Source organism: Curvivirga sp. (genome assembly GCF_965219885.1).
Taxonomy (GTDB): Bacteria; Pseudomonadota; Alphaproteobacteria; order UBA8366; family Aestuariispiraceae; genus Curvivirga.
The window spans coordinates 1,908,161-1,965,831 of the sequence record NZ_CBDCOT010000009.1; the positions used below are offsets into that span (position 1 = coordinate 1,908,161).

Here is a 57,671-nt window from a genome sequence, read left to right on the forward strand (position 1 = left end):
CGCTGCTTTTTCCGAAACAAGATGAGCAGAAGAAACAATCGGGTCAGACATGATTATAAATCCTTTTAAAATTCAAACCTATAAAAACATGCTATGCAGATGCTTGCAAGACATCGAATATATATGACAATTGTCTGGTTAAGATGTTGATTTCTTGTATATCGCTGTCGCTATACCCATCGCAACAAGGGCGCTTCCGCCCAAGCGAGAAAACCATTGAAAAACTGATGGCTTCGCAATTCTTTGACGAAGCTTATCGGCAAGAAATGCATAGGTTAAAACCGTGATTGAGGCTAGGCTGATAAAGGTAAGTATAAGGATTGTAAATTGTGGCAGTAAGGCAGTTTCTACATTGATAAACTGCGGGACAAAAGCAATGAAAAATACAATGGATTTGGGATTTAAAGCTGTAATGGCTGATGCATGTCCAAATATCTTCCAGAACGAAGTCTCTGTTTGATTTTCTATATCGTCAAGTTGAGTTGTTGCGGCAGATCGAAAGAGTTTTATGCCTAAATATACTAAATATGCTGCGCCAATCCATTTTAGGGCTGTGAAGAGGCTTGCTGAGGTCAGTAAAATACCGCCTAACCCAGCCAGAGATGCGGTCATGGCAATTAAATCTCCCAGAGCAGCGCCCGCAGCAGTGGCGAGGCCGGTTTTGCGCCCTTGGCTTAAGGCATAACTGAGGACCAGAAGTATTGTGGGGCCAGGAATGAGTAGTAAGGCAGTGGACGCGATGACAAATGCAAACCAGACTTCAATACTCATTCCTTAATCTCCCATTTAATCTGCGGCTGCGCTCGCCGATTGTGCTAGTTCAACATCATTCATGAAATGCAAGTGTAGCAAATGATCGCCAATAGAGACAACCTTTGCACTTACAGATCGTCCACCTAAGCTTGGTGCGGATAAGGTGACCATTGTCCCAATAGGGATGTCTTCCTGACCTTCAATAGCGGCGCCATGATCGGAAATGTCAAATAGATGTACGTTCCTTGTCCCGAACTTGCCAGCCTCAAGCTTGCCGTCTTCATTTGTCTTGCGACGGCCCGATTTTCGACGTTCTACATCCTTGGTAGTACTGCGCACGATCTGAATGAGGCTACGGCGTAGTCTTTCCACATCATCTAGAACAGAGCTCGCAACGCCATTTACTTCTTGTGCCAGAGCCGAGGAAGAATGGGCTTCATGTGATACATCGGTGATCCGGTCCGCTACTTCTTGTGAAGCGCGTGTGCTTTCATTCACACTATGGGATATCTCTTGTGTTGCACTGCTTTGTTGATCAATTGCGGATGCAATGGTGGAGGCAGTATCAGATAATTCATGCACGGTGCCTGTAATGTTCGACATAGCTTTCACGCAAGCATTTGTATCATGCTGCATCTGTCCGATGCGTTTTGTGATATCTTCAGTTGCGGATGCGGTTTGGTTGGCAAGGCTTTTAACCTCATTGGCAACTACGGCAAATCCTTTACCTGCCTCGCCTGCACGGGCCGCTTCAATAGTTGCATTGAGTGCTAGTAGGTTGGTTTGATTTGCGATATTCATGATCAGACTAACAACTTCTTCGATCTCCTGAGAGCCGCGATTGAGTTGTTGAACCATCTCACTTACCTCAATGGCTTCATTGGCGGAACGAGAGGCTATTTCATTTTGAGAGATAACTTGTCGTTGGATTTCGCGAATGGATGCAGATAGTTCTTCTGATGCTGCTGCAACGGTTTCTGCACTTCTTAAGGATTCTTCTGCCGCGGCAGCAACGCTTTGGGCATTTACATCAACTTTGGAGGCGGAATCATACATTTTATCTGTATCATCTTTCATGCCTTCGGATCGTTCTGCCACTTGTGCTACAACTTGTTTGGTTTCTTCCTCAATCGTGTTAGCCATGGATAGCAGGGATGCTGCACGGCTACGCTCTGCTTCGGCGCGTTCCTGTTCGCGTTCCTTTTGCAAGTGGTCTTGGGCAACAAGGCTATCTTTAAATTGTCCGACCGCCCCATACATTTGTCCCATTTCACTGCGAGAATGACCTTCCGGGGTGGATATGGTCAAATTCCCATGCATTAATTCAGACATGATATCAACGACGCGGCTGATTGGGCCGGAGATAGATTTTACAGCTACAAATGAGATGAGTAATACGAGACCTAAACCTGCGGTAAGTGAGATAGCGACAATAATGATTTTTGCTTGCAGAACATCAGCAAAGAGAGCTTCTAAATCGCTTGTGTAAAGGCCGGTACCTACAACCCATCCCCAAGGTTCGAATTTGCGTACGTAAGAGATTTTTTTGACTGGTTCTGCTTCGCCTGGTTTGGGCCACATATATTCAACGAAACCTGCGCCGTCGCGTTTTAAGACTGTCTTATTCATTTCTGCGAATAGGGCAGTGCCTTCTGGGTCTTTCATGTCTTTTACATTTTGACCTTCGAGTTTTGCCGCAAATGGATGCATGATCATCATATGGTCCAGATCGTGAATCCAAACATATTGATTGCCATCATATCGTAGCTGGCGGAGCGTTTCCCGAGCTTCGCGTTTGGCTTCTTCTTCTGAAATTTCACCTGCCTTGAAGCGTTCATATTCGTAAGAAATGATACTATGTGAGGAATCTACAACGTGATTTAGAACGGTTGTAGATTGATTAAAAAGTGCAGATTGTAAATTTAAAATACTAAATCCAGAAAGTACAATTAGACCAAGTGTAGGTATCAATAATATGATTGCTAACTTTTGCCAAATTTTTGGTGCAATAATCTCTAGAAGTTTCATGATATGCCAAATCCCAACATGATATGCTTGTTTTATATGACAAATCCATCTTTACGAGGTCTTTTAAATGCCTCTTTGATAGGATTTACTATACCCTTTTAACCATATCTTCAATAGGGATTTGGCTTTTTTCTGAAATATTACTTATGGCACCTTTGGAATGTTATTTTTTAATTATTAAAATTTTACTTTTGGATGCCGTATCCACCACCACCCGGGGTGTGCAGAACAAAGATATCGCCATTCTCAACGGTGGCTTTGCCAGTCGCTGCAAGCTCAGTGATTTGTCCATCGCTATGCTCAACCCAATTCTCGCCAGCTTTACCTGATTGGCCCCCATTCATACCATATGGGGCATGTTTTCTACGGTTCGCCAAAATAACGACTTCCATCTTTTCGAGGAATTTAAGGCGTCGGATGGTGCCATCTCCGCCGCGATATTGGCCTTTGCCGCCAGATCCTCTGCGGATTTCAAAACTATCCAATTGCACAGGAAAGCGCCATTCTAGTATTTCTGGATCAGTTAAGCGGGAATTGGTCATATGGGTGTGAACTGCATCGCAACCATCAAAGCCGTTACCTGCACCTGCACCACCACAAACGGTTTCATAATATTGGAATTGGTCATTCCCGAATGTGGTATTATTCATTGTACCTTGGGCACCTGCCATGACACCTAAGGCGCCATAAACCGCATCTGTGACAGCTTGAGAAGTTTCCACATTACCTGCAACGACTGCTGCGGGGTATTTGGGGTTTAGCATAGAGCCTTCTGGAATAATAAGTTCGATAGGCTTTAAGCATCCCTCATTCATTGGGATGTCATCATCAACCAAAGTACGGAAAACATACAGAACAGCTGCACGGCATACCGCTGAAGGGGCGTTAAAGTTGGTTGGTCGTTGCTCGCTGGTACCTGTGAAATCCACTTTTGCGGATCGGGTTGCCTTGTTAATGGATACTGTTGCTTTAATCTGGCTTCCATCATCCATGGGGTAGGTGAATTCGCCATCTTTAAGAACATCAATGACGCGTCGAACAGATTCTTCTGCATTATCCTGTACATGGTTCATATAGGCCTGAACCGTTGGTAGGCTGAAATGATCTACCATGCGACGCAATTCTTGGACGCCTTTTTCATTTGCAGCGACCTGTGCATGGATATCTGCTAAATTTTGAGAGGGATTGCGCGCTGGGTATTTGCCGCTGCTAAGAAGGTCAACAAATTCTTTCTCTTGGAACTTACCTTGATCAATAAGTTTGAAATTATCAATAAGAATACCTTCTTCTTCCACAGTGGTGGAATTAGGTGGCATGGAACCCGGGGTTAGGCCACCAATGTCGGCTTGGTGTCCACGACTGCCTACATAGAATAAAATTTCTTTGCCATCTTCATCAAAAACAGGCGTTACAACGGTTACATCCGGTAGATGAGTGCCACCATTATATGGGGCGTTAAGGACATAAACATCGCCAGCTTTAATTTTCCCTTTATTGCCATCAATAACGGCGCGAATACTTTCACCCATGGAGCCGAGATGTACAGGCATATGAGGGGCATTGGCGATAAGTTGGCCCTTGTCATCAAAGATTGCACAAGAGAAATCGAGGCGTTCTTTGATATTTACAGAATAGGCTGTGTTTTGGAGACGGAAACCCATCTGTTCAGCGATGGACATAAATAGATTGTTGAAAACTTCTAGCATTACAGGATCGCAGCTGGTACCGATTGCCTCTGTGCGGGCAAGTGGAATGATACGTGTTAATACCAAATCCCCGATATTTGAAACCTCTGCTTCCCAGCCTGGCTCAATCACATTAGTACCAGTTTTTTCACGGATGATAGCTGGGCCTTGGATTTTCGAGCCTGCAGGTAAAAGGTCACGGTCAAAAACTGGGGCATTTTGATGATTACCCGCCATAAAGCAGTCTACTTTAGCTAAGGGGGTGCTATTGGTTTCTGTTAATTCCAAAGCTTTAGGATCGGTCTGATAACTTTGACCAATTGTTTCGGTTGCTGCTGTTTCTGCGATAAGTGCTTTGCCTTCCATATTAAAGCCAAAGCGTTCGCGATAAGCTTCTTCAAACTCTTTTTCCATCTCAGGAATAGATGCAAAAGTAACCTCTAGGGCATTGTCGGAACCATCATAGCGTAAATGTAATTTACGTAATGTCATAAGCTTTTCTTCGGCGATATCTTGCGCGCGAACTTCTTCTTCGCATTCAATCGCTAGATTATCCAAAGACTTGGATAAGGTGGTAAGATGGTCTTCCGATAAAGGAAGCTCAACAGATTTTTCACGCATCGCACGCACATCGGCTAAACCCATACCAAAGGCGGAAAGAACGCCTGCAAATGGGTGTAATAAAACCTTTGTCATGCCAAGTGCATCTGCAACAAGACATGCATGTTGTCCGCCGGCACCGCCAAAGCTGGTCAAAGTATATTCAGTTACATCATAACCCCGTTGAACAGAGATTTTCTTGATGGCATTTGCCATATTTTCAACGGCGATTTTTAAGAAACCTTCCGCAACTTCATGGGCCGTACGTTTATCGCCTGTTGCTTTTTCAATTTCTGCTGCCATTGCGGTGAATTTTTGGGCGACTACATCTTTATCTAATGGTTCATCTTGATTGGGACCGAAGACAGGAGGGAAAAAATCCGGCTGCAATTTGCCAAGCATCACATTGCAATCGGTTACAGTAAGTGGGCCGCCACGACGATAAGCCGCGGGCCCTGGGTTTGCACCTGCACTTTCTGGGCCGACACGATAACGTCCTCCATCAAAGTGGCAAATTGACCCGCCGCCTGCAGCAACTGTGTGGATTTGCATCATGGGTGCACGCATGCGAACGCCAGCCACTTGTGTTTCAAAGGCGCGTTCATAAATACCATTGTAATGGGCCACATCTGTAGATGTGCCACCCATATCAAATGTGATAATTTTATCAAATCCTGCTTGTTCGGAGGTTCTAACAGATCCAACAATACCACCTGCGGGGCCGGAAAGGATGGCATCCTTTCCTTGGAACAGTTTCGCATCGGTAAGGCCGCCATTTGATTGCATGAATTGTAGGCGCACATCACCTAATTCATCAGCAACTTGTTCAACATAGCGACGCAAGATAGGAGACAGATAAGCATCCACAACGGTTGTATCGCCGCGGCTCACCAATTTAATCAGTGGGCTCGTTTCGTTGGATGTGGAAATTTGAGTGAAGCCCAAATCTTTCGCCAATTTTGCGATTTTGTTTTCATGATTAGGGAATTTGTAACCATGCATTGTTACAATTGCGATGGATTTGATACCGTCATCTAATGCGGCTTGAAGGCGAGGTTTAAGACTCTCCAACTCCAAGGGAGTAACAATGTCACCCTTCGCGTTTAAGCGTTCTTTCACTTCCTCTACACGTTCGTATAGGAGTTCTGGTAGTTCAATATTGCGATCAAATAATTTTGGACGTGCTTGGTAGGCGATGCGAAGCGCATCCCGAAACCCTTCGGTAATAACCAATAGTGTCCGATCACCTTTACGTTCTAAAAGTGCGTTTGTGGCAACAGTTGTCCCCATTTTTACAGCATCAATTTTTTCTGACGGAATCGGATCACCTTTTTTCAAGCCAAGGAAGTCACGAATACCTTGTACAGCAGCATCTTTATATGCCTCAGGATTCTCACTGAGAAGTTTATGGGTCAAAAGGCTACCGTCAGGCGCATAAGCCACAAGGTCAGTAAAGGTGCCGCCACGATCGATCCAAAACTGCCAACCCGCTTGTTGTTGTAATTTATTTGTTTGTTCGGTCATGACTTTTACGTCCCTGTTTCTTTGGCTTGCACCGCGTAAAATAGAGTGTGATTTCCTAGTTATACGGTGTCTGGAAATATCTTCAATTTATTTACATTGACAATTTATCAATAATTTGTCAATATTATTTCAGCGAGGAAAATTACTTAACTGAATTTTGAAGTTTATAAGCTGATTTTAGACGTTCTTTGACAGAAAATTCATTTAGGATGATACTCCACCATATTCTAATAAACGAAATTTTTGAGGTAGATAATCTGCCTCTATGTAACAGGGAAGGTTAACGATGAAACCGAAACATTTATTAGCAGCGGTTGCTGCGACCGTTATGGGTATTTCTTCTGCAGTAGCAGAAGAGTGGAATATGCCAGTTCCTTATTCCGATGCGGTATTTCATACTAAAAATATTCGTCAATTTGCGGATGATGTAACTGCGGCAACGAATGGTGATCTTACTATTAAAGTGCATTCCGCTGGTTCTTTATTTAAGCATCCAGAAATTAAAAACGCGGTTCGTAGTGGTCAGGTGCCAGTAGGTGAGTTCTTGTTGTCTCGTCTTGGTAATGAAAATGCGGTATTCGCTGTTGATACATTACCTTTCTTGGCCTCAAATTATGATGCAGCGTCTAAACTTTGGGCTGCAAGCCGTCCAAAAGTTGAAGAATTACTTGATAAGCAAGGACTGCAAGTTCTGTTTTCTGTGCCTTGGCCACCACAAGGTCTCTATACAAAGAAAGATGTTGAAACTGTTGAAGATCTGAAAGGTTTGTCTTTCCGTGCCTATAATGCTGGTACAGAGACATTAGCTAAAAAAGCTGGTATGGCGCCAACTCAGGTTGAAAGCCCAGACATTCCACAAGCTTTCGCGACAGGCCGTGTTCAAGCTATGATTACATCTCCATCCACTGGTGTTTCTTCCAAGGCTTGGGATTTCCTAACAAATTATTATGACACACAAGCTTGGTTGCCGAAAAACATTGTTGTGATCAATAAGAAATCTTTCCGCCGTTTGGATAAAGCAACTCAGGACGCGGTGATGGCAGCTGCAAGTGCCGCTGAAAAACGCGGTTGGGAAATGTCCATGGCTGAAACTGATGCAAAGACACAAACATTGCGTGACAATGGTGTAACAGTGTCTGCGCCATCTGGTCAATTGACCCAAGAACTTCAAGCGATTGGCGACGAAATGGTTGCTGATTGGATGGAGTCTGCGGGTGATGATGGTCGTGCTGTTATCAAAGCGTATCGCTAAAATAGCGGATTGAGCTAAAAAAGGGCCGTTGCCTGACGAGATGCGGGCAGCGGCTTTTTTATAAAGTCATTAAAATTAAAACAGGATAGGGACTATGCGAAATCTATTAGACCGATTTTACGGGCTTAGTCTGGGCTTGGCTGCAATCTTCTTGTTCGCGATTTGCGTTATCGTACTGGCGCAAGTTGGGTGCAATATTTTTAATAGTATTTTGAAAATGGCAACCGGAACGGCAGGTGATTATACCATTCCGTCTTATGCAGAATTTGCGGGTTTCTTCTTGGCGGCATCTTCTTTTCTAGCATTGGCTGGAACCTTCAGAGGCGGGGCACATATTCGCGTTAGTCTGATATTGATGCAGTTATCCGATCCTGTAAGACGTGTTTTTGAAGCTATTGCTGTCTTGCTCGGTTTAGTTATGGCATCTTATCTTTGTTATTATCTCGCAGCATTGATGTATGAATCTTATGAGTATGGCGATATGTCACCGGGGATCGTGCCCGTGGAACTTTGGATACCACAATCTGCATTAGTTCTTGGTACTGCAGTTTTCAGCATTTCTTTATTCGATAGTTTTATTCAAATCCTGAGGGGGGCCGTGCGTGCTCATCCTGATGGTGGTGAATTGGAGTAAGTCTCATGGAACAATTACTTACTTCTTTGTTTCTTTTATTCGTATTACTGGCCGCATTAGCTGGCGGGTTATGGGTTGCGTTATCCTTATTGCTTGTTGGCTTTGTAGGAATGATCATTTTTACATCTGCACCTGTGGGGCTTGTATTGGCATCTACCATATGGGGGCATAGCAATAGTTGGGCACTAGCCGCATTACCGCTGTTTATCTGGATGGGAGAAATTCTGTTTAGATCCAAACTTTCAGAAAATATGTTTGCGGGATTAAGTCCTTGGCTTGGACGCTTACCCGGTGGTTTGTTACATGTGAATATTTTGGGCTGTGGTATTTTTGCTGCTGTTTCTGGGTCTTCTGCGGCGACAGCGGCAACCGTTGGTAAAATGTCGATCCCGCAATTACGCCGCCGTGGGTATGATGACCAAATGACCTTGGGCACCTTAGCGGGCTCTGGAACCTTAGGTCTTTTGATCCCGCCGTCGATCATTTTGATCGTTTATGGGGTCGCGACGGATCAATCCATTGCACGTTTATTCGTCGCAGGCGTTATTCCTGGTTTCCTTCTCGTTGCTCTCTTTATGGGATATGTGGCGATTTGGGCGATGATGAATAAATCAAAAATGCCAACCAATGCTGAAACCTATACATGGACTGACCGTATGGTGGGTTTGAAAAAACTAGCCCCAGTCGTGATTTTGATCGCAGGTGTTATTGGGTCTATTTATATGGGATTGGCTTCACCCACAGATGCCGCCGCTGTGGGCGTCGCGCTCGCGTTACTTCTCAACTGGATATCCGGCGATTTAAATTGGGTGAGTTTTAAAGATGGGTTGATCGGGGCAACAAAGACCAGTTGCATGATTGCCTTTATTTTAGCCGGGGCAGGGTTCTTAACTGTTGCTATGGGCTTTACGGGTATTCCGCGCGTTTTAGCGGAATGGATTGGGGATATGCAGTTATCGCCTTTTGCCTTGCTTGCTGCGTTAACCGTGTTTTTTGTGATCCTTGGCTGTTTCCTTGATGGTATTTCCGTTGTGGTACTTACAACATCAGTGATTTTACCGATGGTGGAGAAGGTCGGCATTGATATCTTATGGTTTGGTATCTTTGTCGTGATTGTGGTTGAAATGTCTCAAATCACACCACCTGTCGGATTTAATTTATTTGTTCTTCAAGGGCTTACTGGAAAAGATATTTTACGTATCGCCAAAGCAGCTGTTCCATTCTTTCTATTGATGTTCATTGCATTGGGCGCAATAGTGGTCTTTCCGGAACTCGTCACCTACCTGCCAAATAATATGGGAAATTAAATTTGGAAGAACCGCTAGAAGCTGTGGATTCAACAAACGAGCCGCATGACCACCCTTTAAAAGGTATTGGTTATATGTTGGCAGGTGTAGCGATCCTTGTTGCACTTGAAATGTGTGCGAAATCCGCAGCCAATGCAGGTGTTGGTGTGTTGCAAGTAAGTTGGGTGCGCTATGTCGGGCATCTTGTCCTTTTTGCAGCAATTTTCGGTCCTAAATTAAAGCTTGGTTTGGTAAAAACTCAATACCCCGTGAAGCAAATTTCGCGGGGTGTTTTATTGTTGTTGATGACATTGGCATCTTTCTTGTCCCTCCAATATTTGCAGATGATACAAGTGACCGTCATTGGTTTTTTAATCCCGCTTGTCGTTGCGGCGTTATCTGTACCTATGTTGAAGGAAAGAGTTGGGCCTCATCGTTGGGGAGCCATTATTATTGGGTTCATTGGGGTGATGTTGGTGGTGCGTCCGACCAGCCTAGATACACATTGGTCCATGTTGGTATTGATGGGGGGGATTTTCTTTTACGGGTTTTATATGATTTACACCAAGCAGCTTGCCTCAAAAGGGGAAAGTTCGATCAGAAGTGTTTTTTACACGGCCTTGATCGGTGGTGTGATCTTAACTTTGCCGATGCCATTTGTATGGGAAATGCCGCAAAATATAGAAGTTTGGGGATATCTGGCCGCAGCTGGTATCCTTGGGGGGATCGGACATTTCTTGGTTATCAAGGCACATGAATTTGCTCCGGCAAGCTTGCTGGCGCCATTTATTTATACCCAAGTGATTTGGTCTGTGTTAATGGGCTATTTACAGTTCGGAGATTTACCGGATCATTGGACGATTTTAGGCGGTGCTATTGTGATTAGCAGTGGTATTTATTTGATGGTTCGGGAAGCTCGTAAACAGAAGAAATAAATTCATAATAAAAGAATTATTATAAGGGGTTGGGGTATGAGTGAAGCTGTCCAGAGCGCAGGTCTGAATAATCGTGCCGTTATCTTAATTATTGTGGCAATGGCTTTGTTGGCCGTTCAGGAAGGTATTGCAAAATATCTGGGCCAACATCTATCTGTGCCACAAGTGGTTTGGGCACGTTACGCAAGCCATGCAATGCTGATGCTGGTTATCCTTTTTCCACGACATGGCTTTAAGATTTTCAAAAGTAAAATCCCCTTTATGCAGACGGGTCGTAGTCTTCTTTTATTTACGGATACAGCTCTTTTCTTTACCGGACTTACCTTGATTGGTTTGGCCGAGGCCACTGCCATTTTCTTTATGGCGCCCCTGTTCGTTGTTCTGATTTCTATCCCCTTATTAGGGGAGCGGGTTGGGTGGTATAGCTTTGGGGCAATCTTTGTGGGTTTTCTCGGTATGTTACTTATTGTGCGTCCTGGATTGGACGGTATGAATATCGGTGGTTTGATGATTGTAGGGTCGGCTGTTTGCATGTCCTTGTTTAATGTATCCACAAGAAAACTTGCGGGCACAGATGATGCAGAAGTCACCATGATGTTTACGGCTATGGTTGGTTTTGTTGTTGCAAGTATTGCGTTGCCGTTTTTCTGGACTACGCCGGAAGGTTTATGGGTTTGGCTTGGCATGATCTTTATCGGGATGATCGGTGGCGTGGCACATAATCTGTTTATTATCGCACATGAAAACGAAGAAGCGAGCAAGCTTGCCCCTTTTATGTATAGTCAAATTATCTTCGCCATTGCCTTGGGGTGGCTTATGTTTTCAATGTTACCGGATATTTATACGGTGATCGGATCAATCATTGTGATTGGTAGTGGCCTGTTCTTATGGAAACGTGGTCGTGTGAAGGCCGAAGATTTGGAACAGCTTTAGGATCGATCAAGCTTGCTAGATCAAGGCGTCGTATAGCTGTACAATCTGTCGTTGGATAATGCTGTCTGAAAATTGTGTTTCAACGGCTTTGCGGGCTTCTTTTGCCATTCGTTGGCGGATTTCTGGTTTTTCGGCCAGTAATTGTAAAGCATCCGCCAGTGGTTCTATGGATTTCAGCGGCACCAAAATACCAGTTTTGCCATCGACACAAATTTCACGACAACCCGGAACATCTGTGGCAATTAAAGCGCGTCCGCATGCCGCACCTTCTAGCAATGATTTTGGCAATCCTTCGCGATAGCTAGGTAATACTGCGATATGGGATTTTGCGTATTCGCCGGCAATATCTGTGCTGGGTCCTGTGACTTCAACGATACCTTCTGCAGCCCAGCTGTCTAGTTCTGCTTGGGAAAAACTCGCCGGATTATCATCAGTGGGGCCCACCAAACGGATTCTGATATCCGTACCATATTTCTTTAAAAGGCGTGCGGCTTCTACCAATTCACCGATACCTTTATCTTTCAGCATACGGGCAACACAGGTCGCAATAATGGGGCCTTCTGGTTCTGGAGTGACGTCATATTGGCTGATATCTACGCCTGATCCACGAATAATACGTGTATGGGATGCTTCAACTTCGATATCTTGAATAAAGGTGCGTTGGTCATCTTGATTTTGAAGCAGTAAGCGCGTGCCGTCACGATTGTTTAACCATTTCAGTAAGGATTTCACGATTGGTCGTAAAATTTTTGCTTTTAAACTTTGAGAGATGAAAAGATAACCAAGCCCCGTCATCGCATTCACAACGGCCGGAACACCGGTTATCCAGGCAGCGAGTGAGCCATATAATACAGGTTTCATTGCGACATTGTGGATGAGATCCGGTTTATATTGTTTAAAAGCTTTGCGGATGGCCAGCAAGGTGACCCAATCTTTTACAGGATTAATACCACTGCGATCAAATGGGATTGATACAGCTTTAAAACCTTCTGCTTCAATTTTTTCAACATGGCCGTTGCCATTGAAACGAACACCAGCAATGACAGTTGCACCAGCATCACGTGCTGCGCGTGCCATCGGTAGACGATGTGAACAAAAAGACCAATCTTCTGCTGCAAGAAAGAATACAGTTTTACCTTCAAGAGGGCGATCATCTTGTGTCATATACCCAATCCAATTCACATCGCTATGTTTGCTGTCGTATTCAGGCTAAAATAGGGGGATTTTGCAATAAGGCAATGTCAAAAAGCAGACTAATTTTACGATGATGTGGAAAATGGATTGCCAAGTTTCATTTTGCGTTTTATCCAGCCACTCATAAAGATAAACATCCACATACGTTGGGTGACACAAGAAAAGCTTAAAGGATTTAGAAATGGGCATTCTTCTGGGAATTGATACAGGCGGTACATTCACTGATGCCGTGTTGTTTGATGAAGAAAAAGGCGTGTTACACGCAGCAAAATCTCTGACTACGAAACATGATCTTTCCATTGGCTTAAATGGTGCTGCACAGGCTGTTTTAAATGAGGCCGTTGATATTAAGCCAGAAGATGTGAAACTAGTTTCTATTTCTACAACACTTGCAACCAACGCTATTGTGGAAGATCACGGTAACCCCGTGGCCCTTTTACTGATTGGTCAGCCGCCAGCCACATTAGAACGTGCAGGCCTTAAAACCGTTATGGGAAGTGATCCGGTTATTTTTATCGAAGGTGGGCATACAGCAAGTGGTGATGAGAAATGTCCCTTGGATGTTGCCGCTTTGGAAGAGGCCTTGGATAAAATTAAAGGCAAGGTGTCGGCCTTTGCAATTGCTGGATATTTTGCGACCCGTAATCCCGCACATGAAATTCAGGCGCGCGAAATCATCCGTGAAAAAACCGGATTGCCAATTACCTGTGCCCATGAACTAAGTTCTAATCTGGATGCACCACGTCGGGCGCTAACGGCTGTGTTGAATGCTCGCCTTATTCCTTTGCTACAACACTTGATTGAAGCTGTGCAGGATTTCCAACAAGATATCGGATTGGAATGTCCTTTGATGGTGGTGAAAGGGGATGGCTCTTTAATCTCTGCTGATACAGCCTTAAGTCGCCCTGTTGAAACAATTCTGTCTGGTCCTGCTGCAAGTGTGGTTGGTGCACAGCATCAAGTTGGTCAAAAGGATATGGTTGTTTCCGATATGGGAGGAACAACCACCGATATTGCACTTCTAAAAGATGGTCTTCCTGTCCTAAACAAGAACGGAGCTGTCGTCGCGGGACATCGTACGATGGTTGAAGCTGTTGAAGTGCATACAGTTGGACTAGGTGGTGATAGTGAAATTCGTCTTGATGATGAAAAGAATTTGGTTGCTGGTCCCCGTCGTGTGGTGCCGATTTCATTATTGGCCTGTGATTACGATTTTGTCGTTTCAACACTTAAAGAGCAATTAGAACGTGGATGGCGTAAAACATATGATGGTAAGTTTGCGATCAAATTGCGTGACTTACCCGAAGATCAACGTGAAAGTTTAAGTCGTACAGAAGAATTTATCTACGATAAACTTTCTGAAGGGCCTATGTCCTTAGAGAAACTTTTAGGCCGCCAAGTACCTGATCCTCCCCTTCGTCGTTTGGTTGATCGTGGCTTGGTTATTATTTCTGCCTTTACGCCATCTGATGCGTCTCATCTAAAAGGTCTTCATGACAGTTGGAATAAAGAAGCTGCAGAATTAGCTGCTGCTATTTGGGCCGATACCGAAAAACGACCGGATCAAATGGTTGCAGAAGATGCGCTGGATTTTGCCGACAAAGTTTGGGATTTAACTGTTATCCAAACCGGGGAAGCCTTGATTGACTCTATTCTTGATAGTCGTATTGGGTTAACAGTTGCTGCGGGACAAGGGCTTGCCAAACAGCTTATTCGTGAATCCATGAAGGCTGAGAAAGATCGCCTATTACCAATGATACCAAGTATGGCCTTGGCAGAACCACTTGTTGGTATTGGGGCCCCGGCACGTAGTTATTATGGGGAAGTCGCAAAACGTCTTTCGACTGAATATATCGAACCTGAATTTGCCCATGTATCCAATGCGGTTGGTGCGGTCGCAGGCGGTGTTGCACAGCGCGCTGAACTGACGGTTACAGCACCGGATGATATGCGCTTCCGTATTCATGGGGCAGGGGAACAAGAAGATTCTTTCGATTTAGAAGAAACGTTAGAAAAAACAAGACAGCTGGCAAGAACAATAGCCCATGAACGGGCGGTTAATGCAGGCGCTGGTGATATCGAAATTCGTATGGAAGAAGAAATTCGTCAGGCAAATACGGGTGGAAGTGATAAGCCTATCTTTATCGAAGCAAAAATTACGGCCACTGCGATAGGTCGACCAAATTTAGGTTAACTGATTGAAAGCCTTAAAGCTAAAAAGGGATATGTTTTTACATATCCCTTTTTTCTTACTTGTTTGGATTAACCGCGGCGGCGTTTACGTCCGCGTCGACCACCTTCATTTTCATCACCACCATGAGAATGAGGAGAAGGCCCATTAGAAAGCGGTCCTAACACTTCAATGATTTTTTCTTCTGATGGTTTCTCACCCGGTGTGTAATCTTTCAAAGAATCTGTGATCGCCTTGATCACTTCACCATCAGACCCACAGCAGCCACCAATAATCTTCGCACCACAATCACGTGCCATACGCGCATATTTACCCATCAATTCTGGCGTGCCGGAGAAAATAAACTCACCATTTACATATTGTGGGATACCACAGTTCGCTTTGGCAACGATAACGGCATTTGCATCCACAACAGTTTGCATTTGCGCTAAAGAAATAACACTTTCAGTCGGACCAAGGCCACAATTTGCGCCAATTGCTGCTGGCTGAGTTGGTAAATGGCTAAGATGTTCATAAGCATCTTCCGGGGAAACACCCATCATGGTTTTTCCATTTGTATCAAAAGTCATGGTCGTTACCACAGGTAAACCGACAGATGACGCACCTTCAACAGCGGCGGCGGATTCTTCACGGCCGGACATGGTTTCAATCCAAAGAACATCGACACCGCCAGCCTTCAGGCCTTCTGCTTGTGCTTTAAAAGCTGCAACAGCTTCTTCATATTTTAATGTTCCTGCTGGTTCCAGAATTTCGCCTGTTGGCCCCATAGAACCACCAACAACCACATCTCTGTCTGATGCATCTGCGACTTTACGTGCGCGTTCCGCCGCAGCTTTATTTAATTCAAATACACGGTCTTCGGAATTATGCAGTTTGAGGCGAAACTCATTACATCCAAAGCTATTGGTTAAAACGATATCGGATCCATTATCCACATATTCTTGATGTACAGATTCAACACGATCCTGATGATCCACATTCCAAAGCTCAGGCGCATCACCTGTCTGTAGACCACGTTTAAAGAGGGAGGTTCCCATGGCACCATCCGCAATCAAATAGTCACGTTCATTTAATAGTTTTGTAAATAGATTTTCCATCTGTTGCTTCCTTTGGAATTGCGGAATTCAAATTTCATATTCTTTATAATATAAAGAATTCTTTATATCCATATAAAAAACATAAAAATAAGAAATTAACATTGTATTCAAGCGATTCTCTTATAGGGTGCATTGGTTGGCGAAGTTAATGGGGTATTTCGGTGAAAAACTATATAAGAATTTGCGGCTTCATGATGTTGCTTGCTGGTTGTACAACTACGTATACAGATACGTTTGTTCCGATTGCGGATGAACAAGCTGTATTGGGGTGGAAAGACGAAGATTTTCGATTTGCTAAAAAAGGTACGAGGACTGCCCGGGCAGATGCGCGATTATATGAAGAAATATATAATTTTGATGATAATAAAGAAAGGCTTCAACTCTATGTTGGTATGTATGAAAATCCATATTCATGGGATAGAAATAGAGGGGAAAGTAATCTAAAGGAAACTTTGTCACGCTTGCCGATAATTTCAAATGCTAAGGAAGTTTCTTATTTTGCATTTAGTCGAACATCTAAAACGGTAAAACTCTATCTTGTCATCGACGGTCAAGAATGCGCGGCATTTACAGAACTATTACAATTATTTAACTATAGATTACATGCGCAATACAGATCGTATATATTAGGAATCTATTGCACAACTAAAGAAAAAAGCATTGCTGACAATGAGATTGATAAAGTAAGAAATGCCTATTCTTTCAAAGATGATTTATATGATGGAACAGGATTATAAGATTAAGAAAATTCAACCAGTTTTTGATATTTTGTTCGATGCCTTATTGGGCCGTTTACAGGGTGTTTTCAATAGAGCTAAGATGAATAATTATTTAAAGATTTTATTTGTATTATTTGTGCTGACTGGTTGCGCTGGAACTTATCCTGATAAATTTATGCCAATTACAGATGAGCAAGCAGTATTAGGATGGAAGAGCGATATTCGCTTTTTTGAAAAGGGTAATAGAAGCGCGCGTGTTAGTGCAAAAATCTATGAGGAAATTTATAGTTTTGATGATGATGATGAAAAATTAGAACTCTATGTCGGTAAATATGCTAGACCTCATTTTTGGGATCGTGACATTAATCAAGTCAAAGAGGTTTTATCTAACTTGACGTTAGTTGCTAACGCTAAGGAAGTATCTTATTTCGAACCTTCTCGTACAGCAACGAAATCAAAGCTATATCTTACTGTCGATGATCTGACCTGCGCAGCATTTATTGAGCTCTTACAATTATGGCGCACTACCCATGAACGAGGAGAATATCGGGCACAGGTCGTGGGAATTTTTTGTAAATCCAAAGGGCGTGAGATTTCTGACTATGAGATAGGTAGATTGCGAAATGCATATACCTTCAAAGATGAGCTGTATGATGGGGCAGGGCTATAATCATACTATTTTAATTTTAAATTTAAATTGCATTCAATTTTTCCGACAGTAAGATACGGAAAATTCAATTTCTGGGGGATTCTATGAAGTATTTCAGTTTATTATTGGTGTCATTCTTGATGATGGGATGTGTAGGGAAGTTCACGGATAGATTTATCTATATTGATAGTGATACCGCCTTAATTTCTTGGCGCGATAAGGATTCTGAATATGCTGATAAAGGAGCTTTTTCCGCGCGTGCAAATTCTGAAATCTATGAAGAATATTATAGTTTTGATGAGGATGGGCAGGATTTTCAAATTTATTTGGTAATGTTTGCAAAAAAATATGCATGGGTTCCGACTTCGACAGAAACTGCTTATAAACGCGTTATGACAGATTTACCACTGGTCTCACATGCAGAAGAGCTTGCGTATAGTGATGTTATTCGGGAGCCAAAATTTGCATATGCACGTGCCATTATTGACAGAAGGGCATGTGTGACCTTTATGGATTATTTACAGCAACATGCTAGATCCCAAGGTAAGGTATTTCGCTCTCAGCTTTTTGGTGTCTATTGTGCAAAGAAGGGCGATGAATTGACCGACGCTAAGATATCCAAAGTATTAGCGTCTTATGTTTTCGATGCGCCGGCATATGATGGACGGGGTATTATGGTTGCTTCGGATAATTAATGAAGAAAATAAAAAAGGCCGCTCAAGATTAGCGGCCTTTTTTATTAATTGGTTTGGTGAACCTATTTAATCATCGCCAAAAATTCACGACGTGTCTCTGGTTGAGAGCGGAAAACACCAGTCATACGAGATGTAACAGTTGCAACACCTTGCTTTTGAATGCCACGAGTTGTCATGCATTGGTGAACTGCATCAATAACGACTGCAACACCTTGCGGCTGTAAGGCTTCTTGAATAGCATCTGCAACTTGAACAGTCATGATTTCTTGTGTTTGCAAACGTTTGGCAAAAATTTCAACAACACGTGCCAATTTGGAAATACCGACAACGCGACTATCTGGCAAATAGGCTACATGTGCAGTACCAATGATCGGTGCGATATGATGTTCACAGTGAGATTCAAATGGAATATCGCGAAGCATTACGATTTCATCATAACCATCTGTTTCTTCAAAAGTACGTTGCAATACTTTAACCGGGTCATTTTGGTAGCCAGCAAAATATTCTTCATAAGCGCGTACCACACGTGCTGGTGTGTCCAATAGGCCTTCGCGGGTTGGATCGTCACCTGTCCAGGCTAATAATGTGCGTACAGCTTCTTCAGCCTCCTCACGGGAAGGACGATCAACAACAAGTTCTGGTTTCTTCAATGCGTCTTGCATGGGGCAGACCTTATCTTTCTAACTTTAGTTCAATGATGCCGTTTATACGAACATCCTACTTAAATCCATATCGGTATCTATGACCGTTTTTTCAATAGAAGACTATTGCAAATATGGAAACACAGCTTTACCGAATGCGACAGTTCCTGATCATGTAATCATTTCTGATGTGACAAAATCGTGTTAATTGGAACTTGGCAGTCTTAGATCCAGTTCTATATATAATATTTATGCGGCATATAGGCCCACTGGGCGGGCATTGTCAATATTGGGAAGGACACGGATTTTTCTAACCGCGCCATTCCTTCAAACATAGATGGAATTTGATCTTAATCGTAAAGGAAAAAGAACGTGTCGGACGATCTTTATAATGAACAAATATTGAAACTTGCCGCTGGGTTGGTGGATATTGATCGTTTAGAGGCCCCAGATGCAACTGTAACTGTAGATAGTCCTCTTTGTGGAAGTCGTGTCAAAGTGGACTTAAAGTATTCACCGACAGAAGATTGTGTAACTGCATATGGACAGGAAGTACGCGCGTGTGCACTTGGTAAATCTTCTGCAGCAATCGTTGCTAAGCATATAAAAGGAACATCTGCGGAAGAAGCCACAGTTTTACGTCAACAAGTTGAGGCAATGCTGAAGAAAGATGGAGATGTACCTATCGGTAAGTGGGCTGAATTAGAAGCATTGATCCCGGCAAGGGCGCATAAATCCCGTCATGCCTCTATTCTTTTACCTTTTAAAGCTGTCGAAAAAGCAATTGCTGAGATCAAAGCAAATCAGATTGTTCCCTAGATGTTATTTTTTCGCAATGTGATGTTATATTTTCTCAAAGGAATAGTGCTTTTATACCGCTATACCTTATCCAGCTTTATGGGTCGCAATTGCCGATATCTACCCACCTGTTCAGAGTATGCATTGGAAGCTTTGGATGTCCATGGGCCATTTAAAGGCGGATGGTTGGCGTTAAAGCGTATCGGAAGATGTAATCCGTGGGGCGGGAGTGGATATGATCCTGTACCTGGAACAGGATCAGATAAATGTGGATGTTCTAAGGGTACAGACTAGCGATCTATTGGTTGATCTACAGGGATGTTACATACCAAAATACGAGTGATTGTATAATCTTCCTGACTTGCATCTTCACAAAAAGGTAAAACAAGGCGACACCATCTGACCATTGAGGATATCTCAGGGGGGGGCGTCATGTTCCCCATAAAGCGGCAAACGTTCCGTCAGCAGTCGTATATACTGTTCCGCCAAGGTTTTGGGTGGTTCTGTTTGGAAGTCAGACACGTATTTTCCTGTCATATCACTACCAAAACGTCGTGCGATGTTGGTGCCATAGAGACGAAATAAGAAGTCTTGCTTACCATCTTTTTCTTCTGGACGAAGTAAAATCAGATCTCCGAGTGCCTGTGGCATTTTGAGTGGGTCGAGGTCTTTTCGGCATGGTAATACTCTATCACCCTTGGCATCCAGCCATGCTTTATAGGCAGCCTTGTGCTGTTTATAAGTGAAGTCATCGGGAGATAAGAGAGTGGAGGAAAAAAAACGCCCGACATATTCTTCGGAACCGGGAGTGGTTTTCTTACAGAGCGTCCCATTTGAAATCAGTTTGCTTTTCGCACTATCTGATAACCCGATTAGTTTCTCGGCCATATATATTTTCCCTTTATTATCCTAATAGTAATAAATCTTCATAAATGGTTAAACAATAGAAAAGGCTAAAATACATATATAAAATAATGGTTAAGAACGCTTTTGCGAATTATTCTGCGGTCCAGCCGCCGTCAACTATTATGCTGCTGCCAGTAACATAGCTAGAAGCATCAGAGGCAAGAAAAACTGCCGCGCCTGTTGTTTCTTCTAGGCGCGCAAAGCGTCCCATTGGTGTTTTATCCAACAACCGCTTGGATAATGTTTCATGTGCCCGTAATCCTTGAGTTAAATCAGTTTCTACGAACCCATACGCGATTGCATTTACGCGGATACCCTTTTTTGCCCAATCTAGAGCCATTCCTTTGGTAAGTTGCTCCACCCCGCCTTTTGTTGCTGCATAGGCAGCTTGTTTCGCGAGGCCAACATGCCCTGCAATAGAAGATATATTGATAATGCTTCCAGATTGGTTCTCTAGCATTGCCAAGCCAAATGTTTTGCTACAGTTGAATACACCGCCTAAATTCACATCAACCAGTTTTTTCCAGTCTTCCTCATTAATCCGTTCCGTACTCATATAAACAGGACTAATTCCGGCATTGTTTACAAGAATATCAACTTTGCCATGGGTCGATAGAACGTCGTCTTTGAAAAATTCAACGGCTGCGCTATCTGACACATCTACAGAATGTGTCGAGATATCTGCGTCATAATGTTTCAATTCATCCGCAACTTTAGATAAGGATGGTTGACTGCGACTTGCAATAGCAATATTCGCGCCGTGCTTAAGGAATTCTTCTGCTATTGCTTTGCCTATGCCACGGCTTCCACCTGTAATAACAGCGGTTTTCCCTAGCAGACTAAATTGATCTTTCATGATTTCCCAACTTTCATTTGCCTTTATCCTATAACCAGTTCGGGGAATACAGGAAGAAAAATATTCTGTTATTGATCGGATGACTTACATCTTCGAATCTGCTTTTCTAATTACCTCTTTTGGATATAACGACGCATAGGGTTTTAGTATGTTTATGTCATTACGATTGGGAGTAGTTGTTGCATTCTTGACGATGTTAGCAGGATGCCAGACTAAGCAGAATATCAATGAGGCATGGGAGCAGGTTAAAACGGATGCTCAACAAGCTTATCAAGAGTCCAAGGAATGGTTTAATGAAGTTTATGCCGATGCCTTTTCAGATGATGATAAGAAAGAAATCCGAAAAGAAGGAAAAACTGTTTTAGAAACCAATGTTGATGGTGAGCAGAAAGAATGGACCAGCGAACAAACTGGTGCAACCGTTACCATGACACCGCTTAATACACGGGTTGAGCAGAAAACATATGATTTAATTTTTGCCGAAAATGTCGAATTCCCTAAGGATATTCAATTTTTAGGGGCATTGTATACTGTCGCTCAAAGCACAAATGTACGTACGTCACCAAACGCAGCGGGTCGGGTGACGGCTTGGTTGCGTGAAGGGGATGTATTCCGCGCTATCGGGGCTGTCGAAGATGAGGAATGGATTTTAGTTGAGCGTTACGGCGTTATTATTGGTTATGTAAATAAAAACCTGGTTGTTACAACCGATGAAAGCAAAGCGGATGCAGGATCAGCCAAAGGTAAGACTGTGACACAAAAAATATCAGGAAATACGACATGTCGCACTTTAGAGGTTGAAGTTGTTAGTAAAGAAGGGGGGCGCGAAAAGAAAAACGTTAATGTTTGCTTCCGACCAGATGGGGAATGGGGGATTTAGGTGTCTCTATTTCTTTTAAATTCTTTCCAATGACTAGTGTCTCTAGTCCATATTCTTACTTTTGGTACCAAGAAACGGAATGAAAATAGTACGCCTCTTCTGTTAAGACGTAACATTGTATATTTCCATCAATGAAAGAGATTAAAATGAATTCGTCAGCAGCAGTAAATACACATATGGGATCTAAGGAATGGGGGATGTTGATCTTGCTTTCCATCCTTTGGGGTGGGTCTTTCTTTACTGTTGGTATAGCAGTGCAGGAACTACCAACTTTCACAATCGTGAATTTACGCGTGGCGATTGCGGCTTTGACTTTATTTGCCATTCTAAAATTGGTGAGGATTTCCATGCCAATGGATTTAAGACATTGGATCGCCTTTTTTGGCATGGGATTACTTAATAATGCTATTCCTTTCTCTTTAATTGTCTGGGGGCAAGCACATATTGCCTCAGGTCTTGCCTCAATTTTAAATGCTGCGACGCCTATTTTTACCGTAGTTGTTGCTCATTTCCTGACTGCGGATGAAAAAATGAGTCCAAACAAAATGTTGGGTGTTTTTATTGGCTTTGCAGGTGTGGCTATGATGATTGGTATGGATGCATTAGGGGAATTAGGCACAGCTGTCTGGGCACAACTAGCGATTATCGGTGCGACCTTAAGTTATGCATTTTCGGGTGTATGGGGGCGTCGATTTAAACGGATGGGCACAGCTCCCATGGTTACGGCGACAGGGCAGTTAACAGCCTCCAGTTTAATTCTATTACCTGTCACTTTTTATCTGGATCAGCCTCTCTCTCTTAACATGCCAGGGATGGAAACTATTCTAGCAATTGTATTTCTTGCAGTGGCTGCGACATCACTGGCGTATCTTCTATTTTTCAAAATTCTGGCCGCAGCAGGTGCGACAAATGTGATGCTCGTTACTTTGCTGGTTCCTGTAAGTGCAATTATTTTAGGTGCAGCATTCTTGGGCGAGGTATTAGCGCTAAAACATTTTTTAGGTATGGCGATGATTGCTTTGGGGTTAGCTGCAATTGACGGCAGGCCATGGCGTATGATAACAGGCGCATCCAAACGCGCTAAAGTTTAAGTAAAAACAGGTTTTACAAAATGTCTGCTGATAAAACATATGATATGTTTGATCCGGCCAATCCGGTATTGGGGTATATCCGCGAAAAATCAGTTCGTGAACCTGATTATCTTGTCAGACTTCGTGAAGAAACAGCCAAACATCCTGCCGGCCGTATGCAGATTACGCCGGAGCAGGGAGCATTAATGCATATGCTGGTAAAGTTGCACGGTGCTAAAACTGCTATCGAGATTGGTGTTTTTACAGGATATAGTGCAGCTGTGCTTGCTGCAGCTTTACCAGAAGACGGCAAGCTTTATGCATGTGATCATGATATTCGCCATATGGACATACAGCATCGTTATTGGAGCGAGGCGGGGGTGCAGGATAAAATTGATATGCGATACGAGCTTGCAAATGACGCATTTCCGCAATGGGAAATGGAAGGGCTCATTGGATCAGTTGATATGATTTTTGTAGATGCCGACAAGGGAAGTTACATTTCTTATTATGAACAGGCGATGAAGCTTTTACGTCCTGGCGGTCTTTTAATCATGGATAATGTTTTGTGGTATGGCAAAGTCGCAGATCCTGAAAATGTTGAAAATTTAACTGTATCTGTGCGCCAATTTAATGATTTTGCCTCTCAACAAAAAGATGTGGAGATTTCGACAATCCCCATCGGGGATGGCATGACTTTAATCCGCAAATCTGACTAATGGATTAGTCGTAATCCTGATAGGATTTTTCTTCTACAACGTCAGATCCCATTAAAATATTTACATCCTTTTTCAAGGCAGCTCGCTTGTCGTTGGTGAAATATACAGAACGTGCCAATTCGACAAATTTTTCACCAAAATCCTTTTGACGTTCCTGATCACGAATATCATCTTCAATATTCCATAATTGTTGATTGATATTTTTAAGTTGCGCGGTGAGTTCCATTAAACCTGCAGGCAAGGTATAACTGTCTCTGGTTTGGCTTAAAACAGTGTGTTCATGTTTTACATTCACCAGCTTCTCAGGATCCGTCATATTTTCTAATTTGATTTCTAGAATAGTGATTTTGTCAATTAATTCACCCCAAGAAACAGGTGCTGTTAAAGTCATTCTCTTATCCTTACCAAGACTTTTTATATCAAATCAAATTCCTGCATCTTGCAGGTTGGATGCGAAGCAGCCTAATCTGATTTGTATGTAACGCAAAGCAGAATTCAATCTGAATGGAATTCAAATGGACCTGACGCAGGAAAAAGTATTAGAAACTGCAAACCAATCGCTTGATAGCGGGCAATTGGAACAAGCTATTGTCCTCATAGATCTTGCGATACAACGTTGGGGGCGAAATACGGAAATACTTCCAGTGCAAATTAAGATGCACCTTTTGTCTGGGCAATCTGATGAAGCTCTTGAAGCCATCCGAGCTCTATCAGATTTACAAGATGATCATCCTTTGGTTCTATTGCAACAAGGTGCATTGGAAGTTCAACTTGGTCTGTTCGAAGAAGCAATACTGCACTTAGAGAAAGCTATTCAGCTATATCCCGACCAATTGACGCTTTATAAGTGGCTTGGCCATGCTTATCATGAATTGGGAAATTTGGAAGCGGCTATTCCTGCATATGAAAAGGCGCTGCCGGATCCGCAACTTGCAAAAGAAATCCGATTACCACTTTCGTTTGCATACAGAAATTCGAGGCGTTTATCTGAATCTGATGCATTACTGAAAGAAGAATTGCAGGATTCGTCTAGCAATCTTGTTGCACGATTTGCTCTTGCGCAGAATCGTCTGATGAGAGGAGATTTAGAGAATGGCTTTTTAGATTACGAAAGTCGTTGGCAGCAACGCTTAGAAGACAAAGCAGTTATTCCCTGTCCTATGTGGAAATTTGGGGATGATATTCGCAGCAGAAACATCCTTATTTTTGATGAACAAGGATTTGGAGATTGCATCCAATTCAGTCGATTTATTCCTGAAGTTGTTGCGTTAGCTAATACGGTTACATTGCGTTTACGGCCTAAATTGCGAAAACTATTATCGTCTCAGATTACAGGATGTGAGTTATGTGACGATATGAATGACGTGCATTCTGCGGATATTGCTATTCCAATGATGAGTTTACCTTTGGTGTTAGGGCTGGATAGAGAAACTATTCGCCATAAATATTCAAACACATATCTTAGTGTCGAAGACACAGCGAAGGCTAAATGGATCACCTGCCTAAAGGAAAAGACTCCTGATAAATTTGCAGGTAAAACAAAGATAGGGCTGATTTGGCAGGGGGATCCTAACTCTCCTGCTGAGCAAGGACGGTCTATGTCATTTAAGGATGTGTATCCTTTATTTGATACCGATAAGGCCGTTTTTTATATTTTACAAATGGATGATGGTAGAGATCGTTTTGAGGGAATGACGTTATCTGAAAACGTGGTGGATTTGGGAAATATACTGGATCAGGATGGTCACGCATTTATGGATACAGCTGCTGTTATGAAGTTAATGGATGTTGTTTTAACGTCAGATACGGCAACAGCACATCTTGCCGGTGCTTTAGGCTGTGAAAGCTGGATTATGTTGAAATATGTGCCGGAATGGCGATGGGAATTGGAAGGGGTGGAAAGTTACTGGTATCAGTCTGCAAAATTATACAGACAAGCTGCCCGTGGCGACTGGGGATCAGTTATTGAAAAAATTTCAATAGAAATTCCAAAAATATAATTATCTTTTTTAAAAACTGGCAGAATTTTTGCTGTGCATTATATTAATAATGTTAACATGTATTTCTTTTGAGGTAAGTTCCTTGTCTGCGCGTTTTTTCAAAATCAATAACAATGCGATTTCTTGGCTGGCTTTAACAATTGTTGCGGTTCTTGTCGCAAGCTGTGTAAAGCCTCTCTATGAGCCAAATAAAGAAGCACGACGTGTAACAGCACAACTGGTTCAAGCGGCACATGATCAAGGAAATATTTTATCGGATAACTCACTTGAGGGATATGATCTAAATTTATTTCCAATCATTTATCGCAATATTCAGGACCAATATGTTTATACAGTAGATGGTCAGGCTCTATTATTAGCAGCGATTGAAGGGGTGCAAGCGCATGCCGTTGATGAAGGTAGTATGGATCGTGATACCTTTGACGAGGTAGCGACACAGTCCATGCTTGCTTCTCTTGATGATTACAGCACTTACATGGACGCAAAAGCATATCGTTCTTTTATGGAACAGACGCGCGGTGCATATGCGGGCTTAGGGATACAAATCTCAAATCATGAAAAAGGATTACTTGTCGTGTCTCCCTTTGAAGGGAGTCCCGCAGATCAAGTAGGTATATTGCCGGGGGATGTAATTACCCATGCAGATGGAAAAGCCTTGGCAGAATTATCCATGCAAGAATCTATCAATTTATTGCGAGGACGAGTTGGAACGTCAGTTGTGGTAACGGTAGAACGTGAAAATAGTGAAAGTTTTAATGCATCTATTCGAAGAGATATTATCGAACTTCACCCTGTCAGACATGAGATAGAAGGGGAAGTTGGCTATATTCGTATCTCTAACTTCTCTGAAGGTGTTGGAAGTATGGTTGTGGATGCGATCAATGATATTGAACGAAAAGTCGGCGAAGACAAGCTGTATGGGTATGTCTTGGATTTGCGAAAGAACCCCGGAGGGCTACTGACTGAGGCTGTAAGCGTGAGTAGCGCCTTTTTATCGCAAAAGCTGATCGTGAGCACCAGAGAGCGAGATGGAGAGAATAGCTTTGATTCTGGTTACGGGGAGGTCGCAGATGGTAAACCTGTCGTTGTCTTAATCGATGAAGGATCTGCGTCGGCTTCGGAAATTGTTGCTGGTGCTTTACAAGATCATGAACGTGCTGCTCTTTTAGGGCAACCCACATTCGGCAAGGGATCCGTCCAATCTGTTTTCCCTTTATATGAAGGCGGTGTGAAACTAACGACAGCCCTTTATTTTACACCTTCCGGCCGTACTGTGAATGGTGGTATTCAACCGCAATATATTGTGACTGATGATCCTGATGAGGATGGGGACGAACAGTTAACTGCAGCTTACAGATTAGTTGTTGAACTGGCGGGCGGGCCGAATCTCAATTGGACATTGGGTAGTGAAGGGCAGTAGATTTTCAAATGATCTTCATTCGTCTAGTGTCGCGTCAGATTTTTTTATCTTTCTTAGTGATAATATTTTTAGCTGCATGTGCAAGAAAACCAGAACTCGGATTGGATATTGATCCCAAAAAACTCAGCAGACATTACTATGAAAGTATTGATGCAACACGTCGTTTGGCAACTCTGAACGATGAAGAAGAAAAGATACTTTTAAGAGATGGTGAAATCTCTCACCATGATTTAGAGAATTTCCGTCTGATTTATATGATAGCACGTACGTATCATATAGAAACAATCCATCAAAGCGCCATACTTGAAGCTGCATGGGATGCAATTCGCACCGAAGTTGCAGAAAATGGGAAAGTATCTGAACGCGCCTATGAAGCTTTTGCCATCGATGGTTTCTTATCATCTTTAGATCAGTATAGCCATTTTTACGATCTCAAAACCAACTATAAAAAATTTGATAATATGGCAATTGGCGTGTCTCAGTTTGGGGCTTTGATGATGAAAGTCCCTCTTGGACTTCAGGTTATTGGATTGAAACGGGAAGGGGTAGCACATGTTGCAGGTGTTAGGGTTTCAGATATTATAAAATCGGCAAATGATATAGAGCTTTCAAACTTAAATGAGAGGCTCGCAACTAAGGAAGTTGTTAATTTTTATAGCGATAGAATGCGTTTAGAAATCATCAGGAATGGAAATGTAATCGATCCGATTGTTATCCCAAGGCAAACCCGCAGTGAGCCTGAAATGTTATCATCATATGTAGAAAATAATACGGCAGTAATACGCCTTGCAGATTTTGATGATCATGCTGCTAAGTATATGAAGGTTGCAATAGCGGATGCATTTGATGAAACAAATGGCTCTCTTACGGGAATAATTCTGGATGTGAGATCCAATCCTGGTGGTGATTTGGATGAAGCTATTGGTATCTTGGATTTGTTTCTACCAAAAGGTAGTCCATTTGGAGAAATGGTCGGAAAGCATGACAAACAACAATTAGCTGCTGAAGAAGCCGATTTTAGCCGTAATTTACCTATGGTTATTCTGCAGGATGCTGGTTCCGCTTCTGCCTCAGAGCTGGTGGCGGGAGTTTTGAAAGTAAATAAGCGTGCCACCGTAATTGGGGAAAAGAGTTATGGGAAGGATGTTGCTCAATCTGTAATCCCTTTAAATGATAAAAGCGGCTTAGTTGTTTTAACGACAAGTCGATACTTTCTTCCATTAGGAGAATCTGTTAAGGGTGGTTTGCGACCTGATATTCTTGTGAAAGACGATCCGGATTTATATGGGGATGAGCAAATGAAAGCTGCCTTCGATTTTATTCGGAAAGCCATTGATAAGAGAAAGCAGGCTGCGCATGGATCTTAACTATTAGGGTAAGTTAGATCGCATATAATTAATGGGAAGCGCTGCAGAAGCAGCGATACAGGGTATAAGAATGTCGAATGTGAGTTTCCGCCTAGCCACATCAACGGATGCGCCATCATTAGCGCGTTTAATGACAAATCTAGCTAAGCATATTGAAACGGTTGAGAAGCCAGATGATGATCCATCTCTTCGTTCGGTTTCTGCTGTTGATCTTGAACAAAGATTAGCCGCCGCTGCGGCAGATGTCGGGGGGCAGTTTCAAGCGTTGGTCGTTGAAATTGAAAATGTGATTTGCGGTGCTGTATTCTTTACTCTGACATATGATGCAATCATGGGGGAAACCTGTGCAATCGTTCGCCATATTTATGTGGAAGAAGTTGTTCGACGCCAAAAAGTCGGCTCACATTTGATGATCCAAGTTGCTCAACTTGCCAAAGAGCAGGGATGGGTGCGACTGGAATGGCAAGTGGAACGACTGGATTTAGAAGCGCGTGTTTTCTTTGACAAATTATCTGATGATAGTTTTAGGCTGCATAGATTAAATTATGCGCTTGATCGCCCACATATTGAAGCTTTAGCGGCGTTACTAGAGAATTAAGTCGGCTATTTAATAACTTTACTTGCTGGTAAAGATGGTAATTTTGCTTCTACATCTTTGATCGTTGGTACTGAACTTTGTGATCCAGCTTTCATACAACAAAGTCCTGCACCTACTGATGCATAACGTAACGCTTCTTCCATATCTTTGCCCTCAACCAGCATTGCGCCTAAATATCCGACGAAAGTATCGCCTGCAGCAGTTGTGTCAATTGGTGCTATAGGAAGGGCAGGTGTGGAAATTCCCCCGTCAGGACTAAAGAATATACTGCCCGCGCCACCCATTGTGAGGACCGACTTCATACCAAATTTTTCTGCAAGGTAACGTGGAAGGCGTGTGACTTTTTCACTATCTAAATCCAAACCATCAGCAATGGTACGTGCTTCACCCTCATTTACAATTAAAAGATCGATCATTTTGAGAATGTCCAATGGGACATATCGTGCAGGGGCAACATTCAACGTAACAGGACATTTTTTTTCATGTGCGCGTCGAATAAGTTTCCAGTTTTCCTCGACCGGTGTTTCCATTTGTATCAATAAGCGATTATCTGGTGTAAGCCAGCTATCTGGAACCTGACTTGCTTTCGCGCTGAGATTTGCACCGGAAGCGACAGCAATAGAATTCTCAGCACCTTCATCTACCCATATAGAGGCACATCCTGTTGGTAGATCAGATTTACCTAGCTGGGAAAGATCAACTTCATATTCTTTTAAGAGATATAAAGCTTCCTCTGCAAAGCCATCATCACCCACCATACCAACCATGGCTGTATCTGCGCCCGCGCAAGCTGCGGCTAACGCTTGATTCGCACCTTTTCCTCCGGGATTCATTAAAAAGGTTTTGCCAAGAACCGTTTCGCCAGGTTTTGGCATATGATCCAGCGGAAATGTGATGTCCAAATTAATCGAGCCAAAGGTGATAATCATCTTATGCCATCCCAAGTGTCGTTTTTGTATTTATGACCAAATGTATCATACATTTTTTTCATTAAGTCATTCATTATTAACATTTTGGAATGTTACTGAGTCTAGGTAAATTTCCAAGTGAATAAATTATTAATCGGAATCTTCTTGATTGCAGTTTCATTGAATTGTAATCTTCGCGTCTGTGTGATTTTGTGATCACAAAAATATTTTCTCAAGAATTAAGGAATTCGTGAAATGAGCAACGTTGGTAACTCTCCGGAAAGCCGTGACATCGCCTATGTAATGCATCCTTACACTAATCAGGAAAAGCATAAAGAAATCGGGCCGATGATCGCTGAAAAAGGCGAAGGTGTTTGGATTACTGATACAAATGGTAATAAATATATCGAAGGTATGGCTGGCCTTTGGTCTACTTCTTTAGGCTTTAACGAGCAGCGCCTCGTAGATGCTGCTACCAAACAAATGCAAGAATTGCCTTATTATCATTTGTTTGCTCATAAGACGACAAACCCGGCCATTGAGTTAGCTGAGCGCCTTGTGAAAATGGCGCCTGTACCAATGGCGCAAGCGTTTTTCTGTAACTCCGGCTCTGAAGCAACAGATACTGTTGTGAAAATGGTTTGGTATTATAACAATGCCAAAGGTCGTAAGGACAAAAAGAAAATCATAGCGCGTACAAAAGGTTATCATGGTGTGACTGTTGCTGCTGCAAGCATGACAGGTCTGCCTTATAATCACCTAGATTTTGATCTGCCAATTGCCAATATTATGCATACAGATTGTCCTCATTACTATCGCTTTGGCGAAGAAGGAGAGAGTGAAGAAGATTTCGCAACGCGCATGGCAGATAGTTTAGAAAAGAAAATTCTGGATGAAGGCCCGGAAACTGTTGCCGCTTTCATTGCTGAACCTGTTATGGGCGCAGGTGGTGTTATTTTGCCTCCAAAAACATATTTCGAGAAAGTTCAGGCTGTTCTTAAAAAATATGATGTTTTATTCATTGCAGATGAAGTGATTTGCGGTTTTGCACGTACTGGTAATATGTTCGGTTCTGAAACCTTCGATCTGAAACCAGATATGATGACTGTTGCGAAAGCGCTATCATCTTCCTATTTGCCGATTTCAGCAGTCATTGTGAACGAAGATGTTGCCTCCACTATTTCTGCGAATTCCGGTAAGATTGGTACATTCGGTCACGGCTATACATATTCTGGCCATCCGGTTTCAGCAGCAGTTGCCGTTGAAACATTAAAGATTTATGAAGAACGCGATATTCTTGGTCATGTGCGTTCTGTAGCTCATCATTTACAAGACGGTCTGCGCAAATTTGCAGATCATCCATTGGTAGGTGAAGTGCGTGGTACAGGTTTGATTGCGGCTGTTGAGCTGGTTGCAAATAAAGAAACCAAAGAAAACTTTGATCCTAAAATGGCTGTGGGGCCTTATCTCGTCGGGCGTGCGCAAGAACATGGCGCAATTCTTCGTGCGATGGGTGGGGATGGTGTTGCATTCTCTCCCCCACTGATTATTACAGGTGAAGAACTTGATATGTTGGTTGAGCGTTTCGGCAAGGCATTGGATGACACTGCTAACTGGTTACGTGAAACGGGTCAGTGGAATGGATAAAATTGAACTAGATCAAACTTTGCATTTTTAAACGAAATGTGAAGCCATTTCATAGATTATGACATTGTAAAATCAGCTGGGGCATTCTAAAAGATGCTCCAGCTTTTTATATTAGAAGCATCCTAAGTTTAAGGTTGCTCCTGCGGGATTTGATAAAATGACTTTTGATAAGCTATTTCAAGATAAACTCAGCGAATTGCATGACGAAGGACGTTACCGTATTTTTGCGGAACTTGAGCGTCAGGTTGGTCAATTTCCCGCGGTAAACTTCTACGAAGATACAAATAAAGAGCCAGTACAGAACGTCAAAGTATGGTGTTCCAATGACTATTTAGGTATGGGACAAGATCAGCGTGTTATTGATGCGATGACCAAAGCTTTGCAAGAATGTGGAGCCGGTGCGGGCGGTACACGTAATATTTCAGGCACCACACATTACCATGCGATGTTAGAACAAGAATTAGCGAGCTGGCATAATAAGGATGCTGCTTTGCTGTTTACATCTGGTTATGTTGCAAACCAAACAGCTCTGATGACCTTGGGGCGCGAAATCAAAGATGTAATTCTTTATTCAGATGCTCTTAATCATAACTCCATGATTCAAGGTATTAAGCAGTCTCGCGCAGAAAAACGCATATGGGCCCATAACGATGTGGAAGATTTGGAGCGAAAATTAGCTGCAGACAATCCTGATGTACCAAAAATCGTCATTTTCGAATCTGTTTATTCCATGGATGGCGACGTGGCGCCGTTACGTGAGATTATTGATATATGCAAAAAGTATAATGCGCTTACTTTTTTGGATGAAGTACATGCTGTTGGTATGTATGGAAAGCATGGGGCAGGTATTGCAGAACGTGATGGTGTCATGGATGAAATTGATATCATTCAAGGCACGTTGGGTAAGGCTGTTGGTGTTGTCGGTGGCTATATTGCAGCCAAGAAAGAAATCGTTGATTTTATCCGGTCCTTTGGAGATGGTTTTATTTTTACAACAGCTTTGCCGCCTGCGATTGCAGCGGGTGCAATTAAAAGCATTCAATTGTTGAAAGAAGGCGAATCAATTCGCGCTTCGCATCAGGAACGTTCTCAAACATTGAAAGATAAACTGACTGCTGTTGGCATACCTGTGATGCCGTCGCAATGTCACATTGTTCCTGTTTTTGTCGGTGATCCTGTACGTTGTAAGCAAATGACTGATGAGTTGATGAAACAATTTGGCATTTATGTGCAGCCTATCAATTATCCAACAGTTCCAAAGGGTACAGAACGTATCCGATTAACCCCATGTCCATTACATAATGATGACATTATGGATGAATTTATTGATGCTTTATGTCAAATTTGGGACCAGATGGGTTTGGATAGAGCTGCTTAATCCTCTCAAAATATAAAAAAATATCTCCCTAAACCCCCGTGATATATCAGATTTTGAAAAATCAAGGGAAAAAACGTCGTTTTAATCGTTGACAGTTCGGTTAAAGGGATTGCACACTGCAATCATTATTCGGGCAAAAGACCTGAAAATAAATGAAAATCATACATGCGCTAAATGACATGTATGTGCAGGGAGAAAGAGACTGGTGATTAAACCGATTCTTATTGTGGGCAGAGTCTATGCCGACAACTCGCACTCTAATTGCGAGCAAAATCTTTCGTCCGTATTATTAACCATTAACGTGAATGAGGGATGGGGCCTATGACAGGATCCACCGACAATATTGTTGTCTTTGAAGGTGTTCAGAAAAGTTATGACGGCGAAACATTAGTCGTTAAAGATTTGAACTTAGATGTCGAACGAGGTGAGTTCCTGACCATGCTTGGTCCTTCCGGTTCCGGTAAGACCACTGTATTGATGATGTTGGCTGGTTTTGAAGTGCCAACACATGGTCAGATTTTATTAAATGGAACACCAATTAATAATACACCACCACATAAACGTGGCATTGGGATGGTTTTCCAGAATTATGCGTTATTCCCGCATATGACTGTTGGTGAAAATCTGGCTTTCCCATTAGAAGTACGGAAAATGGGTAAAGCGGAAATCGAAGATCGCGTAAATAAAGCGCTGGATATGGTACGTTTGGGCGGCTTCGCAAATCGTCGTCCAGCTCAGCTTTCTGGTGGTCAGCAACAGCGTGTGGCTGTTGCCCGTGCATTGGTATTTGAACCTGAATTGGTATTGATGGATGAGCCGCTTGGCGCGTTGGATAAAAACCTTCGTGAAGAGATGCAGTATGAAATTAAACATATTCATGAAAATCTCGGCGTAAGTATGGTTTATGTGACCCATGATCAATCCGAAGCTTTGACCATGTCTAACCGTGTTGCCGTATTTGAAGATGGTGTGATTCAACAATTGGCACCACCTGATGTGTTATATGAACAACCAGATAATGCTTTTGTTGCCGGATTTATCGGGGAAAATAACAAACTTTATGGTAAAATTGTTTCTGAAGATGATGTGAATTGTAAAGTGGAACTTGAAGGTGGTGGCGGTACGGTTGCTGCGATGAAAGTAAACGCATCTGGTGTTGGAACACGTACCACATTATCCATGCGTCCAGAACGTGTTACGATTAATCCTGAAGGTAACGCTGCGGAAAACACATGTTCTGCGAAGGTGGAAGAATTGATTTATTTAGGAGATCATATTCGTACACGTGTAAGTGTTTCTGGAAATAGTGATTTTATTGTAAAAATTCCTAACTCCCATGGTCATGTTATCTTGCAGGAAGGTACCGAAGTGACCATTGGATGGCAGACAGATGACTGCCGTGCCTTGGATGCACCAAACGTATAATAATAAAAAAGTTTCTGGATCCGTGGGAAAGCTGAACCCTCACGGATTTGGGAATTTCCATCAAAGCAAAGATCAAAATCTGGTTTTGTCGCGGTGGATTTAAACAGGTTCAGCTTAGTCTGATCTAATCTTATGGTAGGATTATTTTTCAAGACAGGGAGAAAAACATGAAAAAACTACTTACAACATCTGTATTGGCTGCAGCAACAGTTGGTGTTGCGGCGACTGCACAGGCTGAAAGCTTGACAGTTCTTTCTTGGGGTGGTGCTTATGCATCTTCTCAACGTGAAGCATATTACAAACCATATACAGCTGCGACAGGTACTCAGATCGTTGAAGATGAATTCAACGGTGAGCTAGCTAAAATTAAAGCGCAAGTGGAAGCTGGTAACGTTACAATTGACGTTGCTGACCTTGAGTCCGCAACAGCATTGCAAGGTTGTGACGAAGGTGTTCTAGAAGTTATCGACTGGTCTCGTATTCCAAATGCGGATGACTTTATTCCAGGTTCCAAATTGGAATGTGGCGTAGGTACGATTACTTGGGCAACAATTGTTGCTTATAACACAACAGCATTCTCTGGTGACCAACCATCTACAATGGCGGACTTCTTCGATCTAGATAAGTTCCCAGGTAAGCGTGGTGTTCGTAAGAGCCCGAAAGTGATGTTGGAATTTGCTTTGATCGCTGACGGTGTTCCTGCGGCGGAAGTATATGACGTAATGGATACAGAAGAAGGTATCGATCGCGCGTTTGCTAAGCTTGACACAATCAAAGACAGCATTGTTTGGTGGGAATCTGGTTCTCAACCACCTCAACTATTGGCTGACGGTGAAGTAACAATGTCTGCGGCTTGGAACGGTCGTATCCAATCTGCGATTGATGGTGAAAACCAACCGTTCAAAATTATCTGGGATGGTCAAAACCTAGACTTTGATATGTGGGTGATTCCAAAAGGTACACCAAACTTGGACAAAGCGTATGACTTCTTGAAGTTCGCGTCTGCTGCTAAGCAAATGGGTACACAACATACATATATCGGTTATGGTCCAGTAACTAACGAAGCTGGTACAATGATTGTTGATGAAAAATTGGCTGAGAAATTGCCATCTGCACCAGTAAACTTGGGGAACTGGGTTCCACATAACCTTGATTTCTGGGCTGACAACTTTGACGATCTAAACGAGCGTTTCCTTGCTTGGGTTAGTCAATAATTAATTGATATAGAGGCGGGCATAGCATGCTGTGCTCGCCTTTCTTATCATTAAATGACTTACTAAAATATATTGATTAGACTGGTTCAAAGCTATGGCAATTGCTACTGATTCAACACAGCCGTTGACGACTGCTGACGGCACCCCATTGCGCCAAAGCTTAAGGCGTGCGGAACGCTTGAATAAGCTTCGTGCATTTGGCTTGGTTGCTCCTTTATTTTTATTCATCTTGGTCTTTTTCGTTTTTCCGATCGCAAAATTGGCTTCCGTTTCTGTGGACAATTCAATTGTACCAGAGATTCTGCCAAACACGGTTGAAGCAATTCAGGACTGGGATGGAACTGATCTTCCACCAGAACCTGTGTGGGAAGCGATGGCTGCTGACTTGGTAGAAGGTAAAAAGAATAGAAATATTGCCAAAGTCGGTAAGCGACTGAATTTTGAAAAACCGGGTTTTCGCCGGTTACTGATTAAATCAGCCCGTAAGGCTGATAAACTAGAGGCACCGTATAAAGAGTCTCTAATTAAAGCGAATAAGAAATGGGCAGACCCGGAATTTTGGAATGTTCTTAAACGCGAATCTGGAAGTTATACTTTTAGTTATATTCTGGCCGCTGTTGATATGACCTATTCTGATGATGGCTCCCTAACAATGGTTGATGATGATAATGCAGTATATCTGGATATCTTCGGGCGTACTTTATTTATCTCCGCACAAGTGACATTAACTTGTCTCTTGTTAGGTTTTCCAATTGCTTATCTTTTATCCACGTTGCCGGCAAAGACAGGCAATATGTTAATGATCTTTGTATTGTTGCCTTTCTGGATTTCCTTATTGGTGCGTACAACTGCTTGGATTGTATTGCTTCAAGACCAAGGTGTAATTAACTCTGCACTTATTGGGTTAGGGATTATCGATGAGCCTCTAGCACTCATCCGAAATCGCGTGGGTGTTGTTGTTGCGATGACCCATATCTTACTTCCGTTTATGATTTTGCCATTATATTCCGTGATGAAAGGGATTAATCCATCGTTGATGCGTGCGGCTAAATCCATGGGTGCAAATCCTGCGATCGCATTCTGGCGTGTTTATACTCCGTTAACTGTACCAGGAATTGGTGCTGGTGGTTTGTTGGTGTTCATTATTTCTATCGGTTATTACATTACACCTGCGTTAGTAGGTGGGCCGAAAGATATTATGGCTTCGCAATTGATTGATGTTCAGATGAACCAGCAATTGAACTGGAATATGGCCTCTGCGATTGGTGTGGTTTTATTGGCGATTACCTTAGTATTGTTTGCAATTTACAACCGTTTGGTCGGTATCGACCGGATGAAAATGGGTTAAGGAGAAATAATAATGTCAGCTTTACCTCCTTATGCATCACCACTAGAAAAAGCTTGGTTCTGGACATTCAGAATTGGCTGCGGCTTGATCTTATTCTTTTTGATCGCGCCTATTATCGCTGTGGTTCCGCTTTCTTTTAACTCGCAACCATATTTTACTTATCCGATGGAAGGCTTTTCCTGGCGTTGGTATTATGATTTCTTTGATATGTGTAGTACGCAGGATATCGTTGCCGACTATCAAATGCGTTTCGATGCAGGTGAAATCAGTGACAATCCATGTCCGCAAACAACGTCTGGTGTATGGCTAAGTACTGTTAAAAACTCAATCATTGTTGCGATCTTTAGTACGTTGCTTGCAACCACACTTGGTACAATTGCTGCGATGGGACTAAGTAAAGGTCGTTTCTTTGGTAAGGGCTTTGTGCAAGCCGTACTTATCTCCCCAATGATCGTTCCATTGGTTATTACAGCTGTTGGTTTGTTCTTCTTTTATAGTGCGGCGGACCCTGGTCTTCGTGGTTTCATGGAAGCAACAGGTATCAATTGGTTAACAACCACACTGTTTGGAGCTGAACTTGGTTTAACAGGTAGCTTGATGGGACTTGTTTTGGCCCATGCAACATTAGGTATTCCATTCGTTGTGATTACTGTAACGGCGACAATGGTATCTTTTAACCAGAATCTTGTACGGGCTGCTTTAAGCTTAGGCTCAAGTCCCGTGCGTAGCTTCTTTAAGGTGACCTTCCCGCTGATTATTCCAGGTATTTTCTCTGGTGGTTTGTTTGCCTTTATCACATCTTTTGATGAAGTGATCTTGGTACTCTTCTTGGCCGGTCCGGAAGAACGTACATTACCTCGTCAGATGTTTAGTGGTATCCGTGAACAGTTAAGCCCGACAATTGCAGCGGCCGCTGGTCTGTTGGTTGTTCTGGCTATTATATTGATGATTGTTATGGAATTATTACGTCGTCGTGGTGAGCGTCTACGTGGTATTCAATCTTAAGAAATGGAACCAGTTCGGTTTCGACGCAAAAAGGCAGCTTACTCAGCTGCCTTTTTTGTTAAGAATAGTTCTTAATTGACTGGAAATATTTTTCAAAGCATCTTATATAACATATAAGTCTAAAAAACATCTTCAGGGAGTTCTCTTTTATGTATCAGGATAAAGTCCTTATTCCGGCAGAAGCAATTAAGCTGGCGGCTCTAGGTGCCTTGGTAATGGGAGAGATGACCTATTCGGACCTAGCCCGTGATATTCGCCATGTGGTTGCTCGTGTCGTTGGGCCCAATCTTGATCTCCTTGGGTCCTCCTTAGAAATTTTACGCTTGGAAGGTCTTATTCGCCCGAAAGATGGAAGCGACAATGTTGATGATGCGACAATCTTGGTTGTGACTGAAGAAGGTATTGATGTTTTCTTCAATCTGATGTCGTCAGGGTTACGCGTTCCGATGGATGAAACTGGCCGTTTGGTTTATTTCCTGAAACTGCGCTTTCTTGATTGTTTGGATGGCGATGACCTTTTGGATCAGCTGGATCTTTTAAAGGAGTTCCATCAAGGGGAACTGGCGCGGCTTAAAGATATACATGACACCCATGGCCGTGGTAGTTTGGATGCCAGTCTGCAAATGGAAATACAACAGCAACAATCCCGCATTGATTGGCTTGAAGCATTAGAGAAACAAGCCGCTTAATTTCGAAAATATTCGAATTTAAAAATATTTTACAAAATCCTGTTTGTGACTTTTAGCAAGTCATGCTATCCGCCTAAGACTAACTGATTTGGGCAGAGGCATTTCCATGAATATTTTTGAACGCTTTCTAACAATCTGGGTGGCACTTTGTATTGTGGTTGGAATTGCGCTTGGGCATTTCTTTCCTGCCCTTTTTCAATCAATCGGTAATATGGAATTGGCAAATGTAAATTTGCCTGTCGCCGTCTTAATATGGTTGATGATTATTCCAATGTTGGTGAAAATTGATTTCACAGCTTTAGCACAAGTTATGGAACATTGGCGGGGCATTGGGGTTACCTTGCTAATCAACTGGGGAATTAAACCATTCTCAATGGCATTACTTGGATTGGTCTTCATAGGTTATGTCTTTGAAAGCTATTTACCCGCAGATCAACATGAAAGCTATATTGCAGGTCTTATCTTGCTTGCCGCAGCGCCTTGTACCGCCATGGTCTTTGTTTGGAGTAATCTTACCAATGGGGAACCTCATTTCACGCTAAGTCAGGTTGCGTTGAATGATGTCATCATGATCGTGGCTTTCGCACCTATCGTTGGATTGTTACTCGGTATCTCTGCCATCACAATTCCATGGGATACCTTAATGCTCTCTGTCGGGCTTTATATCGTCATTCCTGTTATTATTTCCCAGATCATTCGTCGGATGGCTATGGCATCTGGTGGTCAAGCAAGTTTGGATCGTTTACTTGGTGTTTTTGGGCCAGTTTCTATGGCGGCCCTATTGGCGACTTTGGTGCTATTATTCGCCTTTCAGGGAGATCAAATTTTAAATCAGCCGATGATCATCGTAATGTTGGCAATCCCGATTTTAATTCAGGTTTATTTTAACTTTGGCGTTGCCTATTTCTTGAACCGTTGGAGTGGGGAGGCTCATTGTATTGCCGCGCCATCTTCTTTGATTGGGGTCAGCAATTTCTTTGAACTGGCAGTTGCGGCTGCGATCAGTATCTTTGGTTTTGATAGCGGTGCTGCCCTTGCAACCGTGGTTGGTGTATTGGTCGAAGTTCCTGTGATGTTAACCTTGGTTAAGATCGTTAACAAATCAAAGGGCTGGTATGAACGCGGCTCAGCTGTTAAGGCTCGTATGGAGCGTAAATCAGCAGACTAATCTTAAAGACAGTATGATTAATAAACGTGCTGTCCACCTGTGACAAAGACTTCTGTGCCGGTCACATAGCCGAAATCATTGTTGCATAACTGATAGACTGTGCCTGCAACTTCTTGCGCAGTCCCCATGCGTTGCATTGGAATACGGGCCACGAGAGGTTCATATTCAGGTCCAATCATTTCTGTGGCAATTTCACCTGGTGCCACTGCATTTACACGCACGCCTAGTTCTGCAAACTCAACTGCTAATTCGCGGGTCAAAGCGGAAAGCGCGGCCTTTGAAGTGGAATAGGCGGAGCCTGCAAATGGATGAATGGAATGGCCCGCAATAGATGTGATATTAACAACACCGGCCCCAACGCCTTTTGCACCACGACCAAGGGCTGCTGCAAAACCACGGCACAGAGTTAGTGGGGTGAAGAAGTTCAGTTCAAAGACTTCCCGCCAACGATCTGTATCGCCATTTAAGCAACCAAGACGTTCCTTATAGGGTGTTTTGGGTGAAACAGCTGCGTTATTGACAAGCGCGTTTAATTGGCGTCCTTTCAGAAAATCATTTGCCTCATCAATAAAGGCGGCAACTGATTTTTGATCTGATAAATCGGTCGGAATATGTAAGGCCCAGTTTGGATCAGCTTTACAATGTTCAGGAATGTCGTCACGGGAGCATGTAATGATATACCATCCTTCATCCGAAAAACGTTTTACCGTGGCATGGCCGATACCACGGCTTGCACCTGTGAGAACCACAGCAGGACGGTTATCTTGATCGCTTGTCATGTTTAATCCTTCTTAGCTTGCTTAAGCAGATATAAGCTCTTGTGATCACCTTACAAGAATTTCTATCTATTCAGTTGATACCGGATCCTGAGGCACAATAATTATTTCTGTATATTATGGATATAGACGGTCAATTTCCCAATCATCGGTTTCATTTTCACGGGTGAAGATAAAGCGATCATGTAGGCGGAAGGCACCATCTTGCCAAAATTCGATGCGATGTGGGCGGATACGGAAACCGGACCAATGATCCGGGCGTGGTACTTTGCTAATACCAAATTTTGCTGTGTATTTTGCCACACTTTTTTCAAGTGCGTAGCGACTTTCAAGTGGACGTGATTGTTGAGATGCCCACGCACCAATCTGACTACCACGTGAACGAGATGCATAATATTCATCAGCTTCTTCACTTGTTACAGATTCCACTAATCCCTCGACACGAATTTGTCGACGTTTACTTTTCCAATGAAAGAGAAGGGCGGCTTTTGGATTTTCTAAAAGATCGCGTCCTTTGTTACTTTCCAAATTCGTGTAAAAAACAAAACCTTGTTCGTCATAGCCTTTCAACAACACCATACGTACTGCTGGCTGCCCATCTTTTGTCGCAGTTGCCAAGGCCATGCCATTTGGATCGTTAAGTTCACTTTCTTCTGCTTCGCTTAGCCATGTTGCGAATTGTTCGAATGGGTTTTCGGTGGATAATTCCATGATGATCCGTTCCTCTTATTATTTGGTTTTGCTTTTTACTTTATATGGAACGTAGACTATCTGGAACCGCGCCACGGATAAAGAGGGAAATATGGGAAAAGACTATGGAAATTTCGGATCATACAGTGTAAACGGTCTGGAAATTGCATTTATTCCTACCTATCTCTTATAATATATGTAGGTACAGTTATTTGCTGTATGGCAAGTCATTGTTTAACTCTGCCCCTGCATGTATGATCTGTTGGGAGCGAACTGAAATTGGCATATACGAGTAGTATGAAGAATCCTTATGATATTCTAGGCGTTCAACGTGGCGCGTCAGAAAGCGAAATCAAAACAGCTTATCGCAAGTTAGCGAAAGAGTTGCATCCTGATTTAAATCCGAATGATTCCATCGTGGAGCAAAGATTTAAAGAAGTATCTGCGGCCTATAACTTGTTGTCTGATAAGCAGAAGAAAGCGCAATTTGATCGTGGTGAGATCAATGCAGATGGTTCTGCACGTGGTGGATTTGGCGGTGGCGGCTTCGGTGGCGGTGGTTTCGGCGGCGGCGGCTTTGGCGGTTTCGGGGCCGGGGCAGAAGATATCTTTGCTGATATGTTTGGGCGCGGTCGATCGCGTGGTCGATCCAATACAGTTCGTATGAAAGGTCAGGATGTCAGCCATACAATCTCTGTTTCATTTGAAGAAGCCGCAACAGGTGGACGACGTCAAATCCGTCTTCATGATGGACGTAGTGTGAATGTAAATATTCCCGCGGGTTCCGAAGATGGACAATCTTTACGTCTAAAAGGGCAAGGCATGCCCGGTATGGGCGGGGCCGAACATGGCGATGCCTATGTTGAAATTCATGTTGGGAAACACAAGTTTTTCGAGCGTGATGGTAATGACATATTCCTAGATTTACCGATTAGTTTGGCAGAGGCTGTGTTAGGTGCCAAGGTGACCGTACCAACTATCACTGGCTCCGTTTCAGTGAATGTGCCTGCTGGCTCTAATACCGGGGCGACTTTACGTTTGCGAGGTAAGGGGATTACACCGAAATCTGGTAATGCGGGTGATCAATACGTGAAGTTAAAAGTCATGCTTCCAGAAAAACCGGATAAAGAACTGATCGAATTTGTCGAAAAATGGTCTAAAGATTTTGACTATGATGTACGTAAAAAAGCTGGCTTGAAATAAGCCAGCTTTTTCTTTGAAGATTGATTTATTCTGCCAGGGCCAACTTCGCCCCAAGAAAACCAAAGACACCCGCAAAACATTTCTTTATGACATTTAATACCGCAGGGCGTGTAATAACATAGTCTCTCGCAGCAGCGGCAAATGCGCCATATCCTACAAATACAACGAATGTCATGACCATGAACACTAACGCGAGGTTAATCAGTTCAACGGTTGGGTTGGCAGCATTCGCAGAAACAAATTGCGGTAAGAAAGCAAGGAAGAAGAGAGAAAGTTTAGGATTAAGCACATTAATCAAAGTGCCAGTCATAATGATTTTACCAAAACTTTTGGAGCTTCTTTCTTCATTCACATCCATCGTTCCACGATCTTTAAGAGTATTCCATGCCATATAGAATAAGTAGGCAGCACCAAGATACTTAATAACCTGAAAGGCAAGGGCACTTGTATGAAGTAAAGCTGCGAGACCAATAATGCTTGCGATTGCTGCAGGGACAATTCCAAAAGTGCAGCCAATTGATGCTGCGATACTTGCCTTAAAGCCACGACCAAGGCCAACGGCTAGAGTGTAAATCACACCTGTTCCCGGTAATAGCACCACGACCAGTGAAGTTAGTAGAAATTCAATCGACATATCTTCCCCTTATTCTTTAATTGTTACCAACTGCACCAGCGCCAATCAGTGCAAGTGCCTTTGAGGCCATACCAGATGCCGTTTTTTTGTCTTCAATTTCTTTCGTCAGCTTTTTGGGTTTGATTGGAAAGTTTTCCTCTTCATGCATGTCTTTTAGGATTGTTTCCAAATCATCGGCGAAAATATGTCCTATCTCCTTTTCAGAATGATTTAACATATTTTGTAAGCGATGTGCCCATGCATGGCTTAGATGTGTGTTGGAGAATGTCTTGTCCAAAGTCAGATCTAAATTGTGAATAAGATCAGCCAAGCGATAGTCTTTTAAATCACGGCATAAATGCCAACGGCCTGTATCTGACTTGGTGATGAAATGGAGTTCTTCTAACTTACTTAAGGCAAAGTGTAGCTGTTCCGGCCCCATACCTGTAACGGCAGGCATACGACGTTCGGTCAGGCCTTTGCCTATAGCAGTTGCTTCTTTCAAAGCATGTAATAAAGAAAGAGACGCGGTTAATCTCTCAGATAAACTAATGCTACCCTTTGTGATTTTTCGGCTACCTGCACGCCATTCGGGTAAGGCGGCCGTGAATTGCGCACTAAATAAAATCACATTCCAACTGAGATAAATCCATAACAAGAAAATTGGGATGGTGGCCATTGCGCCATAGATCGTTTCATATGTCGGAAAGCTGGTGATATAAAATGTGAAGCCCTTCTTTAACAATTCCAGAATAGCCCCTGCCAGTATGCCCCCTTTTAGCGCATCACGTTTGCGGACAGGATAGTTTGGAATCAGCAAAAACATCAACATAAAGCCAATTGTTAACAGGAAGAAAGGCATGAATGACGCAAGCTGAAAATAGGACCCTGTTAGATCATCTAATCCAGATGTGCGCGCATAGGCAAATAAAGCAGAACTGATGGAAATATTGGCACCAAAGAAAAGTGGCCCAAGTGTTAGAATTGCCCAATATACCAAAAGCCGTGCAATAATTGAGTTGGGTTTTCTTGCTCGCCATATTTCATTAAAGGTGCCGGAAATAGTTACCAGCAACATGATAGATGTGACGCCTAGGAAAATGATGCCGACCGCACTTAATCCACCTTGCGCCTTTGAAGTGAAGCTTTCCAAATGCTCTTGGACGGAATTACCTACGCCCGGTACAAAATTTTCGAAGATAAAGTTCTGGGCCTCAGCCTTTAAATTTTCAAAAGCCGGGAAGGCTGCAAAAATCGCAAAGCTGATGGCAAGCAGTGGCACCATAGCCAAAAGGGAGGTAAAGGTAAGGGATGCCGCGCGAGGTTGCATTTTATCATGCATGAAACGTTGAAGAACATAACGCATCAGTTTCGCGAATTCTTGCAGTTTTTGTCCTAACATAGCGACCATGTGAGTGCCCTTTGGCTGATAAAATTTAAAAAATCTAATTTCTATTGTTAAATAATTTACCTGAGAATTCAAAGCTTTTAGCGGTTTAATCTGTCCTTTATGGTCGGTTCAAAAGAGAAGAGTTTAAATGTTACAAAAAAATTCACGAATTTGATCGGCAGACCTTTGACGAAACGGCGAAACAGCGTATGATGCGGGCTGGATTTTTAGCGGGAAAACAAGAGGTTTTTTAGTATGACTAACCCGTCACAACTCATGGCAGGTAAGCGTGGTCTTATCCTTGGCCTTGCAAATGACAAATCTATTGCTTGGGGTATTTCTAAGGCATTGGCAGAGCATGGCGCGGAAATCGCCTTCACTTATCAAGGTGAAGCGCTAGAGAAACGCGTACGCCCATTGGCTGAATCATTAGGATCTACCATCATTTTACCATGTGATGTAACCGATGAAGAAAGCATGGATAACGTATTTGCTGAACTTGAAAAGCAATGGGGTAAGATTGATTTCTTGGTTCATGCGGTTGCATTCGCTGATAAAAGCGAATTGAAAGGCAAGTATCTAGATACATCCCGTGACAATTTCTTAATGTCTATGGATATTTCTTGTTATTCTTTAACTGCCTTGGCACGTCGTGCTGCACCATTGATGAATGAAGGCGGTTCTATCGTAACACTGACATATTATGGCGCTGAACGTGTGATGCCTCATTATAATGTAATGGGTGTTGCAAAAGCTGCATTGGAAGCATCTGTTCGTTACCTGGCGGTTGATATGGGTAGTCAGGGTGTGCGTGTGAATGCGATTTCTGCTGGCCCAATTAAAACATTGGCCGCAAGCGGTATTGGTGATTTCCGTTTCATCCTTCGTTGGAACGAGTTAAACGCGCCATTGAAACGCAATGTAACCATTGACGAAGTTGGTGGCTCTGCCCTTTATCTTCTATCTGATTTAGGCGCTGGTGTTTCTGGCGAAGTTCATCATGTTGATTGCGGATATCACACAGTTGGTATGGTTGCGATTGATGCTGCTGAAGAATCTGCGGAATTGCTTGAACAAATTAAAGAACGTTCCAAGTAGTTCTTTTGACGTTTTGCGATTGCAAAGCTGTTAATATGATTTAAAACCAAAGGCCGGCATTATGCCGGTCTTTGTAATTAAAGACCTTGAGATTAAGATAAAGGGTTTGAATATGTCCGGTAACGGTTTTGGTCATTTATTCCGCTTCACCACTTTTGGTGAAAGTCATGGTCCAGCGATCGGTTGTGTTGTTGATGGTGTGCCACCATGTGTACCATTATCCGAAGCGGATTTGCAGGTTTATCTGGACCAACGCAAACCGGGACAAAACAAACATACCACCCAACGTCGAGAACCAGATGAAGTTAAAATTCTGTCTGGTGTTTTTGAAGGGCAAACTACGGGAACTTCAATTGGTTTGTTGATAGAAAATACAGATCAACGTTCCAAAGATTATTCCGACATTATGGATAAATTCCGCCCGGGGCATGCAGATTACACCTATTGGGAAAAATACGGTATTCGTGATTATCGTGGTGGTGGTCGTTCTTCTGCGCGTGAAACAGCTATGCGTGTGGCCGCAGGCGGTGTTGCCCGCAAAGTTCTTAATCACATTATCGAAGGCGGCGTTCAAATCCGTGGTGCCTTGGTTCAAATGGGACCTCATAAGATTAATCGCGATAATTGGGATTGGGATCAGGTCGGCCAAAATCCGTTCTTCTGCCCAGACGCGGAGGCTGCACGGGATTGGGAAGCATATCTGAATGATATCCGTAAAAGTGGTTCCAGCTGTGGGGCGGTTATTGAAGTACAAGCCTCTGGTGTACCTGTAGGTCTTGGCGCGCCTGTATATGATAAAATGGATACAGATATTGCGCGTGCTTTTATGTCCATTAACGCAGTAAAAGGTGTTGAAGTTGGTGCTGGTTTTGACTCTGCAGCTTTGACAGGGGAAGAAAATGCGGACGAAATGCGTATGGGCGCTGATGGGAAACCTGAATTCACCAGTAACAAAGCTGGCGGTATTCTTGGTGGTATAACAACAGGCCAGGACATTATTGCCCGTTTCGCAGTTAAACCGACAAGTTCTATCCTAACACCTCGTAAAACCGTGACAAAAGATGGGCAGGATGCAGATATCCTCACCAAAGGTCGTCATGATCCATGTGTTGGTATCCGCGCTGTGCCTGTAGGAGAAGCTATGATGGCTTGTGTTATCTTGGATCATTATATGCGTCATCGCGCGCAATGCGGTGAGTAAACAACGATGTCAGAAAAACGCCCGCGCTTGATTCCATTAAGCCACGCAAATCTTGGGGCGTTACTTGCCTTAAATGCTACAACTGGTTGGTCCTTAAACCGCGAAGACTGGCTGACATTGTTAACATCCGCACGTCTCATTGGACATGTGAATGATAAAGAAGAAATTGTCACCTGTGGTGCGATTACGCCTTTCAGTGCGGATAAAGGTGCGATTGGTTGTGTGATCACCCATCCTGACTATAAACGTCAGGGACTGGGTAAAGAATTAATTGAGCGTATCGTTGGTTTATTACCAGAAGAAAACGTCTCTCTTTGCCTGATTTCAACTGATGTTGGGCAAGGGCTCTACGAACAGTTTGGTTTCAAGAAGGTTGATGAGATCACCCGTGGGTTCGCTAAAACTTTTGATGCTGGGAAAATAGAAGATCTTCTGGAAGAAGGTTGGTCTATTCGTGAATCTCTACCCGTAAAGGATTTAGGTAATTTATTACGACTTGATGCGGATCGTTTTGGGGCGCCGCGTATCAAGATGGTAAAGCGTCGTATGGGGCAATCCAAATATCGCGCTTTTTTATATGACCCTGAAAATGAATTACAAGGCTATGCGTTAGGTTCGGAGCAAGAAGGCATCACCGTTATTGGTGGTTTAACTGCGCCGAATGAAGATATGGCTTTAGCTTTGGTGCAATCCATTGCCGATCGTGCTGCGCCGCAATATCAAGTGGATATCCCTGTTATGCATAAAGGCTTGGTCGAGAAAATGGGCAAAGCGGGTATGGATTGGGTTGAAACAGCCCCGATTATGATACGTGGGGATTGGGATATCACTGCAGGTTGGGATCAGTATTTCGCATTATCCACGCAGTCTTATTTGTAAAGTGATTGAGGTTTAATTTTCTTCGGCTTGCACTAGACTGAATAAGGCGGCGGAACTGAATTCGCGTCTATATAATACGCAGACAACAATTGTAGAAACGATCACCAAAGCCAGCGGGTGGTAGAACCAACCTATTGCGGCGAGACCGAAGAAATAGGTTCTTAATCCTCGATTAAAATGCTTCCCTGCATTAATACTTAGCTGTGCAGTCTTATGGGCATAGCGTTCTCTTTCGGGCGATAAAGTGCTCGGAGGAGGGGCTGCACCAATAAGTATTGAGCAATAATTGTTAAGTCTAAATGCCCATCCAAATTTAAAGAAGGCATGTACAAAGATACTCATCAAAAGCAATACTTTAAATTCCCAGACAGTGAGACTAGTTTGCTTGGCAAAAGGTAAGCTGGTTAAAGCTTGCATGGCAATATCTGCATTTGCAAGTAACGCAAATAATCCCCCCAAAACAAGGATAGTTGTTGAAGCAAAGAAGCCAATAGCGGTTAATAAATTGCCTAAAAGTGTTGTGTCCACCATTCGTACATCGCGTTGCAGCATCTGACGCATCCATTCCAGACGATATTCATTGATTTGAATCGTCAAGCTGCGTTTATGCCAGCGACTATGATCCGCAAAATACTGAAACCCCATCCAACAGATAAAGAACCAAGTTAATGCGACAACATCGAACAAGGTTAAATCAAGCGCAAGTAGCGGATTTTCCATGTTGAGTTCCTAGAATTTTTGAATGCGGGATAACAGCTCTTCATTTTCCCAGATTGGTTGACGATCTTCGACTAAAACCCGGTGATTGGAACTTTCAGATTTGGCACGTACCTGAACCCAGCGTGGTACAACTTCGTTATTTAGGTCAATAAGAACGTTAAGTGCCAATGCTTCCAAAGACAAAACATCCTGATCATCGAAACTATGAAGATATTGTTCAAAAGCTTCAGGTTTTAGAACTAATTTATCTGGGACATAGCTGATTTGAATACAGCAACTTTCATCAGTTAGTTTTGAACCAAGCGAAACAAGGTAATCTATAGAAAGATTTGGGTTTTCTACAGTGACAAGTGAAAAGCGGCGGTCCGATTGTGATTTCTGATTTACCGTTAACTCAGCTTCATCAATAACTTTTTCCATCATATATCCCTGTTTCTACAAGATAAATTATTTCTAAATGGTAACTTCTCCACCTAGAGTAACGCTTTCTTCAGTAATTGAAACAGGAAAATGATCTGCAACGTGAAAACGAATGGTTCCTGTTAAACCCAATGCCGTGATGGTGTTGCCAAAAAGTGCACGAATATCATCACGCATTTTTTCTTCGACCGGGATTAAACTTCTAAACATTAAATCCACAGTTTTCTGTGTCGCCAAGCCATCTAGCTGTAAAGGGCCCATTTTCTGAAAACTGGTTTCGATGATAAATCTTTTAGCTTCATCATCTTGATTTGATGTTAGTTTTTCTTCATCAGACTTATCTTTCAAATACAACCATAACTCACCAAAACTGGAATCTTGGGCCACTGGCATACCATATGCCCGCCACTCCTGTCCCATGGGGTCACGTATCTGTCTGGTATTTTGTTTTATGCTATCAACCAGACGATCGCCCATTGGTCCAGAAATGCGTGACGCTGCACTTCGCCCGACCCAGTTTTCCAATGCACCACCCCTTAAAGTAGAAAGTAAGAAAAGTATACTGGTGGCCATCTGCGTGTTTGCTTGTGGCATTGCTTGCATGATTTGCTGTGCCACTTGCGGATTTCCTGCCTGCAACATGGACATCGCATGTTGTAGCATCGCCCATCTTTCCTGAATAGCCGCAGAGGTGTTTAACGCTGTTTGAACGGGAACTTGAACGCTAACCGGTTCACTTAGAGGTATAAGGGTTAATAAACTGCCTGGCGGTAGGGGCGATGGGGTTGGTAAAGACATGGGCCCAACCGACGTTTGTATAATTGTATTGCCGGGTTGGCTGGCAAGAACAGTAGCTTGTATTGCAGGCATGCCTGTAGGACCGGAGCTCGGAATTTTTAAACCTGCAGGCAATGTTTGATTAGGCAATTGTACGGAAGCTATTTGTACATTCATAGATTGATTTGGTGAAATAGGAGGGCCTTGAGGCGTTGGCATTGTAGGTATGTTTTGTGGGGTACTAGATTGTGCTGCTGAAGCTGGACCACCACGGATTGAGGATGCATGTACAGCAGGAGAAGGTGACAGCGGGCCTGTTGGCGTTTTCGGTAGTAAATGTGATATTGAACTTTCACTTAGAGTCGTTGCAGATATTTGCGTTCCTTGTAATGTGTTCAATGTTACATTTGTTGCGCTTCCTTGTGCTGTTGCCGAAGCTTTAACAGCGCTACCTGACCAAGAAAGATTAAGTAATAAAGGGCTATCACCTTGGGCTGCTTGCCCTGCTAGTGCAGAATGAAAAGATACATGCAAATTAGCTTGCGTATTGGGAGGAGGTAGAACTTGTGTCCCTGATTGTGCAGTCACTGTGAGCGGGCCAGACGGTGTTTGTAACGTTAGACGATTTGTTGCTTGATTAGGAACTTTCTGAACTTCTACTCGGATGCTTTGTCCTGATACGAGTTCCTTTGAAACAGCTTGTGGAATTGATGCTGGTGTTTTTACCTGTATTTGATGTTGTTGTGTCTGAGAGGGTATCTGTGCTTGCTGTTGGGGATTTACGGCCTGCGTCGCAGTTGAGGTCGATTGCTGCGGAGGTTGCGGTGACGCTTGTTGGGAAGAGTTTGCCTGTCCTTGCGGTGCTTGTTGTCCTTGGGTGGATTGGCCCTGAGTTGATTGAGAAGGATTTTGGGTCGGCGCGGAACTAGGTTTAGCAGTTTGTGCTTGCTGTTGTGCAGCCTGATGCTGCGGCGATTTATTTTGTGTGGTCGCCGTGCCTGATTTTACAGGTTGTTGCACAGGTGGAATACTGGTCAAACTATGATCCTCTTAACTGTCAATTCCTTGTCATAGCATATACTAAAATCGTGCCAATTCCTAATTGACGAAGTTATACTTGATCTACAGTACGTATTTGAGCCTTGGGATGGATTTCATTTTGGGACATTACAACGGTCGCTGGACGGAAACGTTCAACAACAGACCGCACAAAAGGACGAATTTGCGGACTAACCAATAAGACAGGAGTTTCACCGGCCATCGCTTGGCGCTCATAGGCACTTCTTACACGTCCAATAAAGTCTTGTAATTGCGATGGAGCCATAGCGAGCTGTCGTTCATCCCCTTGTCCGATAATTGACTCAGAGAATGCTTGCTCCCAATCAGGGGAAAGAGTGATAAGAGGGACGATACCTTCCGGGTTTGTATTTGCATCAGAAAGTTGTCGCGCCAATCGGGAACGTACATGTTCAGTAATCTGCGTGATATTCCGTGTAAATGCCACAGCCTCTGCTGCTCCCTCCAAGATAGTTGGGAGATCACGAATTGAAACACGTTCGATTAATAAGTTTTGTAAGATACGTTGAAGAGCGCCTAATCCAACTTGTGCTGGCACAATATCTTCCACCAGTTTTTGTTGGGAATCTGGCAATTCTTCTAGAAGTTTTTGTGTCTCGCCATAAGATAATAATTCAGCCATATTATCTTTCAGAACTTCTGTTAAATGCGTGGTAATTACCGTAGATGGATCAACAACTGTATAGCCTCTGAAGACAGCTTCTTCGCGCTGATTATCTTGCACCCAAACTGCTGGAAGGCCAAAAGTTGGTTCAACGGTTGCTTCACCAGGTAAAGAAATTTGTTCACCACGCGGGTCCATCACCAAATGCATATTTGGACGCAATTCACCACGGCCTGTCTCAATTTCTTTAACACGGATAATATAGCTATTCGCGGGAAGTTGCAGATTATCCTGAATACGAACCGCAGGCATTACAAAACCCAAATCCCCAGCTATTTGACGGCGAAGTCCTTTAATTTGATCTGTTAAGCGATGTTCACCTTCTGCATTCAAAAGCGGTAATAAACCATAGCCAAGTTCCAAACGAAGTAAATCAATCTGAAGAGCTGTTGAAATTGGTTCTTCCGCAGGCGCGGCAGCAGCTGTCACCTCTTCATCTTCTTTAGCTTGCTCCGCTATGGCATCTGCAATTTTCCGAGCTTCGTTCTTTTTGTGAATAAACCAGGCACCGACACCTGCGGCAATTGACATTGTCATGAACGGCCATGCAGGTAAATCTGGTACCATACTCATCAAGAAGAGAAGGCCAGAGGCAATACCAAGAGCACCTGGATAACCTGAAAGCTGACCTACAACAGCTTTTTCTGTACCACCAGTGATACCTGCTTTTGTCACTAATAGACCAGCAGCTACAGAAACGATCAAAGATGGAATTTGACTTACAAGGCCGTCACCAATGGTCAACAAGGTATAGTTTTGTGCTGCATCAGCAAGTGGCATATCACGCTGTACAACACCGATAATGATACCACCAATCACGTTAATGAAGGTGATAAGAATACCAGCAATTGCATCACCACGAACGAATTTGGATGCACCATCCATTGATCCAAAAAAAGCACTTTCGGTTTGTAACTCTTCACGGCGCTTACGTGCATCTTCTTCGGTCAACAGCCCCGCGGATAAGTCAGCATCAATTGCCATTTGCTTACCGGGCATCGCATCCAATGTAAAACGTGCAGCCACCTCAGCAACGCGGCCTGCACCTTTGGTGATTACGATAAAGTTAATAATCACTAGGATTGCGAAGATAATAATACCAATGAGGTAGTTACCGCCGACAACAAAATCACCGAATGCTTGAATAACGCGTCCTGCAGCCTGTGTACCTGTATGCCCATCAGAGAGAATGAGACGGGTGGATGCTACGTTCAACCCTAACCTCAACATGGTGGCGATGAGCAACAATGTTGGGAATGAAGTCAGTTCAGTGGCTGAATGAATGAAGATGACAGTCAGCATGATTAAAACGGAAAAGGTTATAGATACAGCTAACGAGAAATCCATAATCCAAGTAGGTAGGGGAATTAGCAGCAAAATCAAGATAGCGACAATACCAAGCGGCAGGAATAGTTCCTGGCTTTTCATAATATTGCCGACGTTACCTAGATTTGCGAACGGGTTACCACCGCCACTGCCACCACTAACTGGAGATACACCCCCGCTGTCACCAGAACCAGCTGGTGCAGATGAAGAGGCTGAAGAATTTTCTGTATCTGCCATTTAGGGCTACCTTATAAGAGATGAATACCAGTTAGATATGATTAACTACTCGCACCTGCATCTGGAATTTCATAACCTTCTTCGGAATATTGCTTTAATTTATTACGTAACGTTCTAATAGAGATGCCAAGAACATTGGCAGCATGAGTTCGGTTGCCTAAGTAATGGTCAAGGGTATCTATGATCAAATCTCGTTCAACATCTGCAACGGTTCGCGCAACAAAATTCTCTCCTACAGGAGCTGTTTCTGTAATAGTTTCTGATTGCTCAGCTGCGATTGGTGGTGCAGGAGGGACCGGCGCGGATGGCTGGGGAGTAGGGGTAGGGGCGACTGTTGGCCTTGGTGTTGCTGCTGAAGGTGTCGTACCTGTAAGCAAAATTGCATTTTCATCTATACTTGGACCTGAAGCTAACAAAATTGCGCGGTGCATTGTGTTTTCTAGTTCCCGTACATTCCCCTGCCAGTGATACGCCTCAAGCTTTGCAACTGCTTCTGGTGTCATCGGTTTTTCGTCAACTGCGTTTAATTCAGCATATTTTTTAGCAAAAAATTGACTAAGAAGCGCAATATCCATTGGACGTTCACGTAAAGAAGGCAGCTGAATATTGACCACGTTCAAACGGAAATACAAATCTTCGCGGAATTTTCCTTCCTTAATGTAATCTTCCATATGACGGTTTGACGTTGCCAGAATACGTACATCAACTTTTACTGGTTTATTACCACCAACACGGTCAATTTCTCGTTCCTGAATGGCACGAAGAAGTTTTGCCTGTAAACGCAGATCCATTTCGGAGATTTCATCTAGTAGTATCGTACCACCATTTGCTTCTTCAAATTTACCCACACGCTTTGCTACAGCACCGGAAAAGGCGCCTTTTTCATGCCCGAATAACTCTGATTCTAAAAGATTTTCAGGGATAGCTGCGCAGTTGATTGCCACAAAAGGTCCTGCTGCACGACGGCTCTTTGTATGAAGATAGCGCGCCATAACTTCTTTACCGGTTCCGGATTCACCTGTCACAAGGACGGATGCATCGGAAGGAGCAATCTGATCGGCTAATGCAATTACAGCCTTCATTGTTGGATCACGATGAATAATCGCATTGTCTTCTTGTGCAGCAGCCTCCAGTACGGCGGCGATCAAATCGGCATCCGGTGGAAGAGGGATATATTCCTGCGCACCATCGCGAATAGCGTTTGCTGCCGTTGTTGCATCAGTTCCTTCTAAACCGCATGCAACAACAGGTACGTGAATTCGTTCACCTTCTAAATGTTCTACCAAGGATGCGACATTCATGCGAACATCAATCATGATAAGGTCGGCTCCTTGGCCACTACGCAAATTATCTAAAGCTTCGCCAATGGCATTTGTTGTGGCCACTTTCGCGCCTCGTTTCATCGCGATCTGAACCGCTGTGGTCATATGGCCTTCAAGAGTTCCAATAACTAATAGTCGCATTTTTTAATTCTCTCTTAACTCTATATAGCTTTGTACGTCTTAGTTGAAATAATCCACACGCATAGAAGGCGGTAGAACAGTGTTCAAAAGCATCTCTAGACGGCGCGGGTTTTCCTGACGACCAACTGATGCGGATGTCATTCGATATAAATTACTTAACAACATATCTTCGGAAGAGGTGCGTTCCAGTTTTGCGGCTAAAGGCGTAAAGACCACATTCGATAAAAGCGCACCATAGAAAGTTGTTAAAAGGGCTACTGCCATTGCAGGGCCAATTGAATTTGGGTCTTCTAAATTCCCTAACATTTGCACCAATCCAACCAAAGTACCGATTAATCCCATTGCCGGAGACAAATCAGCAGCCTTTTTGAAAACGCTAACAGACACGGCTGCACGTTCAGCCGCTGCTTCAATATCCTGCTCAATGACGCGTTCGATTTCATCGCCATTGCTGCCATCAATTGCCATGCTTAAACCTTGCTGTAATAGTGGCTGGTCTTCTAGGCTAACCATATAGTTCTGCAAGGCTAGAACGCCACGGAAACGGGCAATCTGTGCCAGCTGCAATTGCTGCAATGCTGATTCATGGGGATCAGTTGTTGTTCTAAAAAACATCTGACCAAGTGAGCTAAATGCAGTTAGAACATCTTTGAAGGAAAAACAGGCAACGGTCACACCAATTGTGCCGCCAATTACAATTAAGATTGATGGAATATCGATAAACGCACCAGGAGAACCTCCAAGGATAATAGCCGCAGCTACAAGTCCCATAGCGCCGACAATCCCTAGGATTGTTGCTAGATCAATGGACATCTTGGTTTCAGGTTGCGTTAACTTTTGTTCGTTACCTGTTTGAGCGCTATCAGCCATTCCCCGTTACTCCAAACTTTTTACCAGTGAAGGCAAAGTTATCACCCTTACGATTGTGTTTTCTCAGATTTGATAATCTCAGTCATGGTTACGCCAAGTTTGTCGTCAACAACTACGACTTCACCACGTGCAACTAGGCGATTATTTACATAGATATCAATCGCTTCACCAACTTTACGGTCCAATTCTACAACTGCACCACGACCCAACTTTAATAATTGGCTTACCTGCATATGGGACTTACCTAATACAGCGGATACCTGAACCGGAATTTCATAAACAGCTTCAAGGTCACGAGCCCCACTAGGGAGCGCTAACTCAGCCGCACGTGGGTCTAAAGCTTCACCAAATTCGGATTCTGCCTCGAGGGTTTTGAGATTCATTTCTCCACCATCACCGGCGCCGTTTTCCCCACCCGCAGCTGCGTCACCATTTTCGGTTGCTTCTACGTTTTCTTCTTCATCACTCATCATTTATTAGGCTCCTCGGGAGGTGAGTCCATTGCCGTATCGGACATTGGTTGTTCGGTCTCCAAGTTAACGTCAGGTGTTGGTGCAAGCTGTTCTTCTGATTGAGCGACAGTTTGCTCCGAATTCAAATCTACTGGCGGTTCTTCAGGTTCTGGCACAGGGATTGATGCCGTTTCTACCATTTCTTGCTGCTCTTCATCGCCGGCCTCAATAGTTAGCTCCGCTTCAACTTCATCAGCATTTAAATGGTTCTCTAGGAACTGTTCGACGATTTTTTCCATTTCCTGAAGTGCTGTTTCCACATTACGTTCTGCACTTCCGCGGCCCCAATCCACACGTACATCAGAAGGCCCTAGCTTTGCATCCGGATGGTACATTAACTTTCCTTCAAATCCTGCTTCCTGAGCAACCTTTTCTAACTGCTCTTGAATGATTGAATGCAAACTTTCCGGTAAAGTAATGTTGATACGACCTTTGGTTTCCAAAGGAGCCAAGCTTGAATAAACAAGGCTTTTGATTTCTTCGACACCATGTTCGCTTGCATAAATAGGCATAAGTTTGCGAACCATATCACTTGAAATACGTGCCAGAGCGGCAGCTTGACTTTCATTTGCCAAGGCTTGTCGATCCTGCAGAACAGCTATGTAACCAGTTATGGTTTGTAAAGCCGTTAAAGTTTGTTGTTCAATTTGCGCTAAGGCTTCTGCATGACCTGCTGCATGTCCTTCATTCCATGCCTCTGCTTTCGCTGCTGCTAATTCTTCTTCAGAAAAAGTGGGGGATGGAGGGGGCGCATTTAATGCTTCTTCCTCAAGGCGTTGACGTTCTTTTTCTTCTTCGGCCGCGCGTTCGCGCTCCTCTTCAATGACTTGAAGGTCGGATTTCTCCAGCTCATCAAAGGAAGTGGTAAAAGTAAAAGGGGTATATGTCTTTGTGTTACTCATTAAAGATTGTCACGCCCAGATTAATAAATAAGTTCGTCTTCGGCACCACCTTCGGAAATAACGATTTCGCCTTTCGCAGCAAGGTCTTTCGCCAGGTTTACCATTTCCATTTGAGCTTCATCCACGTCTTTCAACCGGACAGGCCCCATCGCAGCCATGTCTTCGCGCAGGATTTTCGCCGCACGTTCGGACATATTGCCAAAGAATAGTTCTTTGATTTGTTCTGATGCACCTTTCAGTGCGATAGAAAGTTTGTCTTTATCGACCGCACGTAAGAGAGCCTGAACACCAGCAGGGTCCAGTTTTTGCAAGTCTTCGAATGTGAACATCAAGGCCTTAATACGTTCTGCGGAATCACGGTTACGTTCTTCCAATAAAGTCATAAAGCGGTTTTCGGTATTACGATCCAGATTATTGAAGATCTCTGCCATCATTTCATGACTGTCACGGCGTGCAGTACGCGCAAGGTTCGTCATGAATTCAGTGCGTAATGTACGTTCAACATCATCAAGGACTTCTTTCTGGACAGCTTCCATACGCAACATCCGCATAATTACTTCCATAGTGAAGCTTTCTGGTAAGGCTGCCAAAACGCGGGATGCGTGGTCGGATTTGATTTTTGATAAAACCACGGCCACTGT

54 protein-coding genes (2 of these 54 running past the window's edge) are annotated in these 57,671 nt (G+C 43.2%); 30 read left to right on the forward strand and 24 right to left on the reverse strand.

Features of this window, described 5'->3' with window-relative positions; translation table 11 throughout:
* From ACOQOA_RS14470 to ACOQOA_RS14485, 4 genes are all read right to left on the reverse strand, one after another.
* A protein-coding gene (locus tag ACOQOA_RS14470; protein WP_420549325.1) for a winged helix DNA-binding protein crosses the window boundary here: on the reverse strand, window positions 1–51 show its 5' portion. It extends 456 nt beyond the left edge of the window; only the first 51 of its 507 coding nucleotides appear in the window; it begins with the start codon at window positions 49–51; the stop codon falls past the left edge of the window.
* 87 nt (window positions 52–138) lie between these two features.
* Window positions 139–771 (reverse strand): LysE family translocator, encoded by a 633-nt coding sequence (locus ACOQOA_RS14475; RefSeq protein ID WP_420549326.1) that lies wholly within the window; start codon window positions 769–771, stop codon window positions 139–141.
* Between the two features lie 15 nt (window positions 772–786).
* Window positions 787–2,781, reverse strand: a complete 1,995-nt coding sequence (locus tag ACOQOA_RS14480; protein ID WP_420549327.1) for a cache domain-containing protein — start codon at window positions 2,779–2,781, stop codon at window positions 787–789.
* Between the two features lie 185 nt (window positions 2,782–2,966).
* Window positions 2,967–6,590: a hydantoinase B/oxoprolinase family protein gene (locus tag ACOQOA_RS14485; protein WP_420549328.1), complete on the reverse strand. Its 3,624-nt coding sequence runs from the start codon at window positions 6,588–6,590 to the stop codon at window positions 2,967–2,969.
* A 286-nt stretch (window positions 6,591–6,876) separates the two neighbouring features.
* Between ACOQOA_RS14485 and ACOQOA_RS14490 the strand changes: the two genes are divergently transcribed.
* From ACOQOA_RS14490 to ACOQOA_RS14510, 5 genes are all read left to right on the forward strand, one after another.
* On the forward strand, window positions 6,877–7,842 hold the full coding sequence (locus tag ACOQOA_RS14490) for a TRAP transporter substrate-binding protein (RefSeq protein WP_420549329.1): 966 nt from the start codon (window positions 6,877–6,879) through the stop codon (window positions 7,840–7,842).
* A 94-nt stretch (window positions 7,843–7,936) separates the two neighbouring features.
* Window positions 7,937–8,476: a TRAP transporter small permease gene (locus ACOQOA_RS14495; protein ID WP_420549330.1), complete on the forward strand. Its 540-nt coding sequence runs from the start codon at window positions 7,937–7,939 to the stop codon at window positions 8,474–8,476.
* A gap of 5 nt (window positions 8,477–8,481) precedes the next feature.
* Window positions 8,482–9,783 (forward strand): TRAP transporter large permease, encoded by a 1,302-nt coding sequence (locus ACOQOA_RS14500; RefSeq protein ID WP_420549331.1) that lies wholly within the window; start codon window positions 8,482–8,484, stop codon window positions 9,781–9,783.
* 2 nt (window positions 9,784–9,785) lie between these two features.
* Complete coding sequence (locus ACOQOA_RS14505; protein WP_420549332.1) at window positions 9,786–10,697, forward strand: DMT family transporter; 912 nt, start codon at window positions 9,786–9,788, stop codon at window positions 10,695–10,697.
* A 36-nt stretch (window positions 10,698–10,733) separates the two neighbouring features.
* Window positions 10,734–11,630 carry a DMT family transporter gene (locus ACOQOA_RS14510; protein WP_420549333.1) on the forward strand — a complete coding sequence of 299 codons (897 nt, stop codon included), beginning with the start codon at window positions 10,734–10,736 and terminating at the stop codon, window positions 11,628–11,630.
* 15 nt (window positions 11,631–11,645) lie between these two features.
* On the opposite strand, the gene ACOQOA_RS14515 is transcribed toward ACOQOA_RS14510, so the two are convergent.
* Window positions 11,646–12,794, reverse strand: coding sequence for a glycosyltransferase family 4 protein (locus tag ACOQOA_RS14515; RefSeq protein WP_420549334.1), 1,149 nt, complete (start codon window positions 12,792–12,794; stop codon window positions 11,646–11,648).
* A 211-nt stretch (window positions 12,795–13,005) separates the two neighbouring features.
* On the opposite strand from ACOQOA_RS14515, the gene ACOQOA_RS14520 reads away from it, so the two are divergent.
* Window positions 13,006–15,018, forward strand: a complete 2,013-nt coding sequence (locus ACOQOA_RS14520) for a hydantoinase/oxoprolinase N-terminal domain-containing protein (protein WP_420549335.1) — start codon at window positions 13,006–13,008, stop codon at window positions 15,016–15,018.
* A 68-nt stretch (window positions 15,019–15,086) separates the two neighbouring features.
* Here the strand turns inward: ACOQOA_RS14520 and bmt are convergent, their stop codons facing one another.
* Window positions 15,087–16,112 carry a betaine--homocysteine S-methyltransferase gene (bmt, locus tag ACOQOA_RS14525; RefSeq protein WP_420549336.1) on the reverse strand — a complete coding sequence of 342 codons (1,026 nt, stop codon included), beginning with the start codon at window positions 16,110–16,112 and terminating at the stop codon, window positions 15,087–15,089.
* A gap of 191 nt (window positions 16,113–16,303) precedes the next feature.
* Between bmt and ACOQOA_RS14530 the strand changes: the two genes are divergently transcribed.
* The 3 genes from ACOQOA_RS14530 (at window position 16,304) to ACOQOA_RS14540 (ending at window position 18,175) form a co-directional block, all read left to right on the forward strand.
* Window positions 16,304–16,849 carry a hypothetical protein gene (locus ACOQOA_RS14530; RefSeq protein ID WP_420549337.1) on the forward strand — a complete coding sequence of 182 codons (546 nt, stop codon included), beginning with the start codon at window positions 16,304–16,306 and terminating at the stop codon, window positions 16,847–16,849.
* Window positions 16,830–17,501: a hypothetical protein gene (locus tag ACOQOA_RS14535; RefSeq protein WP_420549338.1), complete on the forward strand. Its 672-nt coding sequence runs from the start codon at window positions 16,830–16,832 to the stop codon at window positions 17,499–17,501. Before ACOQOA_RS14530 ends, ACOQOA_RS14535 begins: the two co-directional genes overlap by 20 nt.
* 83 nt (window positions 17,502–17,584) lie before the next feature.
* A complete protein-coding gene (locus ACOQOA_RS14540; RefSeq protein ID WP_420549339.1) occupies window positions 17,585–18,175 on the forward strand; it encodes a hypothetical protein in 591 nt (196 codons plus the stop codon).
* Between the two features lie 62 nt (window positions 18,176–18,237).
* Here the strand turns inward: ACOQOA_RS14540 and folE are convergent, their stop codons facing one another.
* A complete protein-coding gene (folE, locus tag ACOQOA_RS14545; RefSeq protein WP_420549340.1) occupies window positions 18,238–18,837 on the reverse strand; it encodes a GTP cyclohydrolase I FolE in 600 nt (199 codons plus the stop codon).
* Window positions 18,838–19,188: 351 nt separating this feature from the next.
* Between folE and ACOQOA_RS14550 the strand changes: the two genes are divergently transcribed.
* Both ACOQOA_RS14550 and yidD read left to right on the forward strand, forming a co-directional pair.
* The gene (locus ACOQOA_RS14550) at window positions 19,189–19,635 is read left to right on the forward strand and encodes an iron-sulfur cluster assembly scaffold protein (RefSeq protein ID WP_420549341.1); all 447 of its coding nucleotides are present in this window, start codon (window positions 19,189–19,191) and stop codon (window positions 19,633–19,635) included.
* A gap of 45 nt (window positions 19,636–19,680) precedes the next feature.
* Window positions 19,681–19,908 (forward strand): membrane protein insertion efficiency factor YidD, encoded by a 228-nt coding sequence (yidD, locus tag ACOQOA_RS14555; RefSeq protein ID WP_420549342.1) that lies wholly within the window; start codon window positions 19,681–19,683, stop codon window positions 19,906–19,908.
* Window positions 19,909–20,031: 123 nt separating this feature from the next.
* Here yidD and ACOQOA_RS14560 read toward each other — a convergent pair whose 3' ends face one another.
* Both ACOQOA_RS14560 and ACOQOA_RS14565 read right to left on the reverse strand, forming a co-directional pair.
* Window positions 20,032–20,502 carry a PAS domain-containing protein gene (locus tag ACOQOA_RS14560; RefSeq protein WP_420549343.1) on the reverse strand — a complete coding sequence of 157 codons (471 nt, stop codon included), beginning with the start codon at window positions 20,500–20,502 and terminating at the stop codon, window positions 20,032–20,034.
* Window positions 20,503–20,611: 109 nt separating this feature from the next.
* On the reverse strand, window positions 20,612–21,376 hold the full coding sequence (locus tag ACOQOA_RS14565) for an SDR family NAD(P)-dependent oxidoreductase (protein WP_420549344.1): 765 nt from the start codon (window positions 21,374–21,376) through the stop codon (window positions 20,612–20,614).
* 148 nt (window positions 21,377–21,524) lie between these two features.
* On the opposite strand from ACOQOA_RS14565, the gene ACOQOA_RS14570 reads away from it, so the two are divergent.
* The 3 genes from ACOQOA_RS14570 to ACOQOA_RS14580 all read left to right on the forward strand — a co-directional run bounded on the left by ACOQOA_RS14570 (window position 21,525) and on the right by ACOQOA_RS14580 (window position 24,045).
* Window positions 21,525–22,256, forward strand: a complete 732-nt coding sequence (locus tag ACOQOA_RS14570) for an SH3 domain-containing protein (protein WP_420549345.1) — start codon at window positions 21,525–21,527, stop codon at window positions 22,254–22,256.
* Window positions 22,257–22,402: 146 nt separating this feature from the next.
* Window positions 22,403–23,347, forward strand: coding sequence for a DMT family transporter (locus ACOQOA_RS14575; protein ID WP_420549346.1), 945 nt, complete (start codon window positions 22,403–22,405; stop codon window positions 23,345–23,347).
* Window positions 23,348–23,367: 20 nt separating this feature from the next.
* Complete coding sequence (locus ACOQOA_RS14580; protein ID WP_420549347.1) at window positions 23,368–24,045, forward strand: class I SAM-dependent methyltransferase; 678 nt, start codon at window positions 23,368–23,370, stop codon at window positions 24,043–24,045.
* Between the two features lie 4 nt (window positions 24,046–24,049).
* On the opposite strand, the gene ACOQOA_RS14585 is transcribed toward ACOQOA_RS14580, so the two are convergent.
* Window positions 24,050–24,436 (reverse strand): DUF6165 family protein, encoded by a 387-nt coding sequence (locus ACOQOA_RS14585; RefSeq protein WP_420549348.1) that lies wholly within the window; start codon window positions 24,434–24,436, stop codon window positions 24,050–24,052.
* Window positions 24,437–24,560: 124 nt separating this feature from the next.
* Between ACOQOA_RS14585 and ACOQOA_RS14590 the strand changes: the two genes are divergently transcribed.
* From ACOQOA_RS14590 to ACOQOA_RS14605, 4 genes are all read left to right on the forward strand, one after another.
* Entirely contained in the window at window positions 24,561–26,045 is a 1,485-nt protein-coding gene (locus ACOQOA_RS14590; protein WP_420549349.1) for a tetratricopeptide repeat protein, read from the forward strand.
* Between the two features lie 82 nt (window positions 26,046–26,127).
* Window positions 26,128–27,465, forward strand: a complete 1,338-nt coding sequence (locus tag ACOQOA_RS14595) for a S41 family peptidase (RefSeq protein ID WP_420549350.1) — start codon at window positions 26,128–26,130, stop codon at window positions 27,463–27,465.
* An 8-nt stretch (window positions 27,466–27,473) separates the two neighbouring features.
* Entirely contained in the window at window positions 27,474–28,832 is a 1,359-nt protein-coding gene (locus tag ACOQOA_RS14600) for a S41 family peptidase (RefSeq protein ID WP_420549351.1), read from the forward strand.
* A 70-nt stretch (window positions 28,833–28,902) separates the two neighbouring features.
* The gene (locus tag ACOQOA_RS14605) at window positions 28,903–29,430 is read left to right on the forward strand and encodes a GNAT family N-acetyltransferase (protein ID WP_420549352.1); all 528 of its coding nucleotides are present in this window, start codon (window positions 28,903–28,905) and stop codon (window positions 29,428–29,430) included.
* A gap of 5 nt (window positions 29,431–29,435) precedes the next feature.
* Here the strand turns inward: ACOQOA_RS14605 and ACOQOA_RS14610 are convergent, their stop codons facing one another.
* Window positions 29,436–30,359 carry a ribokinase gene (locus tag ACOQOA_RS14610; protein ID WP_420549353.1) on the reverse strand — a complete coding sequence of 308 codons (924 nt, stop codon included), beginning with the start codon at window positions 30,357–30,359 and terminating at the stop codon, window positions 29,436–29,438.
* Window positions 30,360–30,593: 234 nt separating this feature from the next.
* Here ACOQOA_RS14610 and ACOQOA_RS14615 point away from each other — a divergent pair, with 234 nt between their 5' ends.
* The 8 genes from ACOQOA_RS14615 (at window position 30,594) to arsB (ending at window position 40,212) form a co-directional block, all read left to right on the forward strand.
* Complete coding sequence (locus tag ACOQOA_RS14615) at window positions 30,594–31,985, forward strand: aspartate aminotransferase family protein (RefSeq protein ID WP_420549354.1); 1,392 nt, start codon at window positions 30,594–30,596, stop codon at window positions 31,983–31,985.
* A 157-nt stretch (window positions 31,986–32,142) separates the two neighbouring features.
* On the forward strand, window positions 32,143–33,363 hold the full coding sequence (hemA, locus tag ACOQOA_RS14620; protein WP_420549355.1) for a 5-aminolevulinate synthase: 1,221 nt from the start codon (window positions 32,143–32,145) through the stop codon (window positions 33,361–33,363).
* Window positions 33,364–33,684: 321 nt separating this feature from the next.
* Window positions 33,685–34,788 (forward strand): ABC transporter ATP-binding protein, encoded by a 1,104-nt coding sequence (locus ACOQOA_RS14625; RefSeq protein ID WP_420549356.1) that lies wholly within the window; start codon window positions 33,685–33,687, stop codon window positions 34,786–34,788.
* Window positions 34,789–34,955: 167 nt separating this feature from the next.
* Window positions 34,956–36,002 carry an ABC transporter substrate-binding protein gene (locus ACOQOA_RS14630; protein WP_420549357.1) on the forward strand — a complete coding sequence of 349 codons (1,047 nt, stop codon included), beginning with the start codon at window positions 34,956–34,958 and terminating at the stop codon, window positions 36,000–36,002.
* Between the two features lie 94 nt (window positions 36,003–36,096).
* The gene (locus ACOQOA_RS14635; protein WP_420549358.1) at window positions 36,097–37,350 is read left to right on the forward strand and encodes an ABC transporter permease; all 1,254 of its coding nucleotides are present in this window, start codon (window positions 36,097–36,099) and stop codon (window positions 37,348–37,350) included.
* 12 nt (window positions 37,351–37,362) lie between these two features.
* Window positions 37,363–38,355 (forward strand): ABC transporter permease, encoded by a 993-nt coding sequence (locus ACOQOA_RS14640; protein WP_420549359.1) that lies wholly within the window; start codon window positions 37,363–37,365, stop codon window positions 38,353–38,355.
* A gap of 149 nt (window positions 38,356–38,504) precedes the next feature.
* On the forward strand, window positions 38,505–39,044 hold the full coding sequence (locus ACOQOA_RS14645; RefSeq protein WP_420549360.1) for a hypothetical protein: 540 nt from the start codon (window positions 38,505–38,507) through the stop codon (window positions 39,042–39,044).
* A 106-nt stretch (window positions 39,045–39,150) separates the two neighbouring features.
* The gene (gene arsB / locus ACOQOA_RS14650) at window positions 39,151–40,212 is read left to right on the forward strand and encodes an ACR3 family arsenite efflux transporter (RefSeq protein ID WP_420549361.1); all 1,062 of its coding nucleotides are present in this window, start codon (window positions 39,151–39,153) and stop codon (window positions 40,210–40,212) included.
* Window positions 40,213–40,229: 17 nt separating this feature from the next.
* Here arsB and ACOQOA_RS14655 read toward each other — a convergent pair whose 3' ends face one another.
* Together ACOQOA_RS14655 and pdxH are read right to left on the reverse strand one after the other, a co-directional pair.
* Entirely contained in the window at window positions 40,230–40,991 is a 762-nt protein-coding gene (locus ACOQOA_RS14655; RefSeq protein WP_420549362.1) for an SDR family oxidoreductase, read from the reverse strand.
* 114 nt (window positions 40,992–41,105) lie between these two features.
* Window positions 41,106–41,699, reverse strand: a complete 594-nt coding sequence (pdxH, locus tag ACOQOA_RS14660; RefSeq protein WP_420549363.1) for a pyridoxamine 5'-phosphate oxidase — start codon at window positions 41,697–41,699, stop codon at window positions 41,106–41,108.
* Window positions 41,700–41,957: 258 nt separating this feature from the next.
* On the opposite strand from pdxH, the gene ACOQOA_RS14665 reads away from it, so the two are divergent.
* Window positions 41,958–42,881, forward strand: coding sequence for a DnaJ C-terminal domain-containing protein (locus ACOQOA_RS14665; RefSeq protein ID WP_420549364.1), 924 nt, complete (start codon window positions 41,958–41,960; stop codon window positions 42,879–42,881).
* 25 nt (window positions 42,882–42,906) lie between these two features.
* Here ACOQOA_RS14665 and ACOQOA_RS14670 read toward each other — a convergent pair whose 3' ends face one another.
* Together ACOQOA_RS14670 and ACOQOA_RS14675 are read right to left on the reverse strand one after the other, a co-directional pair.
* Window positions 42,907–43,515 carry a LysE family translocator gene (locus ACOQOA_RS14670; RefSeq protein ID WP_420549365.1) on the reverse strand — a complete coding sequence of 203 codons (609 nt, stop codon included), beginning with the start codon at window positions 43,513–43,515 and terminating at the stop codon, window positions 42,907–42,909.
* A gap of 16 nt (window positions 43,516–43,531) precedes the next feature.
* Window positions 43,532–44,905 carry a YihY family inner membrane protein gene (locus ACOQOA_RS14675; protein WP_420549366.1) on the reverse strand — a complete coding sequence of 458 codons (1,374 nt, stop codon included), beginning with the start codon at window positions 44,903–44,905 and terminating at the stop codon, window positions 43,532–43,534.
* Between the two features lie 234 nt (window positions 44,906–45,139).
* Between ACOQOA_RS14675 and fabI the strand changes: the two genes are divergently transcribed.
* From fabI to ACOQOA_RS14690, 3 genes are all read left to right on the forward strand, one after another.
* Window positions 45,140–45,982 carry an enoyl-ACP reductase FabI gene (fabI, locus tag ACOQOA_RS14680; protein ID WP_420549367.1) on the forward strand — a complete coding sequence of 281 codons (843 nt, stop codon included), beginning with the start codon at window positions 45,140–45,142 and terminating at the stop codon, window positions 45,980–45,982.
* A gap of 112 nt (window positions 45,983–46,094) precedes the next feature.
* Window positions 46,095–47,183 (forward strand): chorismate synthase, encoded by a 1,089-nt coding sequence (gene aroC, locus ACOQOA_RS14685; protein WP_420549368.1) that lies wholly within the window; start codon window positions 46,095–46,097, stop codon window positions 47,181–47,183.
* Window positions 47,184–47,189: 6 nt separating this feature from the next.
* A complete protein-coding gene (locus ACOQOA_RS14690) occupies window positions 47,190–48,062 on the forward strand; it encodes a GNAT family N-acetyltransferase (RefSeq protein WP_420549369.1) in 873 nt (290 codons plus the stop codon).
* 12 nt (window positions 48,063–48,074) lie between these two features.
* Here the strand turns inward: ACOQOA_RS14690 and ACOQOA_RS14695 are convergent, their stop codons facing one another.
* The 9 genes from ACOQOA_RS14695 to fliG all read right to left on the reverse strand — a co-directional run.
* Window positions 48,075–48,782, reverse strand: a complete 708-nt coding sequence (locus ACOQOA_RS14695; protein ID WP_420549370.1) for a DUF599 domain-containing protein — start codon at window positions 48,780–48,782, stop codon at window positions 48,075–48,077.
* Between the two features lie 9 nt (window positions 48,783–48,791).
* Window positions 48,792–49,205 (reverse strand): hypothetical protein, encoded by a 414-nt coding sequence (locus ACOQOA_RS14700; RefSeq protein WP_420549371.1) that lies wholly within the window; start codon window positions 49,203–49,205, stop codon window positions 48,792–48,794.
* Window positions 49,206–49,235: 30 nt separating this feature from the next.
* Window positions 49,236–51,017 carry a hypothetical protein gene (locus ACOQOA_RS14705; RefSeq protein ID WP_420549372.1) on the reverse strand — a complete coding sequence of 594 codons (1,782 nt, stop codon included), beginning with the start codon at window positions 51,015–51,017 and terminating at the stop codon, window positions 49,236–49,238.
* Window positions 51,018–51,090: 73 nt separating this feature from the next.
* Window positions 51,091–53,283: a flagellar biosynthesis protein FlhA gene (gene flhA / locus ACOQOA_RS14710; protein ID WP_420549373.1), complete on the reverse strand. Its 2,193-nt coding sequence runs from the start codon at window positions 53,281–53,283 to the stop codon at window positions 51,091–51,093.
* Window positions 53,284–53,324: 41 nt separating this feature from the next.
* On the reverse strand, window positions 53,325–54,746 hold the full coding sequence (locus tag ACOQOA_RS14715) for a sigma-54-dependent transcriptional regulator (protein ID WP_420549374.1): 1,422 nt from the start codon (window positions 54,744–54,746) through the stop codon (window positions 53,325–53,327).
* A 39-nt stretch (window positions 54,747–54,785) separates the two neighbouring features.
* Window positions 54,786–55,616 carry a motility protein A gene (locus tag ACOQOA_RS14720; protein ID WP_420549375.1) on the reverse strand — a complete coding sequence of 277 codons (831 nt, stop codon included), beginning with the start codon at window positions 55,614–55,616 and terminating at the stop codon, window positions 54,786–54,788.
* A gap of 47 nt (window positions 55,617–55,663) precedes the next feature.
* Window positions 55,664–55,999 carry a flagellar motor switch protein FliN gene (gene fliN / locus ACOQOA_RS14725; RefSeq protein ID WP_420550111.1) on the reverse strand — a complete coding sequence of 112 codons (336 nt, stop codon included), beginning with the start codon at window positions 55,997–55,999 and terminating at the stop codon, window positions 55,664–55,666.
* A gap of 86 nt (window positions 56,000–56,085) precedes the next feature.
* Window positions 56,086–57,030, reverse strand: coding sequence for a hypothetical protein (locus ACOQOA_RS14730; protein WP_420549376.1), 945 nt, complete (start codon window positions 57,028–57,030; stop codon window positions 56,086–56,088).
* Window positions 57,031–57,050: 20 nt separating this feature from the next.
* A protein-coding gene (gene fliG, locus ACOQOA_RS14735) for a flagellar motor switch protein FliG (protein ID WP_155153335.1) crosses the window boundary here: on the reverse strand, window positions 57,051–57,671 show its 3' portion. 396 nt of this gene lie beyond the right edge of the window; the window shows 621 of its 1,017 coding nt (coding positions 397–1,017); the start codon falls outside the window, past its right edge — the gene reads right to left on this strand; it ends in the stop codon at window positions 57,051–57,053.

Bases quoted from the DNA above. Each gene is read 5' to 3' on its own strand.
- ACOQOA_RS14475 (WP_420549326.1), bottom strand. From the start codon at position 771: ATGAGTATTGAAGTCTGGTTTGCATTTGTCATCGCGTCCACTGCCTTA.
- ACOQOA_RS14480 (WP_420549327.1), bottom strand. From the start codon at position 2,781: ATGAAACTTCTAGAGATTATTGCACCAAAAATTTGGCAAAAGTTAGCA.
- ACOQOA_RS14485 (WP_420549328.1), bottom strand. From the start codon at position 6,590: ATGACCGAACAAACAAATAAATTACAACAACAAGCGGGTTGGCAGTTT.
- ACOQOA_RS14490 (WP_420549329.1), top strand. From the start codon at position 6,877: ATGAAACCGAAACATTTATTAGCAGCGGTTGCTGCGACCGTTATGGGT.
- ACOQOA_RS14495 (WP_420549330.1), top strand. From the start codon at position 7,937: ATGCGAAATCTATTAGACCGATTTTACGGGCTTAGTCTGGGCTTGGCT.
- ACOQOA_RS14500 (WP_420549331.1), top strand. From the start codon at position 8,482: ATGGAACAATTACTTACTTCTTTGTTTCTTTTATTCGTATTACTGGCC.
- ACOQOA_RS14510 (WP_420549333.1), top strand. From the start codon at position 10,734: ATGAGTGAAGCTGTCCAGAGCGCAGGTCTGAATAATCGTGCCGTTATC.
- ACOQOA_RS14515 (WP_420549334.1), bottom strand. From the start codon at position 12,794: ATGACACAAGATGATCGCCCTCTTGAAGGTAAAACTGTATTCTTTCTT.
- ACOQOA_RS14520 (WP_420549335.1), top strand. From the start codon at position 13,006: ATGGGCATTCTTCTGGGAATTGATACAGGCGGTACATTCACTGATGCC.
- bmt (WP_420549336.1), bottom strand. From the start codon at position 16,112: ATGGAAAATCTATTTACAAAACTATTAAATGAACGTGACTATTTGATT.
- ACOQOA_RS14530 (WP_420549337.1), top strand. From the start codon at position 16,304: ATGATGTTGCTTGCTGGTTGTACAACTACGTATACAGATACGTTTGTT.
- ACOQOA_RS14535 (WP_420549338.1), top strand. From the start codon at position 16,830: ATGATGGAACAGGATTATAAGATTAAGAAAATTCAACCAGTTTTTGAT.
- ACOQOA_RS14540 (WP_420549339.1), top strand. From the start codon at position 17,585: ATGAAGTATTTCAGTTTATTATTGGTGTCATTCTTGATGATGGGATGT.
- folE (WP_420549340.1), bottom strand. From the start codon at position 18,837: ATGCAAGACGCATTGAAGAAACCAGAACTTGTTGTTGATCGTCCTTCC.
- ACOQOA_RS14560 (WP_420549343.1), bottom strand. From the start codon at position 20,502: ATGGCCGAGAAACTAATCGGGTTATCAGATAGTGCGAAAAGCAAACTG.
- ACOQOA_RS14565 (WP_420549344.1), bottom strand. From the start codon at position 21,376: ATGAAAGATCAATTTAGTCTGCTAGGGAAAACCGCTGTTATTACAGGT.
- ACOQOA_RS14570 (WP_420549345.1), top strand. From the start codon at position 21,525: ATGTTTATGTCATTACGATTGGGAGTAGTTGTTGCATTCTTGACGATG.
- ACOQOA_RS14575 (WP_420549346.1), top strand. From the start codon at position 22,403: ATGAATTCGTCAGCAGCAGTAAATACACATATGGGATCTAAGGAATGG.
- ACOQOA_RS14580 (WP_420549347.1), top strand. From the start codon at position 23,368: ATGTCTGCTGATAAAACATATGATATGTTTGATCCGGCCAATCCGGTA.
- ACOQOA_RS14585 (WP_420549348.1), bottom strand. From the start codon at position 24,436: ATGACTTTAACAGCACCTGTTTCTTGGGGTGAATTAATTGACAAAATC.
- ACOQOA_RS14590 (WP_420549349.1), top strand. From the start codon at position 24,561: ATGGACCTGACGCAGGAAAAAGTATTAGAAACTGCAAACCAATCGCTT.
- ACOQOA_RS14600 (WP_420549351.1), top strand. From the start codon at position 27,474: ATGATCTTCATTCGTCTAGTGTCGCGTCAGATTTTTTTATCTTTCTTA.
- ACOQOA_RS14605 (WP_420549352.1), top strand. From the start codon at position 28,903: ATGTCGAATGTGAGTTTCCGCCTAGCCACATCAACGGATGCGCCATCA.
- ACOQOA_RS14610 (WP_420549353.1), bottom strand. From the start codon at position 30,359: ATGATTATCACCTTTGGCTCGATTAATTTGGACATCACATTTCCGCTG.
- ACOQOA_RS14615 (WP_420549354.1), top strand. From the start codon at position 30,594: ATGAGCAACGTTGGTAACTCTCCGGAAAGCCGTGACATCGCCTATGTA.
- hemA (WP_420549355.1), top strand. From the start codon at position 32,143: ATGACTTTTGATAAGCTATTTCAAGATAAACTCAGCGAATTGCATGAC.
- ACOQOA_RS14625 (WP_420549356.1), top strand. From the start codon at position 33,685: ATGACAGGATCCACCGACAATATTGTTGTCTTTGAAGGTGTTCAGAAA.
- ACOQOA_RS14630 (WP_420549357.1), top strand. From the start codon at position 34,956: ATGAAAAAACTACTTACAACATCTGTATTGGCTGCAGCAACAGTTGGT.
- ACOQOA_RS14635 (WP_420549358.1), top strand. From the start codon at position 36,097: ATGGCAATTGCTACTGATTCAACACAGCCGTTGACGACTGCTGACGGC.
- ACOQOA_RS14640 (WP_420549359.1), top strand. From the start codon at position 37,363: ATGTCAGCTTTACCTCCTTATGCATCACCACTAGAAAAAGCTTGGTTC.
- ACOQOA_RS14645 (WP_420549360.1), top strand. From the start codon at position 38,505: ATGTATCAGGATAAAGTCCTTATTCCGGCAGAAGCAATTAAGCTGGCG.
- arsB (WP_420549361.1), top strand. From the start codon at position 39,151: ATGAATATTTTTGAACGCTTTCTAACAATCTGGGTGGCACTTTGTATT.
- ACOQOA_RS14655 (WP_420549362.1), bottom strand. From the start codon at position 40,991: ATGACAAGCGATCAAGATAACCGTCCTGCTGTGGTTCTCACAGGTGCA.
- pdxH (WP_420549363.1), bottom strand. From the start codon at position 41,699: ATGGAATTATCCACCGAAAACCCATTCGAACAATTCGCAACATGGCTA.
- ACOQOA_RS14670 (WP_420549365.1), bottom strand. From the start codon at position 43,515: ATGTCGATTGAATTTCTACTAACTTCACTGGTCGTGGTGCTATTACCG.
- ACOQOA_RS14675 (WP_420549366.1), bottom strand. From the start codon at position 44,905: ATGGTCGCTATGTTAGGACAAAAACTGCAAGAATTCGCGAAACTGATG.
- fabI (WP_420549367.1), top strand. From the start codon at position 45,140: ATGACTAACCCGTCACAACTCATGGCAGGTAAGCGTGGTCTTATCCTT.
- aroC (WP_420549368.1), top strand. From the start codon at position 46,095: ATGTCCGGTAACGGTTTTGGTCATTTATTCCGCTTCACCACTTTTGGT.
- ACOQOA_RS14690 (WP_420549369.1), top strand. From the start codon at position 47,190: ATGTCAGAAAAACGCCCGCGCTTGATTCCATTAAGCCACGCAAATCTT.
- ACOQOA_RS14695 (WP_420549370.1), bottom strand. From the start codon at position 48,782: ATGGAAAATCCGCTACTTGCGCTTGATTTAACCTTGTTCGATGTTGTC.
- ACOQOA_RS14700 (WP_420549371.1), bottom strand. From the start codon at position 49,205: ATGATGGAAAAAGTTATTGATGAAGCTGAGTTAACGGTAAATCAGAAA.
- flhA (WP_420549373.1), bottom strand. From the start codon at position 53,283: ATGGCAGATACAGAAAATTCTTCAGCCTCTTCATCTGCACCAGCTGGT.
- ACOQOA_RS14715 (WP_420549374.1), bottom strand. From the start codon at position 54,746: ATGCGACTATTAGTTATTGGAACTCTTGAAGGCCATATGACCACAGCG.
- ACOQOA_RS14720 (WP_420549375.1), bottom strand. From the start codon at position 55,616: ATGGCTGATAGCGCTCAAACAGGTAACGAACAAAAGTTAACGCAACCT.
- fliN (WP_420550111.1), bottom strand. From the start codon at position 55,999: ATGAATCTCAAAACCCTCGAGGCAGAATCCGAATTTGGTGAAGCTTTA.
- ACOQOA_RS14730 (WP_420549376.1), bottom strand. From the start codon at position 57,030: ATGAGTAACACAAAGACATATACCCCTTTTACTTTTACCACTTCCTTT.